The organism is Pseudomonas sp. B6001 (assembly GCF_013386015.1).
Taxonomy (GTDB): Bacteria; Pseudomonadota; Gammaproteobacteria; order Pseudomonadales; family Pseudomonadaceae; genus Aquipseudomonas.
In genome coordinates, this window is record NZ_JACAOX010000017.1 from 1 (window position 1) to 55,603 (window position 55,603).

Here is a 55,603-nt window from a genome sequence, read left to right on the forward strand (position 1 = left end):
GAACCATAAGCCGCCGTTACCGCAGCAACGGATATGTACTCGATCAACCAACCAACCCAAAACCCAAGCCCAAATAAAAGGCCTCGAACTAGCGAGGCCTTTTATTTGGGCTTCAATCTCTTCAACTCTGTGGCCTCATCCCTTGGGACATCCCGAACATGAACAACAACAACTCATGATCAGGCTTGGCCGCGACACCGACCTTGGCGATCCGCGGCATCGGGCATTGCTGCCCGACACCCTGCACCGCACTGAGAACTTGTGTCCGGGGCTGCTCCCAGGCAGCCAGGGCCAGGGCAGCTATGCCCAACGCCCCCAACAGAAACAAACCTCGTGCAATTTCTAGCTTCATTACGTTAAACCCTTGATAGCGCTGCCAAACGCCGTCTCGTAAAAGTAGCTCAGTTTTTGCCAGTCCGTAGCATTCCACGACGAATGGCGGCGCAACTGCAACATGTCATGCCGGGCCGCCCGCAAAGCGGTCAAGCGCTGCCGGCACTTCTCGAAATCCAGCAACGCCACCTCAACCTTCGCCGCGTCACCCTCACCCGTCACCCGCACAAAGATATGCTTGATATACAGGCAACCATGCTGCCAACGCCCCTTGTGCATCCGCGCCAACGTACCAGCCAGTTCCTTGAGCAAACGCTCATGCACCAACTCGCCATACTGCTCACGACCACCGGCGGCGTACCAGTTTTCGATCTCGTCGAAACCGTCCAGCGACGCCGTGACCAACAACGCCTTCCATTGGTGCTCAGGATCGCGACGGGCCTCACAGAACACCAACTCCGGCACGCGTACATCCAGCAAGCGCAGGCCCTTCAGGGCGTCACGCTCACGCAACACAGTGGGGCGCCCAAACGGATGGAGCCAACTACGGTAGATATGACCGGTCTGGCGCTTGCTGTAGAGCAAACGCCCATTGGTGCCCGTCACCCGTTGCACACCACTTTCACCGCCGCGACGACGATTGGGCTCTTCGACCCACTCGCCCTGCTGGCGCCAGAAATAATCAAATCGCTCCTCGGGAGCTACTTCACTACCTGGTAAACACTCGACAGCCATCCTGTTACCTCTTGCGCAATACATACACTCGCCACATGGCGTAGAGCGGTATGAAGTCCAGAGATTCCTGAACACGGAAACCGGCCTGCTCAAACTCTGCCTCAACAGTAGCAGCCGGTAACACAAACCGATTTTGGTAACCTTCCTGCTCACCCTTGTTGCGACGCCGCACTTCGGCACGCTTGCGTTTCCACGCCTTGAAGTTGCCGTCCACCCACAGCGAGATAATCACGCTGTCACGGGTAACACGCTGAAATTCGCGCAGTATTGCCAGCCTGTGCTCGGGGTCACCAATATGGTGCATCAAGCGCATGCAGAAAATACTGTCGACCGCATTATCTGGCAAATCGATATCAAAGGCAGACGTTTGCAAGGGGCGTACCCGTTTCACCACATCCGCCGGCTGGGCGACGGTGGCAATCTTCAACATCGACGCGGAGTTGTCGGCGCCGATGATCACGCGGTTGGGCTTTTCGGCCAGCAACGGCCAGAAACGCCCGGCACCACATGGCAAATCCAGCACCAGGCCAGGCTCACCGGCCATGGCCAGCGCACCACGGGCCAATTGCTCGTCGCGTTTGTGGGACAACCGGCGAGCCAGATTGTCCTGATGTTTGAGTAAATAATTCTGCGCGTGCTGATCGTCGTACTTTTCGGAAAATTCGAGCTTGATCGGGGTAGGCATCACCGGGTCTCCAGTTACTGATGCCTACAACCTTAAAAAGAATCCTGTGATCAACAGGTCAACACGTTGTGAAAAACTTGTCCTGTCGAATCGTATACATTACAAAACTTTGCAGACACAAGTCGTGGCATGATGCCATCTTCGGCGAAAATCAGGAAGTCTGCCGCAGCTTAGCGGCAGGGCAGGCATCAGGCTTTGACCTGACTCAATTCGACGTGAAAGCGGCAGCCGTTGGGCTCCATGGTGCTGAGGCTGACGCTCCAACCCTGGTTCTCGCAGATGCGCTGAACCAAGGACAAACCCAGGCCGAGACCTTCACCGCGCTTTTCACTGCCACGCACAAACGGTTCGAACATCGCTTCGCGCTTGTCCTCGGGAATGCCCACGCCAGTGTCTTCCACCACAAAACCGCTCGGTTCCAGGGTAAGGCGGATCAAGCCATGCTCGGTGTAGTGCAGGGCATTACGCAACAGGTTGCCCATGACCGCGTGCAGGAAGGTCGCGTTGTAGCGGGTATCCAGTGGATTGCCCGGTTGATAGATCAGCTCAAGGCCTTTGCGCTCGATCGGCTCACGCCAGATCCCCAGCAAGTCCTCGGCCACCTGGGCCAGGTTGGCCTGGGGCGACATGCCGGCCTCCTCGCGCTGGGCACGGGCCAGCATCAGGAAGGTCTGCACCAGTTCGCGCATTTCTTCACAGGCCCGCGCAATGCGCTCGACCTGCTTGCGGCCGCGCTGGTCAATCGCGGGGTTCTCCAGCAACAGCTCGCAGGAACTGGCGAGCACCATCAGCGGGGTGCGCAATTCGTGGCTCACGTCACTGGTAAACAGTTGCTCCCGGGACAATGCCTGGCGCAAACGGCCCAGGGTGGCGTCGAAGGCCACGGCCAATTCGCCGACTTCATCCGCGGCGTAATCCGGCGCCAGCGGTGGTGCCAGTCCGAGTAACTGGTCGCGGTGCCGCACCTGGCGGGCCAGACGCACCACCGGCGCCATTACCTTGCGCGCCAGCACCCAGCCGAGGAATACCGCCAACGCCAGGCTGAGTACAAACCCCACCAGCACCACGGCAAACAGCACGCGCTCGCGCTCTTCGAAATCGCTCTGGTCTTGCAGCAGGACATAACGGCGGCCGTCGACCACCTCGACCATGGCATGGTAGGACAACGCCTCCCGAAACACTTCGTGAAAACCAGGCTCCAGATGGCGCAAATCCTTGGGCAGCTCGAAATCGCCGGGGCCGCCGCTGAAGTAGAACAACTGGTCGGGCTCGGGGCGATGGCTCCAGTCCTCGACGCTGTCCATCAGCAACAGGCGTTGCAAGTCACCGCCCAGGCCTGCCGAAATGAGTTTTTCTTCCACCAGGTGCACCGTTGCGACGATGCCCATGGCGAAGGCCCCCGCCACCAACGCGCTCATCAAGGCGAAGGCGATGATGATCCGTTGGGCAAGGCTTTGCTTAAACTCCATCACGACCCTCGGCCAGGCGATAACCCACACCGTGCACCGTTTGCAGCAACGGCTTGGCGAAGGGTTTATCAATCACCTGACGCAGTTGATGGACATGGCTGCGCAGGCTGTCGCTGTCCGGGCAGTCATCGCCCCACAGGGCTTCTTCAAGAATCTCACGGCGCAATACATGCGGGCTTTTCTGCATCAGCACCGCCAACAGCTTCAGGCCGACCGGGTTGAGCTTGAGCAGGCGCCCTTCGCGGGTGACTTCCAGGGTGTCGAGGTCGTAGTTCAGGTCACCCACTTGCAAGGCACGGCGCCCGCCACCCTGGGCACGACGCAGCACCGCTTCGATACGCGCGGCCAGCTCCGACAGCGCAAACGGCTTGAGCAGGTAGTCATCGGCGCCGGACTTGAAGCCCTGCAGCCGGTCATCCAGTTGGTCGCGCGCAGTGAGCATGATCACCGGCGTGTCGCGGCGCGCGTCTTCACGCAGGCGTTTGCACAGGGTGTAGCCATCAATGCCAGGCAGCATGATGTCGAGCACGATCAGGTCGTAATGTTCGGTGGCAGCCAAGTGCAGGCCCGACAAACCGTCCTGCGCACAGTCTACGGTGTAGCCCTTCAGCCCCAGGTAATCGGCCAGGTTGGCCAGAATATCGCGGTTGTCTTCAACCAATAAAATTCGCATGGGCAGTGTCTCCGTACGCGGTAACGGCCGTGTTGGCTCGCGCAGCTTAAGGCCAAGTATGGCTCACGGCTAGGCCTGAAGGCCGCGCCGATTACTGTTTTCAACCGATTGGGGAACTTAACGAGTTTTTCACTATAGGTTCACAAGCTGACTACAGTGTCAGCGCGAAGATCGCGCCCATCGAAAATAAGGAACGTTGACATGGGTTTTCCAAAAACGGCGCCAATGCGCTATTTGCTGTTGGTGACCGGTGCCTGGCTGGTGGTTTTTCTACTGACCCGCAGCGTGCTGCTGGTAACCCATCTGGATGAGGTGAGCGGCAACCTGCTGCCGGTATTCGGCGTAGGGCTGCTATATGACCTCGGCTTCCTCGCCTATGCCGCCCTGCCCCTAGGCCTGTATTTGCTGCTGTGCCCACCGGGGTTGTGGCGCCTTCGTGGCCATCGCTGGTTCCTGCAGGCGGTACTCACCGTCAGCCTGTTCGCCATGCTTTTCACCAGCGTGGCCGAATGGCTGTTCTGGGACGAGTTCGGCGTGCGCTTCAACTTTATTGCCGTGGACTATCTGGTGTACTCCAAAGAGGTGTTGAACAACCTGCTGGAGTCGTATCCGATCGGCAAGCTGCTGAGCCTGCTGGCCGTGATGGCGATTGTCTTGAGCCTGGCCTTGCGTAAACCGTTCAACGCGGCGATGAACTCGCCGTTGCCTGCGATGCGCAAACGCCTGCTCAACGCCCTTGGTTTGTTGGTGGTGGCCGGCCTGAGCCTGCAACTGATCAACCAGGACAGCCCGCGCAGCCAGGGCGGTAACGCCTACAACAATGAACTGGCGAGCAACGGCCCGTATCAGTTTTTCGCCGCCTTCCGTAATAACGAGCTGGACTACAACCAGTTCTACAAGAGCCTGCCCACCGAGGTCGTCGCCAAGCAGCTGCGCGCCGAGCTCAGCGAGCCCAACGCGCGGTTTATCGGCACGGATCCGCTGGATATCCGTCGCGCCATTACCAACCCGGGCACGCTGCGCAAACCCAATATCGTACTGGTGACCATCGAGAGCTTCAGTGCAAAGTACATGGGCAGCAACGGCGACCCGAATAACCTGACGCCCAACCTCGACGCGCTGCGCAAACAGAGCCTGTACTTCAATAACTTCTACGCCACCGGCACCCGCACCGACCGTGGCCTGGAAGCTATCACCCTGGCCATCCCGCCAACGCCCGGGCGCTCCATCGTCAAGCGCATCGGCCGGGAAAGCGGTTTCGGCAGCCTGGGCCAACAGCTCAATGCCATCGGCTATGACAGTGTGTTTGTCTACGGCGGCCGTGGCTACTTTGACAACATGAACGCGTTCTTCAGCGGCAACGGCTACCGCGTGGTGGACCAGAGCAGCGTGCCTGAAGCGGAAATCAGCTTCAAAAACGCTTGGGGCATGGCCGACGAAGACCTCTATAAACAGACGCTGAAACTGGCAGATGCCGACTACGCCAAGCAGCAACCGTTCCTGCTGCAACTGATGACCACCTCCAACCACCGCCCGTATACCTACCCGGCAGGCCGCATTGATATCAAATCCGGTGACGGCCGCGACGGTGCGGTGAAGTACACCGACCATGCCATCGGCCAGTTCCTGGAGGCGGCGCGCCAGAAGCCATGGTTCGACAACACGATCTTTATCTTCGTCGCCGACCACACGGCGGGCAGCGCGGGCAAGGAAGACCTGCCGATGGTCAACTACCAGATTCCGTTATTCATCTACGCCCCCAAGCTGGTGGACGCCGGCGAGAACGCGAAGCTGGCCAGCCAGATCGACCTGGCGCCCACCCTGCTGGGCTTGCTGAACCTGAGCTACGAGTCGACGTTTTTTGGTCGCAACCTGCTGCAAGACAACCCGCTGCCGCCACGGGTAGTGGTGGGCAATTACCAGTACCTGGGGTTGTTCGACGGCAATGACCTGGCGATTCTCAGCCCACGCCAAGGCCTGCGTCGCCATGACCAGGCACTGGGGGACAGCCATGAAACCCGCGCAGGTAGCGATGACCCGTTGATCCAGCGGGCCATCACCTACTACCAGGGCGCCAGTTATGACTACAAACAACAGTTGCTTAGCTGGAGGGCGCCCAAGGACGAGGCTCCTAAGGTGAGTACACGCTAACCAAAAAGCCCCGGCCAGGTCTGACTGGGGCTTTTTTAGAGTCTGAGTGCGCCATGCAAGCAATCGCTGTTCGTCCGGTATCCCACCCCCTCAACTTCTGGCTGTGCCTCGGCGTGCCTGCCGTGCTGGCGGTGGCCATGCTGCTGCTGGAGCTGACGTCGCTGGACATGGACATCGCCAAGCTGTTTTACAACGCTTCCGAAGGCGGCTTTGTGGGCCGGCACAGTTTTTTTCTGGAGGACATTCTTCACGACCGCGCCAAGCAGATGGTGATCGTATTTTCGGTGCTGGCGATCGCCGGGCTTGCCGGGGCCTTTATTGTTGAGCGGCTTAAGCCCTACCGCCGGGAATTGGGCTGCCTGGTGCTCTCGCTGGCCCTGGCTACCTCGTATGTTTCGCCGTTGAAGACAGTGACCGGGGTGCAATGCCCGTGGAGCGTCAAGGAGTTCGGCGGCCAGGAGACTTACAGCGAGCTGCTGAGCCCGCGGCCGCCGACCGACAAGCCGGGCCGGTGCTGGCCGGGCGGGCATGCGGCCACGGGGTTTGCCTTGTTCGCGTTGTTTTTTGCCCTGAGGGATCGTCGGCCGCGGATGGCGCGCTCGGCGTTCATGTTTGCACTGGGGCTGGGCACGGTGCTTTCGGTGAGCCGGACGATGCAAGGGGCGCACTTTCTTTCCCATAACGTGTGGACGGCGATTTTCAGCTGGCTGATTTGTTTGGGCGCCTATTACTTCTTGCTGTACCGGCCGGTGAAAGCACCGCAGCCCGCCTACCAGAAGCAGCCCGCAACGCCTTGATGAACAGCCCTTGCCTCGCCGGGGGCAAGGGCGCAACACTCTGCGCACTTTTTTGGCAACGATCCTGCTGAGCCATGTCCGATACCCTGCTGCTGATCGAAGACGACCTGCCACTGGCGGCACTCACCGCCGAGTTTCTGCGTGCCGAAGGGTTTACCGTGGCCGTGGAACACCGTGGCGACCGCGCCGCCCAACGTATCCGCGATGAACAGCCCGCGCTGTTGATCCTCGATGTGATGCTGCCGGGCATCGACGGGTTCACCCTGTGCCGACAGATTCGCGACCACTACCCGGGGTTGATCCTGATGATGACGGCCCTGGACGAGAACGCCGAACAATTGGTGGGGTTTGCCGCCGGGGCCGACGACTACGTGGTCAAGCCAATCGACCCGCAACTGTTACTGGCAAGGATCCGCTCGCTGCTGCGCCGCCATCCCCAGGCCCCCCGCAGTTACTACCAGTGGGGCGCTTTTCGGCTGGACCTGAACAACCACTTCGCCTGGCTTGGCGAGGCGCCCTTGCAGTTTTCGGTGGCCGAATTCGAGTTGCTCGCCATCTTTGCCCGCCATTGCGGCGTATTGCTCACGCGGGAAAAGCTACTCCAGCGCCTGCGCGGCCTGGAGTACGACGGGCTGAACCGATCGATTGATATGCGGGTGTCGCGCTTGCGCAAAAAGCTGATGAGCCTTGAGTGCCCCGTGACCATCCAGACCATCACGGCGCAGGGATACCTGTTCGTCGAAATCCCGACGGGGAGCCAGCATGCTGTCTAAAGTCCGCCCGTGGATGGCCATCGCGGCCGGCACCAGCTGGGCCGCCCTCACTTTTTACCTGTTGTGGTTGTGCACGAACGCTGCGGTGTTTATCGGCGACTACAGTTTCCTGCGCCTGATGGCCGGGCCGGGTTATCTCGTTGCCGAGCAACTCAAGGCCTTGCCCGCCGAACAACGGGAGGCGCGCATCGAGTCACTGCAAGCACGCTTTCAGTACCCGGTGAGCCTGGTGAAAAAGGATGATATCGAGCTGCCGCCTGAAGCTATTGTGATGCTCGACCACCATCAGCCGGCGCAGAACAGTGATGAGGACGTCACCTACTTCCCGCTGGACGATGACACGGTGATTCAATTCGGTCCCTTGTGGGGAACTGCCGAAGTGAAGGACCTGCTGCAATATCCGGTGTACTGGGTGACCGCCTGTGTCGCCGGCCTGCCGGTACTGCTGTTTCTCTGGATTGCCCTGCGTGCCCGGCGCAAATACACCCATGACCTCGATGCCCTTAATGCCTGCATTGCTACCCTCGCCCGCTCGCCCAACACGCTGCTGCCCGCGATGAGCCAGGAGTGGGCGCCGCTGCTGCTGACCTTGCAACGGCATGCGCTGGATATCAGCTCGATGGGCGAACGCCACCGGGAGGTTTCCCAGGCGGTGTCCCACGAACTGCGCACCCCCCTGGCGCGGATGCGTTTTGCCCTGGCACTGCTGAGTAAAAGCGCCGACCCCGACACCCGCACCCGCCTGCAAGAGCGCCTGCACACCGATATCGAAGAACTGGAGTCGCTGGTTCGCGCCAGCCTCGCCTTTGCCCGGCTGGCCGATGCACCCAGCGACCTGCAGCATGAGCCAATCAACATCCATGCCTGGCTGCAGCAGGAGTTTGCCCTGCTGGACGGGCACCATCGCTTGCTGACCCTGGACACCGACCCGGCCGACCTGGAACTGATCGGCGACCGCGCCCTGCTGCATCTGATCGTGCGCAACCTGTTAAGCAACGCCATTAACTACGCCCGCGAACGGGTGAACGTCAGCGCTGCGTGCCAGGGCCAGCACCTGGTGCTGCATGTGGATGATGACGGCCCGGGCGTACTGCCGGAAAACCGCGAAAAGATCTTCGAACCCTTCGTGCGCCTGGCCATGGGCGGCGACGAGCCCAGCGGATTTGGCCTCGGCCTGGCACTGGCCAAGCGCGCCACCCACTGGCACGGTGGTGAGCTGTCGATCACCCGCAGCCCGTTGGGCGGCGCACGCCTGACCCTGACCCTCGCACTGCGCCCGGCCTAGGCTGTTACAGCCTGTGACAGTGGAACATCCGCGCTGCCGCTAACCTCGCGACCTTGCCCTTTGGATCAGGTTGGAGAGTCAGCTCATGCGTCACCCTAGACGGCATCTGCCCACGCTGCTGTTATCACTGTGCATGGCCGCCGGTTCATGGTCAGGCGGCGTTGCGGCCCAGAATGTCCACGCGCCCTACTACCCCGGCACCATCCTGCCCAATCGCCAGCCCCAGGCGATCATGGATCAACAACTGGTCACGTTCTACAAGGACTGGAAGGCGGTTTACCTGTCGGGGGAATGCGGCAGCGGCCGGTATTTCATCAAGGTCAACGCCGACCACAAACCCGTGGGTGGTGGCGCCGCGCCCAACACCATCACCGTGTCCGAGGCCCATGGCTACGGCATGCTGCTCACTGTGATGATGGCCGACTACGATGACCAGGCCCAACGAGTTTTCGACGGCATGGTGCGCTACTTCCAGGATCACCCCGCAGCGTCCGATCCCGGCCTGATGGCCTGGAACCAGACCGAGGGATGCGGCGACTCCACCGATCCTTTCCGTGGCGACGTCAGTGCCACCGATGGCGACCTGGACATCGCCTACGCCCTGCTGCTGGCCGATCAGAAATGGGGCAGCGAGGGCACCATTGACTATCGCAGCGAGGCCAACACGGTGATGGCGGCGATCATGAAACACGAGGTGCACCCCAGGACTCAGCACCTGATGCTCGGCGACTGGGCCGGTACCGACGGTGACGCAGAGCTTGAGTACACCACCCGCAGCTCGGATTTCATGCAGTCGCACCTCTACAGCTTTTTCGCCATGACCGGGGACAAGCGCTGGCAGGCGGTGCGCGACAAGACCTATTCGATCATCAGTGACTTTACCCAACGGTACAGCGCCAACAGCGGGCTGGTGCCGGACTTCATCAGCCACCTGGACACCTCGATCACCCCGGCGCGGCCCGATCTGGTGGAAGACTCATACGACGGCAGCTATTCGTGGAACGCGGCCCGCTACCCGTGGCGCATCGGCCTGGATTACCTGATGTACGGTGACCCGCGTGCGCTGTACACCTTGACCACCTTCAACCGCTGGGCACGCGCCACCACCCACGATGAGCCGGGCAACTTCAACAGTGGCTACCGAATCGACGGCAGTGCGATCGAGGAAGCGCACAATGAGCCGGCCTTTGTGGCGGCACTCGGGGTCAGCGCAATGATCAACCCCGACAATCAGCTGTGGCTCAATAACCTTTGGGACAACCTGCAACGCCGGTCCATCCGTGACCATGACTATTACGGCAATACCCTCAAACTGCTGGGCATGGTGGTCATGTCCGGCCATTGGGAGCGGCCCCAACCGGCGCCCCTCAAAAAAACCGCACACGTGCCTGTCCATCCGTCATCCGGCTCTGCGGCACCGGGACCCGTGGCATCTTTGCCGCCCGCCTCGCACCTGATGCTGGCTCGCGGCTTCATGTTCAAGAAACTGCTGGGGCGTCGCGGCGTCAGCTGAGGCGTGCGCGTAAAGAGAGACGCGGAGCGTCCCTGGCGGCATTCCCACGCAGAGCGTGGGAACGATCAGCATAAAAAAACCCCGCCTGCATCGCTGCAGGCGGGGTTTTTCAGTATCGGGGTAAGACTGGCTTACATCATGCCGCCCATGCCGCCCATACCGCCCATGTCTGGCATACCGCCGCCAGCTGGAGCATCTTCTTTGATCTCGGCGATCATTGCTTCAGTGGTGATCATCAAGCTGGCAATCGACGAAGCCGCTTGCAGAGCCGAACGAGTCACTTTAGCCGGGTCCAGGATGCCCATTTCGATCATGTCGCCGTATTCGCCGGTAGCAGCGTTGTAACCGAAGTTACCCGAACCCTGCTTGACCTTGTCGACCACTACGCTTGGCTCGTCGCCGGAGTTGGCAACGATCTGGCGCAGAGGTGCTTCAACAGCACGACGCAGCAGAGCGATACCGACGTCTTGGTCAGCGTTGTCGCCTTTCAGCTCGGAGATAGCCTGCAGAGCGCGAACCAGCGCCACGCCACCGCCAGGTACCACGCCTTCTTCAACGGCTGCACGGGTAGCGTGCAGGGCGTCTTCAACGCGGGCTTTCTTCTCTTTCATTTCAACTTCGGAACCCGCGCCAACCTTGATCACTGCAACGCCGCCGGACAGCTTGGCCAGACGCTCTTGCAGTTTTTCACGGTCGTAGTCGGAAGTGGTATCAGCCACTTGAGCGCGGATCTGGGTAACACGTGCCTGGATGTCAGCTTCAACACCAGCACCGTCGATCACGGTGGTGTTTTCCTTGGTCACGGTGACGCGCTTGGCATTACCCAGGTGTTCCAGGGTAGCGCTTTCCAGGCTCAGGCCGATCTCTTCGGAGATAACGGTACCGCCAGTCAAAACAGCGATGTCCTGCAGCATGGCCTTGCGACGATCGCCGAAACCAGGTGCCTTGACAGCAACCACTTTCACGATACCGCGCATGTTGTTCACAACCAGAGTCGCCAGGGCTTCGCCTTCAACGTCTTCGGAAACGATCAGCAGTGGGCGACCGGCCTTGGCAACAGCTTCCAGAACTGGCAGCAGTTCACGGATGTTGGAGATCTTTTTGTCAACCAGCAGGATCAGCGGGCCGTCGAGCTCGGCGGTCATGGTGTCTGGCTTGTTGACGAAGTACGGGGACAGGTAGCCACGGTCAAACTGCATGCCTTCAACAACCGACAGTTCGTTTTCCAGGCCCGAGCCTTCTTCAACGGTGATCACGCCTTCTTTACCGACTTTTTCCATGGCTTCGGCAATGATGTCGCCGATGGAGCTGTCGGAGTTGGCCGAGATGGTGCCGACCTGAGCGATTGCCTTGGTGTCAGCGCATGGCTTGGACAGGGACTTCAGCTCTTTGACAATGGCGATGGTCGCCTTGTCGATGCCGCGTTTCAGGTCCATCGGGTTCATGCCGGCAGCGACGGCTTTCAGGCCTTCGTTGACGATCGACTGAGCCAGAACGGTAGCGGTGGTGGTGCCGTCGCCTGCGTCATCGTTGGCACGGGAGGCAACGTCTTTGACCAGCTGCGCGCCCATGTTTTCGAAGCGATCTTTCAGCTCGATTTCTTTGGCGACGGAAACGCCGTCCTTGGTGATGGTCGGAGCGCCGAAGCTCTTCTCGATGATCACGTTACGGCCTTTAGGGCCCAGGGTCGCTTTTACTGCGTCAGCCAGGACGTTCACACCGGCGAGCATTTTCTTACGGGCGGAATCGCCGAATTTAACTTCTTTAGCAGCCATGATCGATATTCCTTAAATACTTTGTAGTAACGGGAAGATGAACGGGGAAATCAGCCTTCCAGAACAGCGAGAATCTCGTTCTCAGCCATTACCAGCAGGTCTTCGCCGTCGACTTTCACAGTGTTGCTGCCGGAGTAAGGGCCGAACACAACCTTGTCACCCACTTTCACAGCCAGCGCACGTACTTCTCCGTTTTCCAGGGTCTTGCCTGGGCCAGCAGCGACAATCACACCGTGGTTGGCTTTTTCAGCAGCCGAACCTGGCAGCACGATACCGCCAGCGGTTTTCTTTTCTTCTTCACTGCGACGGATGACGACGCGGTCATGCAGAGGACGAAGCTTGCTCATTGTCGATCTCTCCTAATTGTGTTTTTCATCGGCCGGTGTCAATTCCGGCTAGTTAAATTCCGGCGGTGCCGGTCGCGGTTCGCGGCGCGAAACGCGGAAGTCTGTCTGGTGTCGCCACCAGAAACCTTGCGGTGACCGTTACATAAGGGCGCATAAGCTTATTACAAGGGTACCGAGATGAAAATTTTTGTGTCGGGGGGCGTCTTCAAAAGCCGCACGGCACCCGCGGGTGCCGTGCCAGTGAGGGGATTACTTGGGGTCGCGGTGTTCGAACTCACCTTCGATCACGTCACCTTCGCGCCCCAGGGGCTGGCGCGGGGCCGGGCCACCACGGGGTTGCAGGTCATCGGCAAAGGCGCGCTGGCGAATGGCAGCCTCTTCGGCACGCTGGCGCATCTTGCCCGCCAGCACTTTGCGAGTGAATGGCAGCAACATCACCAGGCCAACCACATCGCTGATAAAGCCCGGCAGGATCAGCAGGCCACCGGCCAATGCCATCATCAGGCCTTCGAGCATGGTCTGGGCCGGCAGCTCGCCGCGATTCAGGCTTTCGCGGGCACGCAGCGCCGTGGCCAGGCCGGCGACGCGCAGCACCAGTACGCCGAGCATCGAGCCGAGAATGATCAGCAGCAGCGCCGGGAAAAACCCGATTGCCCCGCTGACTTGTACGAATACGAACAGCTCAAGCACCGGAAACAACAAAAAGAGCAACAAAAAAGGGCGCATCAAATGGTTCCTCAACGCAAGAATGCCTTGCTACTTCACCTTAGATGACGTCGCCGTTTCGTGAATTCAAGCTTCAGCGGCTGCTTTTTTCGGCCAGACCTCGGCGTGAGCCAGGAAAACCAAGGCTTCGCGTACTTGTGTCGGCGTGTTGCAAGGCTCGGCAAAGGGCAGCCAGTAGAGGGCCTGGCCAATGCGCAAGTGCATGCCTTCGCTGTCGATACCGGCCAGTTGCGCAGGCTCGGAGGTCGGCAGGCCGGCCAGTTCGACATAGTGGGCAATCGCCTTGGTGTGGTCGCTGTTCATGTGCTCGACCATGCTCAGTTCGGCCTTGCCGGCAAACGGATTGGCCAGGGTCAGTTGGTCGACCCAGTGGATCGCGCCGAACCCGCCGATATAGCGATGGCGCACCGGCTTGAGCACCCAGAAGTCAAAATCATGGGCCTTGTGGTAGTTCGCCGAGTCCGGGAAATAGCGGTAATAACGCTCGGCGGCGGCTTCAATCGCAGCGCCGTCTTCGAGCTTTTCGGCCTCGGCGAGGTAGGTCAGGCGCCCTACCGCTTGCACGTCGTCAGCCTCACGCTCACCGACCAGCAACGAGCACTTGGGGTCTTTCTGCAGGTTATGGGTGTGCTGGGCGATACGGCTGATCAGGATCAGCGGCCGGCCCTCGGCGTCCAGGCAATACGGCACCACCGAGCCAAAAGGGAAACCGGGCATGGCCTTGGACAAGGTGGCGAGTGCCCCACGGTATTCCTTGAGCAGTAGTTCTCGGGCATTCTTGGCAACGTGCGCGCTCAACTTATGACTCCTTCGATAAATTTCGTCAAAAAAAAACCTGGATAGCCGCTTAATTCTGCCCACAGGACTTGCGAATGCATCTCAACGACAAAGTAATCATTATCACCGGCGGTTGCCAGGGTTTGGGCCGCTCCATGGCCGAGTATTTTGCCGCCAAAGGTGCCAACCTGGCGCTGGTGGACCTCAATCAGGAAAAACTCGACCAGGCGGTGGCCGCCTGCCAGGCCCATGGGGTGAAGGCACGCGCCTATCTGTGCAACGTGGCGAATGAAGAGCAGGTGACCCACACCGTGGCACAGATCGCCGAAGACTTTGGTGCGATCAACGGCTTGATCAACAACGCCGGAATCTTGCGCGACGGCTTGCTGCTCAAGGTCAAGGACGGCGAGATGACCAAGATGAGCCTGGCCCAGTGGCAGGCGGTGATCGATGTCAACCTTACCGGGGTGTTCCTGTGCACCCGTGAGGTGGCGGCAAAAATGGTGGAGCTGAAGAACCAGGGCACCATTATCAATATCTCGTCGATCTCGCGGGCCGGCAATGTCGGGCAGACCAACTACTCCGCCGCCAAGGCCGGTGTAGCGGCCGCCACTGTGACCTGGGCCAAGGAGCTGGCGCGCTACGGCATCCGCGTGGCGGGCATCGCACCGGGGTTTATCGAGACCGAGATGACCCTGGGCATGAAGCCCGAGGCCTTGGAGAAGATGACCGCCGGCATTCCCCTCAAGCGCATGGGGCGGCCCGAGGAGATTGCCCATTCAGCGGCGTATATCTTCGAGAACGACTACTACACCGGGCGGATTCTGGAAATGGACGGCGGGTTACGCCTTTAATTACCAAGCGGCTCGTTACCAGGCGACGCCGAACCCTGCGGTGTAGCGGGTCTTGCTCAACGCACTTTCCGAGTCGCCACTAATAATGTCGCGCTCGGCCTTGAGGTTGAGGGAGGCCCACTCGGTGACTTTGTAGCGCAAGCCCATTTCCGCATCCAGGGAGTACTCGGACGGCCCGGCCAGCGGTTTGCCCACTTCGCCATTGGTGAAGAATTCAACGGTCTTGCCCACCAGGTAGCGGTTGTAGTTCCACTTCATGGCCAGCGAATAGAAGTTGTCCTTGCCGCCGTCCTGGTATTCATAGTCGGTGCGGTTGACCAGCGAACCGAGGGAGAACGCGCCCAGTTCGTCATCCCAGAATTGGTAGCCCGGGCCGGTACCCACAGTGCGCTGGCGGGACAGGTCCTCGACCTTGTCGCGCTTGTAGGTCAAGCGGCCCTGCCAGAACCAGTGTTCGGTAATAAACCGGTCCAGGTCGTACTCCAGCGCCCAGTTGTCGGTGGTGGTCACGTCGTCCTGGAATTCGCGGTTGTACTCGCCCTCGGCGGTATGGCGCCACTGGCCATGGCGGGCAGTGGTCTTGAAGTCGATGTCGTAGTCGTTGGTGTCTTTTTCCGCGCGCTTGTAGTCCAGCGCCATATCGACATTGCCCTTCCACACCAGGTCCTCGATCACCGGCTTGGGCTTGATGATCTGCTGGATGCTCGCCAGCTCGACGGTCTTGGGCGCCTCGCCGTTGGCCAGGATGACCTTGCCATCGTCGGCCGGCTGCAGGGACTTGGCCTTCTCACCGCTGTAGGCATCCTGCTTGACCAGCAATTCCTGATCGCTCTCCAGGGTCTTGACCTGCTTCCAGTCCACCGGGATCGCGCCGGCATAGTCGGTCTGGATCAGCAGCTTGCCACCGTCGAAAACCTTGATCTTGCCGGTCAGGCGGTCACCGTTCTTCAACCAGACGGTGTCGGCGAGCAACGGGGTGGAGGCGCTGAAGACAGCGAGGCACAGCAGGGTTCTGGACAACATAAGCGGATATGGGGCTCGAGTTTGACGAAAAAACGGGCATTATCGGGGTGGATAACTTCTTAGCAAGGACTGACTCGGGTATTCGTATCGAGTTCCGCTCTCAGCCCCCCATTTTGCAGAAATTTCTTACAAATAGACGGATATTTTCATCGGATATGCCACCGTGAACGAACTGACCGACGCTCCGCAAAGCCCCGCTGAAATGCGCCGCACTGTGCTGTACCTGACCCTCGCCCAATTGCCCGAAGGCTGCGTGATCAGCTACGGGGAGCTGGCACACCTCGCCGGTTTGGGTCGCGCCGCACGTTGGGTGGGTCGCACCCTGAGCCAACTGCCCGAGGACACCAAACTGCCCTGGCATCGCGTGCTGGGTGCCGGTGGTCGGATAAGTCTGCCGGTGGGCAGTGCCTCGGGTGACGAGCAACGTGCGCGTTTGCGCGGCGAAGGCGTCAGCATCCTGAACAATCGTGTTGATATTCAGCGTCATGGCTGGCGCCCGGTAGAGCACAGCGGTTAGAGTGCGCGCTTTATTTGCGTAATTCTGAGGCAGACTCCAGCCCATGCCCCGTAAAACCTGGCGCGCCGCGCTCGCCGCCTATGCCAGCCCCTCGACGTTAGTGCTGTTGCTGCTCGGCTTTGCTGCCGGCTTGCCTTACATGTTGGTGTTCTCGACGCTCTCGGTATGGTTGCGCGAGGCCGGCGTGGCCCGCGAAACCATCGGTTATGCGAGCCTGATCGGCCTGGCCTATGCCTTCAAGTGGGTCTGGTCGCCCCTGCTCGACCAATGGCGCCTGCCACTGCTCGGCAAGCTCGGACGTCGTCGCTCCTGGCTGGTACTGTCCCAGACGCTGGTGATCCTCGGATTGATCGGCATGGGTTTCTGTGATCCGCAAAAGCATCTGTCCTGGCTGATCGCCATCGCCGTGATCGTGGCCTTCGCTTCCGCCACGCAAGACATCGCCGTAGACGCCTACCGCCTGGAAATCGCCAGCGACAGCCAGCAGGCCGCGCTTGCCGCCAGCTATATGTCCGGTTATCGCGTGGCCGCGCTGCTTGCCACCGCAGGTGCGCTGTTTTTTGCCGAAGGCTTCGGTTCCACCGGGTTCAACTACAAGCATTCGGCATGGGCCGGTACGTACGTGCTGTTTGGTGCACTGATGGTGCCTGCGCTGCTGACCACGCTGTTCATGCGCGAACCCAATGTGCCGCTGCGTACCCAATTGCAGGCCGGGCGCTACAGCTTTGCTCACCAGTTGGTCTCGGTGTTCGTGTTGATCGTGCTGCTGGTCTCGGTACCGGCGATGTTCACCCAGCTGTACAACACTGACTTCGCCAGCGTGCTGTTCCATGGGGTCAGCCTGCTGGACCTGCTGCTGGAAGATCGCGCGTTCCTGCGGGCCATCCTCTACATCATCCTGACCACGCTGTGCCTGTCGACCATGGGCCGCCGGGGCCTGGCGCCGGTGCTCACGCCGGTCAACGACTTTATCCTGCGCTACCGCTGGCAGGCCTTCCTGCTGTTGGGGCTGATTGCCACCTACCGCATGTCGGACACGGTAATGGGCGTAATGGCCAACGTGTTCTATATCGACCAGGGCTTTACCAAGGACCAGATCGCCGGTGTCAGCAAAGTCTTCGGCCTGATCATGACCTTGCTGGGCGCCGGCATGGGTGGCCTGTTGATCGTGCGCTTCGGGATTCTGCCGATCCTGTTCATCGGCGGCATTGCATCGGCCGGCACCAACCTGCTGTTCGTGATGCTCGCCGACATGGGCCCGGACCTGCAGATGCTGATTTTCACCATCTCCCTGGACAACTTCAGTTCCGGCATGGCGACCTCGGCGTTTGTCGCGTACCTGTCGAGCCTGACCAACCTGAAGTTCTCCGCCACCCAATACGCCCTGCTCAGCTCGATCATGCTGCTGCTGCCGCGCTTGATCGGCGGGTATTCGGGGGTGATGGTCGAGAAGTTCGGTTACCACAACTTCTTCATGATCACCTGCCTGCTGGGTGTGCCGACGCTGGTCCTGATCGCCTTGCACTGGTTTCAGGAAAGCCGGCGGATTCGCTTGAATCCTCCCGAGGAAAACAAATCACTGTAGGAGCTGGCTTGCCTGCGATTGCATCACCGCGGTGTAACTGACACACCGTGTTGCCTGCATCGCAGGCATGCCAGCTCCCACAGAAGCCCTGCTCCAGCAACCAGATGCCTGTACGTCGGCAGCAAGCGCCCGTACAATCCCAAGTCATTTCAAGTCCAAGCAACCGACAACGGCCTACCATGCGCACCAGTCAATATTTGCTCGCCACACAGAAAGAAACGCCTTCCGACGCGGTCGTGATCAGCCATCAGCTGATGCTGCGCGCCGGCATGATCCGCAAACTGGCCTCGGGCCTGTACACCTGGCTGCCCATGGGCTTGAAGGTGATGCGCAAGGTCGAAGCCATCGTTCGTGAAGAAATGAACGCTGCCGGCTCTCTGGAAGTGTTGATGCCGAGCACCCAACCGGCTGAGCTGTGGCAGGAATCCGGGCGCTGGGAAGAGTACGGCCCTGAATTGCTGCGCTTCAAGGATCGTCATGGTCGGGACTTCTGCGCCGGCCCGACCCACGAAGAAGTGATCACCGACCTGATGCGCAACGAGTTGAGCAGCTACAAGCAGCTGCCCCTCAACCTGTATCAGATCCAGACCAAGTTCCGTGACGAAATCCGCCCACGCTTCGGTTTGATGCGCGGCCGCGAATTCATCATGAAGGACGCCTATTCGTTCCACGCTGACCAGGCGTCCCTGCAGGTCACCTACGACCGCATGCACACCGCCTACTGCAATGTGTTCACGCGCCTGGGCCTGAAATTCCGCCCGGTTGAAGCGGACAACGGCTCCATCGGCGGTGCCGGCTCCCACGAGTTCCACGTGCTGGCCGAGTCCGGTGAAGACGACATCGTGTTCAGCAACGGTTCCGACTACGCGGCAAACATCGAGAAAGCCGAAGCCGTGCCACGGGAAACTTCCCGCCCTGCGCCAAGCGAAGAGCTGCGCCTGGTGGACACACCCGAGACCAAGACCATCGCGGCCCTGGTGGAGAAATTCAATCTGCCGATTGAAAAGACCATCAAGACCCTGATCGTGCGCGCCGAGGAAGAAGGCAAGCTGATCGCCCTGGTAATCCGTGGCGACCACGAGCTCAACGAAATCAAGGCCGCCCAGCAGCCAGGCGTTGCCAGCCCGCTGGTCATGGCCACCGACTCAGAACTGCGTGATGCCATTGGCGCCGGCGCTGGCTCCCTCGGCCCGCTGAACCTGCCACTGCCGATCATCATCGACCGTTCGGTCGAGCTGATGAGCGACTTCGGCATCGGTGCGAACATCGATGACAAGCACTACTTCGGCGTGAACTGGGAACGCGACCTGCCGGTTCCGACCGTGGCCGACCTGCGCAACGTGGTTGCAGGCGACCCGAGCCCGGACGGCAAGGGCACCCTGGAAATCAAGCGCGGCATCGAAGTCGGGCACATCTTCCAGCTGGGCAACAAGTACAGCAAGGCGATGAAGTGCGAAGTGCTGGGCGAGAACGGCAAGCCGATCACCCTGGAAATGGGCTGCTACGGCATTGGCGTATCCCGCGTGGTTGCGGCTGCCATCGAGCAGAACAACGACGAGAAAGGCATCATCTGGAGCGACGCCCTGGCGCCATTCCAGGTTGCCCTGGTACCGCTGCGCTACGAAACCGAGCAAGTACGCGAAGCCACCGACAAACTGTATGCCGAACTCACGGCTGCCGGTTTTGAAGTGCTGCTGGATGATCGGGACAAGAAAACCAGCCCAGGCATCAAGTTCGCCGACATGGAATTGATTGGCATCCCGCACCGGATCGTGGTCAGTGACCGCGGCCTGGCCGATGGCAATCTGGAATACAAGAGCCGGACCGAAGCCGAGGCCCAACCGTTGCCGGTGGCTGACGTGCTGTCTTTCCTTCAGGCGCGTATTCGTCGCTGAAAACCAGATCAAGAGTCGTCATGTTCAAGCGAAACACCATAGCCCTGGGGGGCGCCACGTTATGTGGCGCCCTGCTGGTCAGCGGCTGCGCCAACCAAATGTCGCAACGCAGCGAGCACGAGGAACGCATCGAGCGCAAATTGCTCGATCACAGCCTGCAGATCGACGTGGGCGAGCCGAAGGTGCTGGAGCTGCCGCAACGCCGGGTGCGCATTCACGAGCAAAAGACCTTTGAGGTCACCGAGTTCGAAGTTACCCGTCGCTACGACCGCTACACGCCCTACCAGCCCTGGCGCAAACTCTATGAGATGCCCCTGGGCGCGGTCGCGCTGGTGGCGGGCGTCGGCGCCAACGTGGCGAACGTGTTTGCCCTGGGCAACCTGCCTGCCAGCATGACCCGGGATTGGCTCAGCTATGGCGTGGACGGGCTCAACCCGTTCATGAACGTGCAATCCAACGGCCGTGCGCAACAGAACCTGGCGGGTATCGATGAAGTCCAGCGCGACAAGCGCGTGGAGTATTCGAGCCTGCCCTGGAGCGAGCGCCCGGTACAGGTGACTGCCGGCAAGCAAACCCATGAGCTGACCACCGACCGCGATGGGGTGCTGCGCCTGAACCTGTTGGACAGCCCGTTTGCCGAGCAGGACCTGAACCGCATCAGCACCCTGAAGATCAGTGTTGAAGATGCCCAGGATGACGTGCACTCGGACTCATCCCTGGCCATCAGCGGCACCCTGCGGGGCAAATTGCTCGAAGCTCACGGTTTGATCTATGACGACCTGGAAGACGACGAGGTCAACGAGTGGGTGCACCGGGTCAAGCGCCTGTCGGAGCTGGGCCTGGAAGAAGAAGCCAGCGAGCTGGAACAGAGCCTGATCGAACTGACCCGCAATGATCCGGAGTTGCAGCAGGAATTCCTGCAGGCCTTGACCAAGGATGCCGGACGCCTGGTGGCGGATCCCGGAGCACGCTGAAGCCTTTAAATGTGGGAGCGGGCTTGCTCGCGAATGCGGCGTGTCAGCCAGCACATGCGTCAACTGACACACCGCATTCGCGAGCAAGCCCGCTCCCACATTTGGTTTTCGGTTCCTACCAGGGGAATTGGAGCTGCTCGTTGCCGTTGCTCAAATCCAGCAAACGCACGCCTATTCCCAGCAATCGCACCGGCTTGTCGCCGCGATTGAACGCCTGGGTCAGCAACTGCCGGTAACTCTCCAGGTCCCGCCCTGCCCCCGCCTGCTCCAGGGTCGTCTGGGTAAAGTCGTGAAACTTCACTTTGACGAACGGCTTGCCCGCCCGATAACTGCTGTCGATGCGCGCCATGCGCCCGGCCAGGGTGTCCATCAGCTCCGGCAGTTTTTCCAGGCAACTGGGCAAGTCCGGCAGGTCGACATCGTAGGTATTTTCCACGCTGATGGATTGCCGGCGACTGTCGTTCTGCACCACACGGTCATCAATCCCACGCGCCAGGCTCCAAAGCCGCTCGCCAAAACTGCCGAACTCTCGCACCAGCGCCAACTTGTTCCACTCCCGCAGTTGCAGGCAGTCCTCGATCCCCAGCCGCGCCAGCTTATCGGCCGTCACCTTGCCCACGCCGTGGAGCTTTTTCACCGGCAGCGCCGAGACAAAGTCTTCCACCTGGTCGGGGGTGATCACAAACAGTCCGTTGGGCTTTTTCCAGTCGCTGGCGATCTTGGCGAGAAATTTGTTCGGCGCCACGCCCGCGGAAACGGTGATGTGCAACTGGTTGGAGACCCGCCGGCGAATGTCCTGGGCAATGCGCGTGGCACTGCCGCCAAAATGCGGGCTGTCGGAGACGTCCAGGTAGGCTTCGTCCAGGGACAACGGTTCGATCAGGTCGGTGTAGTCGCGAAAGATCGTCTGGATTTCCTTTGATGCTTCTTTATAAGCATCCATGCGCGGCTTGACGATGGTCAGGTCCGGGCACAGCTTCAGGGCATGGCGGGACGACATGGCCGAACGCACACCATAGGCCCGTGCTTCATAGTTGCAGGTGGCGATCACCCCGCGACGGTCTGCCGAGCCACCGACAGCCAGGGGCTTTTGCGCCAGGGTCGGGTCGTCGCGCATCTCGATGGCGGCGTAGAAGCAATCACAGTCGACGTGGATGATTTTGCGCTGCGTCATATATAAGGCAGTGGTTCTGGGCAGAAAACGGACAGGCCGGCAGTATCTCACTCACACCTGTATATAGCACCAGTAGTTTGAATCTTCCGCTTAAGCGGTAGGAAAATTCGCAGGTGAATTCATTTTCTCAATCGAAACACACCCCCCAATAGAGCTGAAAGCCTCGGCCAGACTGGCCCCGAGGCCTATCAAGGGGCCACCTTGGAGAGCTAACCGATTGAACCACAAGCGCTTTTCTTTGAATCAGCGGTTGACACACTCGCGTTCCTCTGTAGAATGCCGACACACAGACGCGGGATGGAGCAGTCTGGTAGCTCGTCGGGCTCATAACCCGAAGGTCGTCGGTTCAAATCCGGCTCCCGCAACCAAACATCAAAAAAGGCTACTCGAAAGAGTGGCCTTTTTTGTGCCTGTCTGTTTTAGCCCTCGTTTTGATTGTCTGACAAAAAACCTTTCCCAATCGCGCACTTACCGCACCCGCGTGACAATCCGACGCTAAATTGCACTTATTCGACCCATCGTTCGATTAACGGTTGACACCCCGCCGTTGCTCTGTAGAATGCCGCCACACAGACGCGGGATGGAGCAGTCTGGTAGCTCGTCGGGCTCATAACCCGAAGGTCGTCGGTTCAAATCCGGCTCCCGCAACCAAACATCAAAAAAGGCTGCTCGAAAGAGTGGCCTTTTTTGTATCTGACGAAAAAGTCCTTTTGAAACAATGGCATGGCATCTTTCATGAAACCGTACACGGTTTGTAGAGTCCATCTCATTGCAAGCTATGCTAAGTCTTCAAGCACTGTCCTTCTACGACCAATGGGCGCTGTCGCCGCACTTCGCGATACGCGTTAATATTTGTAATTATTTTGTCCATAGGGATTGGTAACTTGGCTGGATACCTCCATCCTGTCGCGCACAATCCACGAGGTGATTGATGCGCGCCAACTCGTCTGAACCACAAGACTCTGTCACAGCGACACAACCGATCACTCCCACCCGTTTGCGCTGGCTGGATCTGTTGAGCAAATACCGCCAACCCATCGGGCTGGCCGTCACCTTGTTGCTGTTCGCAATCGCCCTTATCGCCTGTCGCCACCTGTTGCTTGAACTGGATCTGTACGCGCTCCACGATTCAATCCTTGAAGTACCCAAGCCTGCACTGCTGGGTGCGTTCGGTGCTGCTGTCGCCGGCTTTATCATTTTGTTGGGCTATGAATTTTCCGGTGCCCGTTATGCCGGCGTGAAGCTGCCTGCCAAGACTCTGGCCTACGGCGGCTTTACCGCATTCGCCATCGGTAACGCGATTGGTCTGTCGATGCTCTCGGGCGGCTCGGTACGCTACCGTTTATATGCACGGTATGGCATCGGCGCTTCGGAAGTGGCACGCATGACCGTGTTTGCCAGCCTGGCCCTGGGTTGCGCCCTGCCGCCGCTCGCTGCGCTGGCCACCCTGAGCAACCTGCCTGCCGCGTCCAATGCCCTGCATCTACCCGCCAGCCTGCTCGGCGGTATCGCCGGCGCTGTGTTGCTGTTAACAGCCGCACTGTGCATCGGCATCTACCGCCGCCGCCTGCCGGAACAACCGTATCCGGACAACCTGCTGGTCAGGGCCGGGCGTCGCACCTTGCGCCTGCCGGGCCGTCGCCTGACCTTCCTGCAACTGATCATCACTGCCCTCGACGTGGCTGCTGCCGCTACCGTGCTGTATATGCTGCTGCCGGAAGCGCCGCCCTTTGGCCCGTTCCTGCTGGTGTACCTGCTGGCCCTGGCCGCCGGTGTGCTCAGCCATGTACCCGGTGGCGTCGGGGTGTTCGAAGCAATCCTGCTGGCTGCCTTCGCCGACAAGCTCGGTGCCGCGCCACTGGCGGCCGCACTGCTGCTGTACCGGATGATCTATGTGGTGCTGCCGCTGTTGATCGCTTGTGTGTTCCTGCTGGTCAATGAAGCCCAGCGCCTGTTCCATACGCAACAAAGCCTGCGCGCGGCCTCGGGCCTCGCTGCGCCGATCCTGGCCGTACTGGTTTTTTTGTCAGGCGTGGTCCTGCTGTTTTCCGGCGCAACCCCGGAAATCGACTCACGCCTGGAAAACATCGGCTTCCTGATTCCTCATCGCCTGATTGACGCTTCGCACTTTGGTGCCAGCCTGATCGGCGTGCTCTGCCTTCTGTTGGCCCAGGGCCTGCGTCGACGGTTGTCCGCGGCGTGGATGCTGACCATGGTGCTGCTGCTGACCGGCGCCCTGCTCTCCCTGCTCAAGGGTTTCGACTGGGAAGAAGCCAGCCTGATGACCATGACGGCGGTGCTGCTGGCGATCTTCCGGCGCTCGTTCTACCGCGCCAGCCGCCTGACCGAACTGCCGTTCTCGCCGCTGTACCTGGTGGCCAGCGTGTGCGTACTCGGTGCGTCAATCTGGCTGCTGTTGTTCGCCTACCAGGACGTGCCCTACAGCCATCAGTTGTGGTGGCAGTTCACCCTCGACGCCAACGCCCCGCGGGGCCTGCGTTCGCTGCTGGGCGCGGCCGTGGTGCTGGTGGTGGTGTCGCTGACCTGGCTGCTGCGTACCGCGCGCCCGATCATCCACTTGCCGACACCGGATGAGCTGGAGCGCGCCACCAAGATCCTGATGAACTCTGCACAACCCGACGGCGGCCTGGCGCTGACCGGCGACAAGGCCCTGCTGTTTCATCCCAACGACGAAGCGTTCCTGATGTACGCTCGTCGCGGTCGCAGCCTGGTGGCCTTGTACGATCCGATTGGCCCGACCCTGCAACGGGCCGAGATGATCTGGCAGTTCCGCGACCTGTGCGACATTCACCACGCCCGCCCGGTGTTCTACCAGGTGCGCGCGGAGAACCTGCCGTACTACATGGACATCGGCCTCACCGCGATCAAACTGGGTGAAGAAGCCCGGGTCGACCTCAAACGCTTTGACCTGGAAGCCAAGGGCAAAGAGATGAAGGACCTGCGCTACACCTGGAACCGCGGGACCCGTGATGGCTTGTCCCTGGAGATCCACGAACCCGGCCAGGCCCCGATGGAGGAGTTGAAAGTCATCTCCGACGCATGGCTGACCGGTAAGAACGTGCGGGAAAAAGGCTTTTCCCTTGGACGATTCAGCGACGACTACCTCAAGCACTTTCGTATTGCGATCATTCGCTTCGAAGGGCGCCCGGTAGCGTTTGCGAACCTGCTTGAGACCTACAGCCACGACCTGGCCAGTCTCGACCTGATGCGTGCGCACCCGGACGCGCCGAAACTGACCATGGAATTCATGATGGTCGGCCTGATTCAACATTATAAGAACCATGGCTACGCCCGCTTCAGCCTCGGCATGGTGCCGTTGTCGGGCCTGCAACCACGACGTGGCGCCCCGCTGACCCAACGCCTGGGCTCGATGGTGTTCCGCCGTGGCGAGCAACTGTATAACTTCCAAGGCTTGCGCCGCTTCAAAGACAAGTTCCAGCCTGACTGGGAACCCCGTTATATGGCCGTGCCCGCAGGACTTGATCCGCTGGTGGCACTGGCCGACACCGCCGCCCTGATTGCGGGCGGCTTGACTGGATTGGTGAAACGCTGATGATTCGACGCTCCTGGCGGTATGTATTGGCATTTTTGGTGGTACTGGCACTGATCCTCGGTGGCGGCTACTGGTACTGGAACCGCCCTGCACCGCAACCGACTCTGGAACAACTGCCCCAGGCCGATGGCACGGTCCTGACCCGCGTCACCCCGGGTACCGCGCCCAAGGCCCGCGTGGCCGTGGCCGTGCTGGCCGACGAAACCCTGACCGACAGCCAACTGATCGCCCTGAGCCAGGGCGGCGCAGCGCAGATCGTCCAGGTAATCCTGCCCAAGGACGACTGCAAGCTGCAGGAACAAGCCCTGCAAACCGCCCTGGGCCAGCTTGCCGGCCCGGCGACCCTGGTCAGCGGCATCGGCCCTGGCGCAGCCCTGGCCTGGCGCTGGCTGGCCGCACAGAACGACGACAAGGCCAATGCCATCTCCGTCGGCTTCGCGCTGGCGCAGCCAGGCTGCAACGACCCGTTGCCGAAGACTTCGGCCCACGGTAGCTGGCTGGTGGCCTGGAACGATAACCCTGACGACGATGCTGCCAGCTTCGTACGCGATACACCGCGTGCTACCACCAGCATCAGCGACTACGACGTTCACTACCCGCAAGTGCTGAACAACGAGCTGCGCAAGCAACTGGTGGGCTCGGACAACGGCGGCCTGGCAATTCCGGTGGTCGAAGTGCCAGCTGGCCAGGCCAAGGACACCGTCACCCTGTTCCTCTCCGGTGACGGCGGCTGGCGTGACCTGGACCGCGACGTGGCCGGTGAAATGGCCAAGATCGGCTACCCGGTGGTGGGCATCGACACCCTGCGCTACTACTGGCAGCACAAGACCCCGGAACAAAGCGCCAAGGACCTCGCCGAGCTGATGCAGCACTACCGGCAGAAATGGGGCACCAAGCGCTTCGTGCTGACCGGCTACTCGTTCGGCGCCGACGTGCTGCCGGCGATCTACAACCGCCTGCCGGAAAACGAGCAGCAGCGTGTAGACGCGATCATCCTGCTGGCCTTCGCCCGCACCGGCAGCTTCGAGATCGAAGTGGAAGGCTGGCTGGGCAACGCCGGCAAGGAAGCTGCGACCGGCCCGGAAATGGCCAAGCTGCCGGCCGACAAGGTGGTGTGCATCTACGGTGCCGAAGAAGTCGACGAGAGTGGCTGCACCGACAAGACCGCTGTCGGCGAAGCCGTGAAGCTGCCTGGCGGCCATCACTTCGACGAGAACTACCCGGCGCTGGCCAAGCGTCTGGTAGACATCATCGAGAAGCGCCAGGGCAAGACCCCGGCCGAATAAGCGCCCACAAAAAAGCCCCCGCTGCCGCAAGGCACCGGGGGCTTTTTGTTGGGCTTACATTTCTACTTGAGTGCCGAGCTCGATCACCCGGTTAACCGGCAACTTGAAGAAGCGCAGGTTGCCGTTGGCGTTCTTCAGCATGAACGCGAACAACCCTTCGCGCCAACGCGCCATGCCCTTGATGCGGGACGCGATCACGGTTTCGCGGCTGAGGAAGTAGGTGGTGCGCATCGGACTGAAATCCAGGTCATCCAGATGGCACAGCTTCAGCGCTTCGGGCACGTCCGGTTCATCGACGAAACCAAAGTGCAGGATCACCCGGAAGAAGCCCTCGCCATAGGAATCGACCTCGAAACGACGCTGGGCCGGTACACGCGGGATGTCTTCGTAGACCACCGTCAACAGCACCACCTGCTCATGCAGCACCTGGTTATGCAGCAAGTTATGCAGCAAGGCGTGGGGCACGGCATCCGGGCGTGCGGTCAGGAACACCGCCGTGCCTTGCACGCGATGCGGCGGCTGCACACGGATACTGCTGATAAAGATCGGCAGCGGCAGCCCACCTTCGTCCAGCCGGTCCACCAGCAGTTCCTTGCCGCGCTTCCAGGTGGTCATGAGGATAAACAACACAATCCCCGCCAATACCGGAAACGCACCACCCTGCACGATCTTGGGCACGTTGGCGGCAAAGAACAGCCCATCCACCAACAGGAAACCGATCAACACCGGGATAGCCAGTACCGGCGGCCATTTCCACAGCAACAGCATCACCGCCGACACCAGAATGCTGGTGATCAACATGGTGCCCGTCACCGCCACACCGTAGGCCGAAGCCAGGGCGTTGGAGGACTCGAAGCCCAGCACCAGCAGGATCACGCCCACCATCAGTGACCAGTTCACCGCGCCGATGTAGATCTGGCCTTGCTCGGCGCTGGAAGTGTGCTGGATATGCATGCGCGGGATGTAACCGAGCTGGATCGCCTGACGGGTCAGGGAGAACGCCCCGGAGATCACCGCCTGGGAAGCAATCACGGTGGCTAAAGTGGACAACGCCACCAGCGGGACCAGAGCCCACTCCGGTGCCAGCAGGTAGAACGGGTTGCGGGCTGCCTCTGGATTTTCCAGCAGCAGCGCGCCCTGGCCAAAGTAGTTGAGCACCAACGCCGGCAGCACCAGGGCGAACCAGGCACGGGCAATCGGCTTGCGTCCGAAGTGGCCCATGTCGGCGTACAGCGCCTCGGCGCCGGTCAATGCCAGTACCACCGCACCGAGAATCGCCACGCCCATGCCAGGGTGAACGATGAAGAAGCGCACGCCCCACACAGGGTTGAGGGCATTGAGCACCTCAGGGTGCTGGATGATTCCATGGATGCCCAGGCCGGCCAACACCAGGAACCACAGCACCATCACCGGGCCGAACAGCTTGCCGATGCGGTCCGTGCCATGTTTCTGGATCAGGAACAGCCCCACCAGCACCACCAGCGAAAGCGGCACCACCCAGCGCTCAAGGCCATCAAACGCCAGTTCCAGGCCTTCGACCGCCGACAATACCGAGATCGCCGGGGTGATCATGCTGTCGCCGTAAAACAGCGCCGCACCGATCAGGCCGAGAATCACCAGCACCGAACGCAACTTGGGGTAAGGTGCCGCCGCCCGCCGGGCCAAAGCCGTCAGGGCCATGATGCCGCCCTCACCCTGGTTATCCGCGCGCAGGATAAACAGCACGTACTTGATCGAAACGACCCAGACCAGCGACCAGAAAATCAGCGCCAGGATCCCGAAGACCCCGTCGTGATTGACCTGAACCCCATAACCGCCAGCAAACACCTCTTTAAGGGTGTAGAGCGGGCTGGTGCCGATATCGCCGTAAACCACCCCCACTGCCGCCACCAGCATGCCGATCGGCTTTGCGTTGGACTGCTCGGCACCTGCTGCCTGACTACTTGCCTGACCCATCAACCACTCCTGCCCTTTGACCTGCGGTCTTTTATAAACAGCGCGCCTGCTGCGGGCGCCTATGCTGTCCACAGCATGCGCTGTTTTACTTCTCGTTACAGACGATTTATTGACCGAGGAAATTCACTCAGGTGCAACGGCGCGAAGCATAGCGCAGCACTCGTCGTATTTCCCTGCATAAAGCTGGTCAAGAGCGATTCCCGTCGCTAGAATTGCGCACTTTTTGATCAGAGGCACACCAAGTGCCCATCCGCCACCTTTCGTGCACGACGGGCGGCGTCATTCAATACCGAGGTTAGACATGTCCACCACCATCGCAAAAGCCAACCCCAAGGTCGGCTTTGTATCCCTGGGTTGCCCAAAGGCTCTGGTCGACTCCGAACGCATCCTTACGCAACTGCGCATGGAAGGCTATGACGTCGTGTCCACCTACCAGGACGCGGACGTGGTGGTGGTCAACACTTGCGGCTTCATTGACTCGGCCAAGGCCGAGTCCCTGGAAGTGATCGGCGAAGCCATCAAGGAAAACGGCAAGGTGATCGTCACCGGCTGCATGGGCGTGGAAGAAGGCGCCATCCGCAACGTGCACCCAAGCGTGCTGGCCGTGACCGGCCCGCAGCAGTACGAGCAAGTGGTCAACGCCGTGCACGACGTAGTGCCGCCGCGCCAGGACCACAACCCGCTGATCGACCTGGTGCCGCCGCAGGGCATCAAGCTGACGCCGCGCCACTACGCCTACCTGAAGATTTCCGAAGGCTGCAACCACAGCTGCAGCTTCTGCATCATCCCGTCGATGCGCGGCAAACTGGTGAGCCGCCCGGTGGGCGACGTGCTGGACGAGGCTCAGCGCCTGGTCAAATCCGGCGTGAAAGAGCTGCTGGTGATCTCCCAGGACACCAGCGCCTACGGCGTCGACGTCAAATACCGCACCGGCTTCTGGAACGGCGCGCCGGTGAAAACCCGCATGACCGAACTCTGCGAAGCCCTGAGCAGCCTCGGCGTATGGGTGCGCCTGCACTACGTTTACCCGTACCCGCACGTTGACGAGTTGATCCCGCTGATGGCCGCCGGCAAGATCCTGCCGTACCTGGACATCCCGTTCCAGCACGCCAGCCCGAAAATCCTCAAGGCCATGAAACGCCCGGCCTTCGAAGACAAGACCCTGGCGCGCATCAAGAACTGGCGCGAGATCTGCCCGGACCTGATCATCCGCTCCACCTTCATCGTCGGCTTCCCCGGCGAAACCGAAGAAGACTTCCAGTACCTGCTGGACTGGCTGACCGAGGCCCAGCTGGACCGCGTCGGCTGCTTCCAGTACTCGCCGGTGGAAGGTGCTCCGGCCAACCTGCTGGACGCTGCCATCGTGCCGGACGACGTCAAGCAGGACCGTTGGGAGCGCTTCATGGCGCACCAGCAGGCCATCAGCTCGGCGCGCCTGCAACTGCGCATCGGCCGTGAGATCGAAGTACTGATCGACGAAGTCGACGAGCAAGGCGCTGTAGGCCGCTGCTTCTTCGATGCGCCGGAAATCGACGGTAACGTGTTCATCGACGATGCCAGCGGCCTGAAGCCGGGCGACAAGGTCTGGTGCACCGTGACCGACGCCGACGAGTACGACCTGTGGGCTGAAAAACGCGCATAAGGTGTAAAGAATTGAAAAAGCCCTGCCTCTGGACAAGATGCGGGGCTTTTTTAGGTCTATCGTTTTGCCCATCGGCGCCAATCATCGGCAAGGGGCAGCGGGCATGCGTCAGCATTCGGTTATCCATACACCCAAATCCAGCGACTATCAGGAACTGACCCGCATCTGGGAGGCTTCGGTGCGGGCCACCCATGACTTCCTGCCGGACAGTTACATCGAGTTGCTGAAAAACCTGGTGCTGACCCGCTACCTCGACGCGGTGATGCTGATCTGCACCAAGGACTCACGCCAGCGCATCACCGGGTTTGCCGGGGTGGCCGCGGGCAAGGTCGAGATGCTGTTTATCGACCCCGAGCACCGTGGCCAGGGCCTGGGCCGGCAATTGCTGCGCTATGCCATCGAGTCGATGAATGCCGATCAACTGGACGTCAACGAACAGAACCCGCAGGCCCTGGGCTTTTACTTCAAGCAGGGCTTTGAGGTGATCGGACGCACGGACCATGACGGCATGGGCCAGCCTTATCCGTTGCTGCACATGCGTTTGCGCCAGGCCCAGCCACAGGCGCGTCGCGGCTAAATGAAATGGAGCCGGGATTAACCGGCGCCACACAGGTACAATAGCCGCCCCCTTTTGTTTCGGCCCTTGTCATGACTGAACCCCTACGCCTCTCCAAACGCCTCATCGAACTGGTCGGTTGCTCCCGTCGGGAGGCTGAGCTGTTCATCGAAGGCGGCTGGGTCACGGTGGACGGCGAAGTGATCGACGAGCCGCAGTTCAAGGTCACCACCCAGAAGGTCGAGCTTGACCCTGAGGCCAAGGCCACAGCGCCGGAGCCGGTGACCATCCTGTTCCACGCCCCCGCCGGCGTGGATGCCGAGACAGCCATGGCGTCGATCAACGCCGAGACCCTGTCGGAAGAACACCGCTTCAGCAAGCGCCCGCTCAAGGGCCACTTCCTGCGCCTGACCGCCAGCAGTGACCTGCAAGCCAAGGCCAGCGGCCTGCTGGTGTTCACCCAGGACTGGAAGATTTTGCGCAAGCTGACCGCTGACGCGAACAAGATCGAACAGGAATACGTGGTGGAGGTGTCCGGCGACATGGTCGCCCACGGCCTGAACCGCCTCAACCATGGCCTGACCTACAAAGGTAAGGAATTGCCGGCGGTGAAAGCCAGCTGGCAGAACGAGAACCGCCTGCGCTTTGCGCTGAAAAACCCGCAACCGGGTGTGATTGCCTTGTTCTGCGAAGCCGTCGGCCTGAAAGTCGTCGCCATTCGACGCATCCGCATTGGCGGAGTCTCCATCGGCAAAGTGCCGGTAGGCCAATGGCGCTATCTGTCCGGCAAAGAAAAGTTCTAAGACTTTTTTCGCCGCCGAATCTCTCGATACCGCCTGCCTGGGCGGTGTCCACAGTTGAATGACCAGGATTGCCCACCATGATTCACAACGACGTACTGCGCAGCGTGCGCTACATGCTCGACATCAGCGACAACAAGATGGTCGAGATCATCAAGCTCGGCGGCATGGAAGTCACCAAGGACGACCTGCTGACCTACCTCAAGAAAGACGAGGAAGAAGGCTTCGTGTTCTGCCCGGACGAAGTCATGGCGCATTTCCTCGATGGCCTGGTGATCTTCAAGCGCGGCAAGGACGAGAGCCGTCCACCGCAGCCGATCGAACTGCCGGTGACCAACAACATCGTCCTGAAGAAACTGCGCGTGGCCTTCGAACTGAAGGAAGACGACATGCACGCAATCCTCAAGGCCTCCGAGTTCCCGGTGTCCAAGCCTGAGCTGAGCGCACTGTTCCGCAAGTTCGGCCACACCAACTACCGCACCTGTGGTGACCAGCTGTTGCGCAACTTCCTCAAGGGCTTGACCCTGCGCGTTCGCGCCTAAACCCGTGAACTACAGCGTCTCGCCCATCGGCTTTGTCCGCTCCTGCTTCAAGGAGAAGTTCGCCATCCCGCGCCAGCCACAACTGGCGCCTGCCGCCCGGGGCGTGCTGGAGTTGGTGCCGCCATTCGACCAGGGTGAGGCGGTGCAGGGTTTGGAACAGGTCAGCCATGTGTGGCTGCTGTTCCTGTTCCACCAGGCGCTGGAAGACAAGCCCCGCCTGAAAGTGCGCCCGCCTCGCCTGGGTGGCAACACGTCCATGGGCGTGTTCGCCACCCGCGCGACGCACCGGCCCAACGGCATCGGCCAGTCAGTGGTCAAGCTGGACAAGGTGGAAGATGGGCGCCTGTGGATATCCGGGATCGACCTGCTGGATGGCACACCGATTCTCGACATCAAGCCGTACGTGCCGTACGCAGACATAGTTGACACTGCGACCAACAACATCGCCAGCGCTGCGCCACAGCTGATTCCCGTGCAGTGGCTGAAGACTGCGCTGCAACAGGCAGAAGGCCACGCTCAGCGCCTTGGCGAGCCATTGGTGGCGTTGATCGAGCAGTGCCTGGCGCAGGATCCACGGCCGGCGTACCAGACGCCGGGGCCGGAGCGGGAATACGGGGCGCAGTTCTGGGATGTTGATGTGCGCTGGCACTATCCCGAAGCCGGGATGATTTGTGTGCTGGAAGTCGTGTCGGCCGGGTAAACCGGAAACAAATGTGGGAGCGGGCTTGCTCGCGAAAGCGGTGGATCAGTCAATACATCTGGTGACTGTTACACCGCTTTCGCGAGCAAGCCCGCTCCCACATTTTTTTGCGTCGCGCTTATTTCTCGACGAACGCACGCTCGATCAGGTAGTCGCCCGGCTCACGCATACGCGGGGAAACCTTCAAACCGAAGCTGTTGAGCACTTCGCTGGTTTCATCCAGCATGCTTGGGCTGCCGCACAGCATGGCGCGGTCGTCTTCAGGATTGATCGGCGGCAGGCCGATGTCACTGAACAGCTTGCCGCTGCGCATCAGGTCGGTCAGGCGGCCTTCGTTTTCGAACGGCTCACGGGTCACGGTCGGGTAGTAGATCAACTTGTCACGCAGGGCCTCGCCGAAGAACTCGTTCTGCGGCAGGTGCTCGGTGATGAATTCGCGGTAGGCGACTTCGTTGACGTAACGCACGCCGTGGCACAGGATCACTTTTTCGAAACGCTCGTAGGTTTCCGGGTCCTGGATCACGCTCATGAACGGCGCCAGGCCAGTGCCGGTGCTGAGCAGGTACAGGTGTTTGCCCGGCTTCAAATCGTCAAGCACCAGGGTGCCCGTCGGTTTTTTGCTGATGATGATCTCGTCGCCTTCCTTCAAGTGCTGCAATTGGGAAGTCAGCGGGCCATCAGGCACCTTGATGCTGAAGAACTCCAGATGCTCTTCCCAGTTCGGGCTGGCAATCGAGTAAGCGCGCATGAGCGGGCGGCCGTTGGGCTGTTGCAGGCCGATCATCACGAACTGACCGTTCTCGAAGCGCAGGCCCGGATCGCGGGTGCACTTGAAGCTGAACAGAGTGTCGTTCCAGTGATGAACACTGAGGACACGCTCGTGGTTCATGTTGCTCATGTACGGGGGACTCCTGGAAATGGGTCTGCGCCAAATGATGGATGCGCAATTGCACAGCATTCTAATGGCGGCGACAATATCTGTTAACTGGATTATTAAGATAAGGGTTATCGGTTATATCGATATGCGATTTACTCTACGTCAACTGCAAGTCTTCGTCGCCGTCGCCCAGCAGGAAAGCGTCTCGCGCGCTGCTGGCCTTCTGGCCTTATCTCAATCCGCCGCCAGCACGTCGATTACCGAGCTGGAGCGGCAATCCAGCTGCCAGTTGTTCGACCGCGCGGGCAAACGCCTGAGCCTCAACGCCCTCGGTCACCAGCTATTGCCCCAGGCGGTGGCACTGCTGGACCAGGCCAAGGAGATCGAGGACCTGCTCAACGGCAAGTCGGGCTTCGGCTCCCTGGCGGTCGGGGCCACGCTGACCATCGGCAACTACCTGGCCACGCTGCTGATCGGCAGCTTCATGCAGCAGCATCCCGAGAGCCAGGTGAAGCTGCATGTGCAGAACACTGCGCATATCGTGCATCAGGTGGCGCACTACGAAATTGATCTGGGTCTAATCGAAGGCGACTGCAGCCACCCGGACATCGAGGTGCAAACCTGGGTGGAAGATGAACTGGTGGTGTTCTGCGCACCCCAGCACCATTTGGCGAAGCGCGGCCAGGCGACCATGGAAGAGCTGACCCATGAAGCCTGGATCCTGCGGGAACAAGGCTCTGGAACACGCCTGACCTTTGACCAGGCCATGCGGCATCACCGCAGCGCGCTGAATATCCGCCTGGAGCTGGAACACACCGAGGCAATCAAACGCGCGGTGGAATCAGGCTTGGGGATTGGCTGCATTTCCCGGCTGGCGCTGCGCGACGCCTTCCGGCGTGGCAGCCTGGTACCGGTGGAAACCCCGGACCTGGACCTGGCCCGGCAGTTCTACTTCATCTGGCACAAGCAGAAGTACCAGACCTCGGCGATGCGCGAATTCCTCGAGCTGTGCCGGTCGTTCACCGCCGGGGTGCAGCGCAGCGACGAGATCGTACTGCCGACCATTGCCTAGATCAGGATCACGGCCCACACCAGGGTAATCATGGTCAGCGCTACGAACTGCGCGGCGCTGCCCATGTCCTTGGCATTTTTCGACAAGGGGTGCAGGTCCAGGGAAATCCGGTCGATCGCCGCTTCGACGGCGGAGTTGAGCAACTCGACGATCAATGCCAGCAGGCACACGGCGATCAGCAGCGCCCGCTCTACCCGGCTGACGTTAAGGAAGAAACTCAGCGGGATCAGGATGACATTGAGCAACACCAGCTGACGAAACGCCGCCTCGCCGGTGAAAGCCGCACGCAGGCCATCCAGGGAATATCCGCCTGCGTTGAAAATACGTTTGATACCGGTTTGACCCTTGAAAGGCGACATAGAGTAGGCAACTGAGCAAAAAGGTGTGGGGAAACTAGAGCAAGCAAAGTCAAAAAAACGTGAATGAACAGCGTCTTAATGCTGCGAAATTGACTCAAGTTGTTGCAAGAGCAGCGCCGCCTGGGTTCGCGTACGTACGCCGAGCTTGCGGAAGATCGCCGTGACGTGAGCCTTGATGGTCGCTTCCGACACGCTCAACTCATAGGCAATCTGCTTGTTCAGCAGGCCTTCGCAAACCATGGTCAGCACGCGGAACTGCTGGGGCGTGAGGCTGGCCAGGCCATCACGCGCGGCCTTGGCTTCGTCGGAGACGTTGATCTCTTCAAAGGCTTGCGGCGGCCAGGAGACATCGCCATCCAGCACCGTGCGCACGGCTTTCTGGATGTCTTCCATGGAGCTGGACTTGGGAATGAAACCACTGGCACCGAACTCCTTGGAGCGCACCACCACCGACGCCTCTTCCTGGGCCGATACCATCACCACTGGTATCTGCGGGTATTGCCCACGCAGCAGCACCAGCCCGGAAAAACCGTAGGCACCCGGCATGTTCAGGTCCAGCAGGACCAGGTCCCAGTCGGACTTTTCGGTAAGGCGGGTTTCCAGCTCGGCAATGCTGGCGACTTCGACGAGGCGTACATCCGGCCCCAGGCCCAGCGTGACCGCCTGGTGCAGCGCACTGCGAAACAGCGGGTGGTCATCGGCAATCAGGATTTCGTATGTGGCCATTTATTAAATGATCCTGTTTTTTAGGGCGGCACTGATGGGTTCAGTGCTCGCCAACGCGCAAGGTGGCTGCCAGGCCAGCAGTCACCAAAGGGCGCGCTCAACGTCAAAAAGCGACGTATCCAATCTGTGACAGCGCCCCAATCGGCGCCAAGCATGCCCAGCGTAGCCTGGGTGGTCAAGCGCTACGCCCGTGGCTATTTTAGCGGGCTGCGCGTTTGCGCGGCCATCATGCAAAGGTCGGCTGGCCATGACACCTATAGATAAGGTGCAAGGCGAGTATGGACGACATCGGCCGGGTCCAGCGCCAGTTGAAACTTGGCGGCCAGGTAGTGGGTGCTGAATACGTCCAGGTAGGCATCCAGGACTTCACTGGCTGCGGCATCTTCAGCCAGCTCCAGGCATAGCGCGGCGACTTCGGCGGTGCAGAAGTGGTCATCACGCTTGGAGCGACGCAGCTTGTAGCGCGACAGTTGCTCGGGCGCCAGGCTCAGCACCGGCAAGTGCTCCAGGTACGGGCTCTTGCGGAACATCTTGCGCGCCTCGCTCCAGGTGCCGTCCAGCAAAATGAACAGCGGGCGCTTGCCCTCCTCCAGCTTGACCTGATGGACCACCCGCTCCGGGGCCACGAATTCGCCGGGAAAGACGATGTATGGCTGCCATTGCAGATCGGCCAGCAAGGTCAGCAACTCCGGCTCAACCTCAGTGCGCGACCAGGGGAACGCGGTCGTGTCGTTGATCACATCGGCAATCAGCCAGCCGGTGTTGCTGGGTTTCATCGGCTCTACGTCGTGCATCAGCAGGCACATGCCGGATCTGGCCTGGACCTTGGGCCGCCAGGCGCACAGGCAGTACTCGGGAATCACCCGGCAGCCGGGGCAGCGTTCGGCCCGCGAGCCTCGCGCTACAAACGGTTTTACGGCACGGGCCAGGCGCTGCGTGCGCAAACGGGAGACGGCATGGCTCATCGGGTGCGCCGCAGGGAAGTGGAAATCGACACGGATAGAACTCGGAAGGCAAAAGTTACCGCAGTTTACCAGAGCCGCCCCCGGCCACCTGCACTTCCCGGCAATAGGCTGGCCCTAGGGGCAAGCGGTCACCTATAATCCCGCGCCACTGAACGCACAGCGCAGTGGCTGGTCTATGCACCAGTAACCGAATCAGGAGAGTTTCATGCTGCGTCTTATGCCACGCCTTGTAGTTCCGTCCGTCGCCCTCGCGCTGGTGTTGCCTCTGGGTGCCCAAGCGGCCTCGTTGCTGGAGGCTCAACTGAACAGGAAGCTGCAAAGCGTCGCAGAGGAAACCAACAAAGAACTGCCACGGGAAATTGACGAAAAGACCCTGGAAGTTGCCTACACCGTTGAAGGCTTGCAGCTGATTGACCATTTGAGCGTACTGCCCGACCGCGCCGAGCAAATGCGCGCCAACCCCAAGGCTGTGTACTTCCAGCTCGGCCAAAGTGTGTGCCTGAACAAGGGTTACCGCGAGCTGATGGCCAAGGGCGCGATCATGCGCTATGAAATCACCGAGAACAAAACCAACCGCCCGGTAGCTTCGGTGAAGTTCCAGGAAGCAGATTGCCCGGCACCGGCTGCCGCGAAGAAGAAAAAGTAAGTGACACCTCCTGTCGCGCGCCGCTGACCAGCGGCGCGCAATATCCCCCTCTGCACTCTCCGCCATTGTCCGCTCGCGGCAGCGTCTAAACTCCCTCAGAAGTGATCAATAAGCGGTTGCCAGCCAAGACTTTATAGGCTCATGATCAATTCATCCTGAACGCCTGGAACATCGGGTTTTCACACCGTCCTGTAACATTTTCAGGGCAAAAGAGGGTTGCCCTCCTGAGCGTGCAATGCAAAGGTTTTTAATCATAAGGAATATACAGAACCGGTTTCGCCCACCTCGTTAATCAGAGGCAACGACACATGCAGTGTCGTGGTCCCGACGAATTTCTCGCCGGCACCCAGGGTTCTGTGAAGAAGGAGAAGTTGAATGCCTTACGAACCGAATGAACTCCTGATCCGTCAATTTGAAGAAAACGGCACCGACCTCACGCAGCAGGTCGACGCGCAACTCCACTTGATTGCGCCCAACAGCCCAAATATCCCCCTTTATCGCGACATGATCTTCACCGTGTTGCGCATGGCCCAGGACGACCGCAGCCGCTGGAATGCCAAGATCACCTTGCAGGCGATACGGGAACTGGACCACGCCTTCCGCGTGCTCGAACAGTTCAAGGGGCGGCGCAAAGTCACGGTGTTCGGCTCGGCGCGCACGCCGGTGGAAAGCCCGCTGTATGCACTGGCCCGGGAAGTGGGCGCGGTCCTGGCCCGTTCGGACCTGATGGTGATCACCGGCGGCGGCGGCATCATGGCGGCGGCCCACGAGGGTGCCGGCCTGGAGCACAGCCTGGGGTTCAACATCACCCTGCCCTTTGAACAGCACGCCAACCCGACCATCGATGGCACCGAGAACCTGCTGTCCTTCCACTTCTTCTTTACCCGCAAGCTGTTCTTCGTCAAGGAAGCCGACGCCTTGATCCTGTGCCCGGGCGGTTTCGGTACCCTGGATGAAGCGCTGGAGGTGCTGACCCTGATCCAGACCGGCAAAAGCCCGCTGGTACCGGTGGTGCTGCTGGATGCACCGGGCGGTAGCTTCTGGCAAGGCGCACTGGACTTTATCCGCAGCCAGCTTGAGGCCAATCGCTACATCCTGCCCACCGACCTCAAGCTGGTCCGCCTGGTGTACAGCGCCGAAGAGGCGGTGGACGAAATCAACCAGTTCTACGCCAACTTTCACTCCACCCGCTGGCTGAAGCGCCAGTTTGTGATTCGCATGAATCATCCGTTGAGTGACCGCGCACTGGCCCACCTGCAGGAGGCGTTCGCCAGCCTTCGCCTCAGTGGCGACTTTCAACAAATCGCGTACACCGGCGAAGAGCATGACGAGCCAAGCTTCAGCCATCTGACGCGGCTGGTGTTCAACTTCAACGGGCGTGATCAGGGACGGTTGCGGGAATTGGTGGATTACATCAACTTGCCGGAAAACTGGGCCCAGGCTCAGGGGAAAACGCAGCAGCGGGTGACGGAGACGGCGTGACCTGACACTGAAACGAAAAAAGGCCCGCTATTTTCATAGCGGGCCTTTTGGGTTGTGCCAGTAGAACGATGCGCAGGTTGGGGCCGCTGCGCAGCCCAGCGGGAGCAAGCTCCCTCGCCACACCAAGCCCCGCAATGATCAGAGCAACCATTTACCAGGCGCAGCCTTCAGTCATCCATATCCCGACCGCTCAACAGGCGACTGATCATCTCCATCGAAAACCCGCGATAACTCAGGAAGCGACCTTGCTTAGCCCGCTCACGCGCATCAATGGGCAGATGACCGGCAAACTTGCGCCGCCAGGTTTCTTCCAGTTGTGCCTGCCAACTGATGCCGCACTCACGCAACGCGAGTTCGATATCAGCCCGCTGCAGGCCACGCTGGCTCAGCTCTTCACGAATTCGTGCAGGGCCATAGCCGGATCGGGCTCGGTAGGAGACGAAACTTTCGAGGTAACGGGACTCCGACAGCAGCCCTTCTTCCGTCAAACGGTCAAGGGCTGCGTCGATCATCTCGGGATCTGCGCCACGCTGACGCAGCTTACGCGTCAGCTCGACTCGACCATGCTCGCGCCGTGCGAGCAGGTCCATTGCAGTGCGCCTTACGGCGACGGGTGTATCCAGGACAACGCTCATCGTTTGCTTCAGATGTCAGTGTCGACTTCTTCTACTTCTTCAACCGGCTCGCGGTTGGCGGCAGCCTTGACGTCAAGTGCCGGGGTCAGCAACTTGTCGCGGATCTGCTTCTCGAGCGTAGCGGCAACATCCGGGTTATCCGCAAGGAACTTGGCCGAGTTGGCCTTGCCCTGGCCGATCTTGCTGCCGTTGTAGGCATACCAGGCACCGGATTTCTCGACGAAACCGTGCAGTACGCCCAGGTCGATCATCTCGCCGTTCAGGTAGATACCCTTACCGTAGAGAATCTGGAACTCGGCCTGACGGAACGGCGGGGCCACCTTGTTCTTCACGACTTTAACGCGGGTTTCGCTACCGACAACCTCGTCACCTTCCTTCACCGCGCCAGTACGACGGATGTCCAGACGGACCGAAGCGTAGAACTTCAGCGCGTTACCACCGGTGGTGGTTTCCGGGCTGCCGAACATCACGCCGATCTTCATCCGGATCTGGTTGATGAAGATCACCAGGCAGTTGGCGTTCTTGATGTTACCGGTGATTTTACGCAGGGCCTGGGACATCAAGCGGGCTTGAAGGCCCACGTGCATGTCGCCCATTTCGCCTTCGATTTCAGCCTTGGGTACCAGGGCTGCCACGGAGTCGACCACGATCACGTCGATGGCGTTGGAGCGCACCAGCATGTCGGTGATTTCCAGCGCTTGCTCACCGGTGTCCGGTTGCGAAACCAGCAGGTCGTCAACGTTGACGCCCAGCTTGCCGGCGTATTCAGGATCCAGGGCGTGCTCGGCATCGACGAACGCACAGGTGGCGCCCATTTTTTGTGCCTGGGCAATCACCGACAGGGTCAGGGTGGTTTTACCGGAAGATTCAGGACCGTAGATCTCAACGATACGGCCTTTTGGCAGGCCGCCAATGCCGAGCGCGATGTCCAGACCCAGAGAGCCAGTGGAGATAGCCGGGATCGCCTGACGGTCGTGATCGCCCATACGCATTACGGCACCCTTGCCGAATTGACGTTCGATCTGACCCAGGGCCGCAGCCAAGGCTTTCTTCTTGTTGTCGTCCATTAAAGTCCTCACGTAATCAATAAGGCCTGGCGGCCAACACCTGTATAAGTAGACAGTATTGTTCCACAAAGATCCGTGATCGCCTACCCCTGATTTTCTATTTCTGCTGCAGCTCGTCGCAACAAGCCCTCTAGCGCGGCCTTTACCGTTTGTCGGCGGACCTCGTCGCGGTTGCCGGGGAAGTGTTCGAGCTCGGCGGTAACCTCATCGCCCACGCCCCAGGCCAGCCATACGGTGCCCACCGGCTTGTCCGGCGAACCGCCATCGGGCCCGGCCACGCCGCTGACGGCCACGGCAAAACGCGCCAGGCTCTTCTCCTGGGCACCCCGCACCATCGCCTCCACCACTTCGCGGCTGACGGCACCGACCTTGGGGAACAGAGCTTCCGACACATTCAGTTGCCGCGTCTTCTGGCGATTGGAATACGTGACATAGCCCGCCTCGAACCAGGCCGAACTCCCGGGAATCCGCGTGATTGCCTCGGCGATACCGCCGCCGGTGCACGACTCGGCCGTTGTGACGTGGGCATTGAGAACCTGCAAGCGTCGGCCAAGTTCAGCGGCGAGTTGAGTAATTTCCTTCACGGTCATCTCCTGGAGTGGACGGGCGTTTGCCTACCCTACAGGAGCCCATGGGCCATGCAAGTTACAAGAGACTAACGCGCGACGGCCCGGACATACGCCTGGCAGGCGCGCAAGGCGATCATTGCGTTGTCGCCGTCGTCGGTGATGCCGATAATTCGTTGAGCATGCGCCGGGTCAAGTCGGGCTCGCGGGGCGCCATGAACCAGGCTGCCGGAGGGGGCGGTGGCTGGCATTGCACAGCCGCTGACTGAATCGCTGGCGTCGAGAAGGACTGACAACCGCACATCAGCAGTGGCCAGGCGATCCCGCAGGTGAGCCTGAGCGCGTTGTGCATCGGAAAGCTCCCGGGTGTGTTGTTGGTCGCTGACGCTGAGTTGTTGCTCCAGTGCCAGCCGTTTGTCCTGTTCCACCTGTTGTTGCTGGCTGAGTGCTGCGGCATGCAGAGCCTGCAGGTGCTCGAGTTGTGCGCCATATCGCCAAGCCTGTACCTGCCAGGCAACACCCGCCGAAACTGCGAACAACAGGCAAAACCCAAGCAGGCGACACGACGTCAGGAAGCCCATGACACCGCCTTCGCCCGCGCCCACAGTTGCATACGGTTCTCCAGACCGTTGAGGCCACCATTGATGCGCCGGGTGATCGTGGTGAACTGGTCCTGGTCAGCCAGCTCGTTCAAGCCATTGCTCTGCCAGAACCACGCGGCAGATTCGCACGCCCATTGCGGCTGCTCCAGCAACTCCGGTTGGTGCAACAAACGCTCATCGCCGAACAATGCCTGACTGCACGCCAGGTAGTTGCGCCGGCCGGTGATCTGGATCAGGCCGCGGCCGCGATACTTCTGGCCGTCGCCATCGGCTTCAGGGGAGTTGCCCAGGCGGGCGGCCAAGGTACCGGTGTCGTATTTGCTCAGGTATTGATCGCTGCCCAGTTCACGTACATAGCGCAGTTCGCCGGATTCGTGGCCGATTTGGGCGAGGAAGGCGGCGATGCGTTTGGATGTTGTGATTTGGTGACGTGCGGTAGCCTCATTTAAAGGAGCCAAAAAAATGCCCGCTCTGAGGCGGGCTCCAGGCATTACCTGGATAAGTTGGGGAAGGGTTATTACCATCGATTTCTACTCTCGCAGCCGACACGTTTACTGAGCAACAGCATCCAACCAAGGTAATGCAACGGGCCGTTTAGTTATCGAAGGAAAGCTCTCAGCCTGGGGCCAGTCACGCAATGCTTGAGTGTATTTGAGCAACTCTTTGAACTGCTCATCTGACAGCGTGGTTTTCAATCCCATTTCCAACTGGTCACGATGACGATCACGTACCCAACTGATGCGCTGAATTTCTGAATCACGCCACATGCGCTCATTAGCCTTGACTTCAGCATCGGAAATGACCGGGGCGATATGTTCCTGGCACTGCTCACCCGAATCGATCAGCAAACGCACCGCGCGATAAACATCCGGTGTTTCGGCCTCGGTAGCATGGTACGGATAGCCATCCAGCGTCACCAGGTAGCTACCATCGGCTTTTAGAAAAATGTCCTCGATTTTGTAACTCGTAGACGAGGTGGCATCCAGATCCTCAACAGTCGTCTTGTTATCCATTACTGGATCCTCCATGCAAAACCAACACAGTTTCCATTGCCCACTGCAGTGCCTCCGGCGGCCACTCCAGCGTTGCCGCCAAGTGCGGCCCCATTGCCGTTGTAATTGGCGCAGAAAAAGGCCCACGTTCCGCCTGCCGGAAGTACACCGCTACCGCCTAGCGCGATCCATTGCCCTGCTACCGGTTTTAAAAAACTGGAAGCTGACAGAGCATCGGTAATCCCGTAACCCGCCAGCGTCGTAGCCACGTTCGCTTTACGGGCAGGGTCAAAATTGCCGGAGGTCCAAACCGTCTGTGATCCCCACGAGAGTTCTCCTGCAGAGTTCATAGCCAAAGACCTGGCAATCAGCCCCGCCCAGTGAAACAGGATTCGCGGTGCGTAATCGAAACTGGTCTGGGTATTACTGACTTCCTGCGCCTCTCGAATTTCCAACGCACCACCAACACCATTGCCAAGTTCTCCCAAGACTTGCGCGGACAAACTAGGTCGTTGACGACTGGTCCCCCCAACCACCAATGCGTCAGTGATTCCATATCCTGCCAGCGATGTTGCCTTATCTGCTTTGGCTGCCGGATTGAAGTTTCCGTCATGCCACAACATGCGCCAAGTTCCCTTGCCATCATCTGCAACTCGACGTACTCCGAACCATTCGCCTGTAATCCCCGCAAGGAGATCAAACCCATACTTACCATCGGGATACTTTATATGCAGCCCAGCGCCGTATCTGACCGCATCGGGCCGATCCGTCGTAGCGTCGGCGAGTGTCACGAACTGCGTGGAAGTTAACTCTGAGGAGTTTCCTTTCACCACGGCAGGAATAGTAAGAAGTCCGCCCGCCCCCGCAGGCATGGCATCCTTAATCCCATACCCCGCCAACGTCGTCGGCTTATTCTTCAACTTCAACCAATCACTCAAAACGCTAAGCGCCTGCGCTAACTGATCGGTCTTCGTCTCATCCGGCGCAATCCCCGCCGCCGCCAGCACATTCAAAATCTCCTGCGTAACCCCATTCCCCCAAGCCGCCGGAATCAAACTCCCCGGCGTCCCGGTCACCGGGTTTTCATCCACAAACTTGCCATTCACCAGCCCAACGCTGGGCACACTCTTTGGATAATCCACGCTTCTACCCTCTAGTCATAATTGATGTGCACCTGCGTATGAGCAGGTGCGCTGCGATGAATCAGGCACTCCAGGGCATTGCCCGGGTTGACGCCAAACCGCTCTCCCCAATAACTCGCCCCAAACCGCCGCCCCAGGTGCTGGCGGCCGCCGGTGTTGAGCGTCCACATGAAGTGCGCCTGCCAGGTGCCAAAATGCGCCGCGCCAAACCGTGAGCGGCCCATGCGCGGGGCGCGATGTTCAGTGACACTGGCGTCGGGATAACCCTGGCTGCGGGCGATTTCGATGTAGTACGCGGCGCGCTGGCTGCCCACCGCCAACAGACGTCGACGCACCGCCAGGCGACGGTCGTCGTACAGCGGGCTCAAGCCCAGGCAAGGGTCCGGCAGTTGCATCACCCTTTCCCACTCCGGCACCAGTTCGCTGACGGTCACGGGGTCCATTTCGTTTTGCAGGTCGCAGGCGCGGGCGTCGATGCGCGTAAGTTCTTCGGCGATGCCTTTGAGCACCGTCTGCAACTGCGGCATGGTCTCCAGGTCCCAGGCCGGACCGCTGGGCAACAGGGCGATCAGTTGCTCCTCGTACTGGCCAGCCGTCCTTATCCCAGCCATGTGATACCTCCAAACACCAGTAACTGGTTTGTCGCCGCCGTAACGTCCGCCAGCGGGCTTGTCAGTGTGTGATCGGTCTCACCGGTGGCGGTGCTGATGGCTTCGGCGATGTGGGTCAGCAACAAGCTGTCGCCCAGCCCCGCCTCGCGATTGTGCAAGTCTCGCAGTTGGGCTTCGACGGCCGCACGCACGGCGCTGGTGTCGGGGGTCAAGCGCAGTTGATAAGCCACTGGTTTCATCACCGGCGCCAACACATACACATCAGCGGTCACTGGCCGCAGCGGTTCGATATGGGCTTGAACCTGCGCAAGCTGCGCGGCATTGGGGATCGGCTGCGGGTCGTCGTCACGCATCACGAACACCCCCACCGTCCCCGGCCCCAGGTAATTGCCGCGACACCATGCGCGGGTAATGCCGGGCACTTCGAGGGACCAGGTCTCGTAATCCTGTGCCGAACCGCCCTGGGGAATAACGCGATAGGAACGAATCACCCGCGCCCGCAGCGACTCCAGGGTTTCTCGTGCCACACCGCCGGTCAACCCCGGCGCCAGCACGGTAAACGTCGAACCAATACCTTGCAGCGGCTGGACCGCGATCAGGCTAAGCCCGGCATCAGCGTTGCCCAGCGTGCCGGCATCAATCGCCTGCACCGTGGCGGTGTTGAGGCCTGCATGGGTGGTACCGGCAGCGGTGACTTTGAAGCTGCGACCATCACTGGCTTGCAGCACCGTGTCCACATCCAGCACCGCGCCCGCCGCTGCGGTAAAACTCACGCTGCCACTGGCGGCCACCGCCGCCTTGCGAGCCTGGTTCAAACGCAGCGCGGCGATGCGCTCCAGGGTGGATTCATCCGCGGTATCCGGCAGGATCTGCTCAGCGATCCAATCGAGATAACCGTACAGGCCGAACGCCGCACCACTCAGTGTGCGCGCCAGGACCTGGGCATCGGACTGGCGCAGCGAATCGCTGGCCAGGTCGCTTTGGGTGCGCTTGATCAGCACCGGCAGCGAAGGGGTTTCAAACGGCATAGATCACCTGCCAACTGTTATCAGGGTTGATGTCCAGGCGCTCGCCATCAGCCAGGGTCAGCTGCGTGCGCAAGTTGAGACGCTGGGCGTCGAGGCGTTCACTGAGGACTTCGATGGCGCTGCAATGCCCGTCGTCGATCAGCCATTGCAAGGCTTCGCGGGCATAGAATTCGGCGTCCAGTTGCGTCTGGCGGGTCAGCTTGACCCGGCGCAGCAACCACAACCTTGAGCCGATACGGTCGTCGGCCACGCTGGGAAAACTGTCGCCCCACCAGCCGAAGCGCTCGTCATCGTCAACAGGGTCATCCGGCGCGGCACGGCGCCAGGTGAACAGGCTGATCAGCACCGAGCGGGTCAGGGCCTTTTTCAGGTTGTCGGAGACAAACATCACTGGCCTCCCGCCGGCGCACCGGTCTGACCGCTGCCGGGCTGGACGCCCACATGCACGTGCCGGATCTGGCTGATGCCGCCGGCAATCTGGTCGCCCTGGGAGATGATCTTGCCGCTCTGCGTCAGGGTCGGCGTATCAATGTTCACCGCCTGGCTGGCGCGGATATTCAAGGTGCCGGTTTCAATGTCGATTACCCGCCCGCGCTTGAAATGAACTTTGTCGCCTTCGTCGGTATAGATCGCCACTTCACCCGGCGCCAGGGACTGCAAGCGATAGCGACGGTCTGCCACCACCAGCACGATGGCATGGGAGCGGTCACCGCCCAGGAAGGTGGCGATGCCTTCAGCGCCCGCCAGAGGGTTGCTGGTAAAACCGTAGGGTTCGAAGTGCTCCATGTCGTCGTTCACTTCGCCTGCCGTCAGGCGCATTTGCAGCGATTGCAGCTTGGTGGCCGAGTGGGCGAGCACGACAGTGCCGCGCGCCAGCAGGCGAGTCAGTAAGCTCATGGAAATTCCTTGGTGGTTAAGCGGATGGCAACGGATTGGCATAAAAGGTGGACGGCGGCGCCACCTGTAGCGTGGTGATCGAACCTTGGTCGGAGAGCGACCAGGTGACCTTGGAGATCAGCATGTCCTGGTCAAAGCCCAGCACCGGATCGATCACCCGTACCAACAGGTTGTGGCGCCACAAATCGCCGTTGGACTGCCGCCAGCCTTGCACGGTGTAGGTGGTGGTCAGGGCTTTTCCGGTACGGGTGGCGCGTTCCCAGTCGGCACGTTGCTGGGCCAGCTCGGGGGTCAACTGCGTCGGTTCGCTGATCACCGTGACGCGTTTTCGCGTGGCTTTTTCATCCCGGGAAATCCCTGAAACCTCACTGACCGCCGCTGCACTTTTCTGATCATCGCCCTTGTGCTGGCCGATGACGCGGTACTCGGAAAATACCGAGCTGAAGTCCATCGGTGCGTTAGCCGAAAGGATGTTCTGGCCCAGCTCCAGGCTGTCATTCGCACGCCCTGCACTACCGGGCGATGCCAATACCAGGCGCCCATCCGCATCGTCGGTGGAGAACACCCGATACAACGTCAGCAAGCGGTCGATGGATTGAAATACCGTCTCCCCGGGCACGATGCTGTGGGTATGCAGGCGCGCAGTTTCGGCAATCTCGCTGTGCACCTCCACGCCATAGGTGGCCGTCAGCGCCCGGACGATGCTCAGCACACTTTGCCCGCGCCACTGGCCGGGATGGTTTATCGCTGCGCAGTCCACAAGGTCCTGGGTCACTGAACCGCCCTGAATACTCAGGCTGATCTGTCGGCCGTCGTAACTGATGGGCGCCTTGAACACAAAGCCGGTGAGCACCAGGTCGCAACCGATGCGTACCTGGCAACGGGCGCCGGGCTTGATCGGCGCCGCCAGGGTTTGCCCGGGCCATTGCCAGGTGATGTTGAGGGTGAAGGTGCGAAATTGCCGCTCCAGGTCGGCGCTGATTTCCACGCTTTTCCAGCCGCCATAATCCAGGCCGTCCACGGTCAGGGTGACGGCATTGTCCAACTCGTTCATGGGTTACTCCCTGACCACTTGCAGGTCCGCCGGTGGCAGGAAGCCCGGGTGGGCCACCCGATTGCGCTGCACCACCTCGCCCACTCGCGTCGCGTCACCGAACCGCTGATAGGCCAACAGCAAGGCGGGCATGCTGCGCATCGGCGTCAGATTGACCAGCCGGACACCGGACGAAGCCACTGCCGTCAGATGCGCGAACATCTGTTGGCGCAGGTCGTTCAGCGCAACATAGTGCCCGGCGTCGGCCTTCAATGCGGCTTGCCACATGGCTTCGTTCAGAAGGTCACGCAGCACCAGCACATCGTCGGCCACCGGCACTTCGCGGCGCTGCACCGGCTGTGCCGCCTGTTGCGCCAGGGATGGCGTGGTACTGAGGGTCACCGCTTTTGTCGCCACCGGTACGTCCGCCAGCCAATGGGCGATCTTCACCCACAACGCATCCTGTACCAGGTTGGCAGTGGCTTGCACCGCCGCCACGCTGTCCTTGCCGGTGGTCAGCTTCGGCACGTCGATATTCCGAGCCGCTTCCACCTGCTGCGAGAGGTTGGCCAGCATGCCGCGATAGCCGCTGCGGGCAAATGCCTTCAACTCCTTCACATCGCCGAGCAAGCCCTTGAACTCGGTGCTCAATTCCTTGGGCACTTCCTTGATGGCTTTGACCAAGGCATTCAGGTCGCCATACAACTGAATCAGTGGGGCAAATTGCTGCTCAATTACCTGGTAAACCTCTGCCAGGCCATTGCGCAACGCCTGGATGCCCACCCGCGCCTGCTTCACCAGTGCGACGGCCTGCTCAAAGCGCAGCACCGCCGAACCCAGCAAACTGTCGGCCGACACCAGCAACAGCTGGCGGGTATTGACCGCCGTAGTGGGAAACTTCAAAGGTTCGTCGGGATAGAACTTCAGGGCAAAGGTCACCAGCCCGCCGTCCTGGCGGGTTTGGGTCATCTCGCATTCGCCGACCTTGACCTGCAACCGTCCAAGCCACGGGTGCACCAGCTCGCCGGCCCCCTCCTCCAGGGCCTTGAGCAACTTGTCGCGTTGCTCCAGGCAATCCTCGCCCACTACAAATGCCGTCAGCTCATGCACCCTGGACTGTTGGCCCAGCCCTTCAAAAAAAGGCAGGTCGCGCTGAGGGTATTCGTGCAACTGGCCCTTCTTGCCGACCGGGACTTTCGCCTGGTCAACCCAAAACCCGACGCCACGAAACGACGCCGGCAACAAACGATCACGCCAGCTCATTGGAGCCTCCAAGGGACAGGGAACGGTAGCCGACACGAGGGGTGACGCTCAGGCCGGGCTGGTTGGTTCTGGGCTGGTCGACCCGCAGGCCGGCCGGTGCATTGTCGAAGCTCACCCGCAAATCGCCGTTGAGCTGCGTGCGGTTGTTGGCAGCGGTTTGTTGCAGCAGCGAACTGGAGCTGGACGCCAGCGGTGATACCAAGCCAGGCCCCTTGCGGAACCAGGACGGATCGCGCGCGCTTTCGGCATTACGTTCCTGTTGCTCGGTGGTCAACTCCAGCACACTGCCGGTCGCCTGGTTGATCACTTCACCCAGCCCACCGTTGAACAGCTTGCGAATCGGTGCGGTGATCACCGCAAGCTTCTCCGACAGCGCGGTGAACCAACTCAGCACCGGTGCCCACATGGCTTCAAGTTGCTCCATCGGATGCCAGTCGTCGAACAGGCCACTCAACACTACAAAGGCGTCCTGGGCCTGCAACTTGATATCGCCCCAGATCGAGGCGAATGCACCGCTGACGCTACCCCAGACGGCAGAAACCTTGTCCAGGGGCGACCAATCGAAGTAACTGCTGACGATGGTAAAAGCCGCCAGCGCGGTGAGTTTGAAGTCACTCCAGATCGCCGCAAACATCTCACTGATCACGCCCCAGTTGGCAATGATTTGCCCTTGGGGTGACCAACTGAACAGGCTTTTCATGAACTCGACCACCGGCACACTCAGTGCCTTGAGCAAGTCCCAGAGGGCCGCAAAAAAGCCGCTCAACGGCGTCCAGTTGTTGACGATCAAACCCATTGGCGACCAGGAAAACAGTGTGGTGAAAAAGCCGACCAAGGGCTGCGCCATCACCTTCAGCGACGTCCACAATCCGGCAAAAAAGCCTGTGATCGGCCCCCACAAGCGCATCACCTGTTCCAGCGGACGAAACGCAAAGACCGTCTGGAAAAACTCGCCCAAGGTTCCAATCGCCGCCATCACCCGCTCGCCGAGCCCGACAAAAAATGCCGAAATAGGCTTCCAGTTGGCAACGATCAAGCCTGCCGCCACGGCAATGCCTACAGCCACCAAAACTATCGGATTGGCGCTGAGCACCAGCTGCATCAAGCCCAGTGCCTGAGACACGCCGGTGACGGCCGCCTGCATCGCGGTAAACGCTACTGCGCCGGCAGCCAGGCCCTGCACCAGTTGCGGATTTTCGGTGAGCACCTGGGCCACCGTCGTCAGCAACGGCTCCAACCCGACCACCACCGCCGTGACGGCCGGCAACAGCGCAGTACCAAACGCCACCGACACCTTGTCCAGCGACGCGTTGAAATCCTTCAGCCCTTGCGCCGCCGTTTCGGTAACGCCCTGCCCCACGGCGGCATTGACCTCGCCGACCTCAGCCTTGAACGCCAGCGCCGATTTGATACCGCTGATAAACGGTGCCGCCAGCCCACCGCCCTTTACCAAACCGGCGATATCCAGCTTGCCGAGACCGGTCTGTTCCAGGTTCTGCCTGAAGCGCCCGACCATGGCCTGCAGCGCAGCAAGCTTGGGCGACAGCTGGTCGATGCCGGTCAGGCGCACGGCGGTACTTTCTACTTTCTGAGCTTCTGCCATCACTGCACCTGCTGCATCGCATTGATCCGTTGCGCATGCTCCAGGGATTCCCGGAGCGTATCCAAAGGCCTGGCCAGCATCTGTTCGGGATCAACCTTCCAGAACCAGGCCAGGTCATAGGCCACCGCAATCAGCTCGGCGACGGAGCCTGCGCCGCACTCATGAAAAAACCAGCGACGGCCCAGCTCAGCGCGTTGAAGTCCATCAGGTCGAGCTGGTTGACCGACGACGGCGGGATACCCGCGCACACGGCGATGTACTTGGCGGCGACGTCAAGGTCCAGACTCACGTCTTCGCCCTTGTCGATCTTGTACGGCAGCGCCTTGATTGCCCGCACCTCCTGCACCGTCGGGCGGCGCAGGGTGAGTTCGGTCAATGACTCGCCGTGGGCCTCGATGGCCGCTTGCAGCTTCACCGTATCGGTCATTGCCAGGTCCCCTTGATGCCTTCGAATTTCAGCTCGATCACGGCATCATCGCCCTTGGCCACCGGCTCTTCCACCAGGTAGGCACCGGCCAGCACGTAGACCTTGCCGTTGTTGAATTCGCAGGTGACGGTCATGTCGGTGCCGGCGATCAGTTGCTTCAATGGAAAGTCCGGCGTGTGCAGCGCGGTAACTTTGAAAGACGGGGTGATGTCGGTTTCCTTATAGAAACCCGGCACCACGGTTTCCCGCTTGACGGCCATCAACGGTGCTTCGCAGCCGCCGTTGATGGTCAGTTGAGCGCCGTCCACTTTGACGTAGCAGGTGCCCGCAATCAGTTGACCCATGATGTTTCTCCCAAAAATAAGCCCGCACTCGGCGGGCTGGAATCAGTTGCGAAAAGCGCGGGGCCTACACCGCCGCGTCGTACTGCAAACGGAACTGGTTGAGCAGCGCGAACACCCGCAGCCCGTTGACGTAATCCGGCGGGAACAGCACGTTGACCCGGCTCGGGTCCTGGCTGTCGCGCTCGACGATCAGGTGCTCGGCGAACAGCTCGGCGTTCTCCACATGGCCTTCCAGTTCGAGCTTGGCGTACTGGGCAATCAGCTCACCGCGGATGGTGCTCGGGGTGACGATCGGCTGGCCGGCGCCAAAGCGCGTGCCGTCAGCAGCGAGTTTGTGGCGCCCGTACTTGCTGGTGATCACGCTCTGCAGGCGGCGCACGATAAAGGCCGACTGGTGCAGGGTTTCGCTGTCCAGATAGGAATTGTCCGCCTGGCCGAACGCGTTCTTCTGGTAAGTGGTGATCGCCCGCTGAATGCGCACGTAACCGCCTTCGTAGTAAGCGGTGGCGATGCCGTAGTTGAGCAGCGATTGGCGCTCGGTCAGAGTGAAGCGCTCGCTCGCGTCGGCCGGATCGAGGCCCGGCAAGCTGCCGCTTTGGGTCGGACGACTGGCATCGGCAGAGATGAACACCGCCGTGCGTGCAGCCAATGCTGCGGCCTGGACCCAGAACGGTTGCGGCACGCCCGGCTCCATGGCCTGGATGGTCACGTGCTGGTCATTTCGCCCTTGCCCGGCCGCCACCAGGGTGCCGATAGTGCCGCGCTTGGCGGTGTAAACGTGGCCGAACAGTTGCTTGGCCCACGACCAACGACCGCTGTTGTCATCCATCACCGCTTGCCAGGCGTTGAGGCTGGTGGTGTCGGCCCAGGGCATGCAGATGAACTCGAACGGCTCGTCGCCCAGCGCAGCCAATGCCGCGAGCTGGTCCGGCACACCGGCGCCCGCCGCCATTTTGCCGAGCACGGCGGTCAGGCCGTCGGGGGTTTGTTCGCCGTTGCTCTGGCCCAGGCGGTTGAGCTGCAGGCTGATGTCGTTGCCACTCTCACCGGTCCACTTGGCGGTCAGGGTGACGGTGCCATCGGCGGCTACCGCACTGACCGGCAGGTCGGCACTGGCGTTGATTTTCAGCGCCAGGGCGGTGGCAGCCACGGCAGCCGTCGCACCATTGATCACGGTCGCTTGAACCCGGGTGCCGCCGACGTACAGGCTGAGAATGCCACCTTGGGTCGCGGCGCCGGTCAGCTTGAGCTCGGCCTTGGCCGCGCTGCCTTCGGTGCTGTGCAGCGGCAGGCACCAGATCTCGCCCACCGGGTCACTCTTGCGGAACGTCTCGTACATCGACGCCAGCATCGAACCCTGGCCACCGATACGCTTGGCCATGGCCGCGCTCGATACCAGCACCAGGCTGCCGATTTCCGGGCCGGTGACGTTGTCGTTGACCTGGGCCACGATCAATCGGCGCAAGGCGGACGACGCACTATTGGCTGCCGAATTGTCCATCTCGGCGTAGAACAGCGGCACACGAATGTCCGCCGGAATATGACTGAATCCGATCGCCATTACTTGGCTCCCTGTGTTTTTGCCGCCTTGACGGCTTTGGTTGTGATGTCGCCATCGGCCAGACGTCGACGCCACCAGGCGTTGTCCGGGACTTCGCGGCCTTCGGCGGGCAACAGATCGCCCGCCTCCGGGTCAGGTACGGCACGGCCGGAAACCGGCAGTACGGTGATGCGTTTGCTCATGGTTTTACCTCGGCAGAAAACGTCATTTCCAGGCGCCCGTCGGGGCCTGGGCGTTGCAGGTTGGGGTCGGCTGGGTCAATGGCATCGACCCGCACCGTCACCCCGTTGAAGGACGGCAAAGCGTCCAGTTCAAGCTCGAGCCAGGTTTCCGCCGGCTGCGTGCTGAGGTTGCGTCCCAACTGGCTCTCGAGAAAAAACCGCAGCCGGTACAACCCGCGAACCTTGCTGAGCAACAGCCATTCGCCAGCGTCGTACTGGATGGGCTCGTAGAACCCCTCGGGCCTGTAGCCCACCAGCGCCCGCCAGACCTCGGCGCGCAAGGCATGCAGCTGGTCCATCGCCTGGGCTTGCTGGCCCTCCGGCAAATCCAGCACCAGCACCACGCCAAAATGTTCGCGCAGGGGTTGGCGACTGCTGTTTTGCGCAGCGTTAGGGCTGGCCTTGTCACTGATCGGCGTCACGACCGCCTGGGGTGAGTCGAGCACTGGCAGGTTTTGCAGCGCGTCGAGGTCGAGGCCGGCGCCGATGTGTTGGTTGAACGATGGGCAGTGATCCCGAAGATGACTGACCAGAGGGGTTATCTTCATGGCATCTCACCAGGCAATAAAAAACCCGCCGAAGCGGGTGGGTGGAAGGAACCGATCGAGCACGTCATTGCGGTGACGACAATCCGTTCGCCTTGATCGTGCATCGGTAGCTTTCCTTGCGTTTGCCGACGGCCGTCAGCGTGTCGATGGACCAGCGCCCCTGCATGAAGCCGGGCCAGGTTTCATCCAGCACCAGCAGCCCTTCGGCCTGGAACGCCGGGTTGCCGGGGCATATCACATTGATCTGCAGGCCTTCACGGCTAACCCGGCGCATCTCGCCTTCGGCCGCCGTCCTGGCTTCGTCTTCGCTCTGGTAGCGCTGGGCAAGGACCTTGAACGGCGCACCGCCCACCTCCACCTCACGTTTCTTGCAGGTAGCGACATCCCACCAGGACGCCTTGGCCCCTTCGAACTTGGCCCGGCTGGTCTCGGTAAAACTGGCGCTGATAAACGCGCGGTCGCCCGGACGGTTATCACGGGTGACCGACAGCCGCACTTCTTGCAGCGGCTTGCCCGACAGCGAGGTGATCTGGCCTTTACGGCCCAGCACATACAGCTCGTCGACAGGCTTGGCCACCGCATCAAAACGCTTGGCAAGCCGGGTCAGGAAGCTCATGTCGCTTTCGTTGGTCTGGTCGATGTGAGCGATCGTTTCAGCGTCCAGATCCGGCGCGACCCTGGGTGAGAATCCATAACGTATGGTCAGTTGGCGGAACAGTGCGCCCAGGGTGGTTGGCCCATGGCTGGCTGTGCGGCGCTGTTTGAATTCGTCCTGGTCGAACGGCGCCGCCGTGGCCACCAGCACCAGGCGCAGGGGGAACAGGTACGGGGTGCGCTGGGTAATCTTGAAGAGCCCCTTGTCCTCCAGGCCGGTCTCCAGGTAACCGACCCGCAGGCCGATCCTCCCACCCAGGCTGGGCAATCCCTCAAGCCCTTCGATGTCGAGGGTCAGCTTGAGCTGGTCGGAGACGAAGCCTGCGGCATCGGTGTGTTCCCACTCCAGTAATCGCTCGTTGAGCAGCGCGGCATTGGTCCCGTAAATTTCCACCGCCGGTGTGAATCCAAGTGCCATGGTTCCTCCTTAATCCCAAACCGAAACCGGTTTTTTTGCGGCGGGCCGCGCGTCCAGCTCCGGTACGATTACACCGATGCCGGCCGGCAATACCGCCCCGTGTTCCGCGAGGTCCGGGTTGAGATACCACAGTGCTTCCTCGGCAGCGTCGTCGCTGCGACCCAGTTCGCGGTAGAGCAGCAGGTTGACGGAGTCACCGGCAATACTTCGGACTCTACGCATTGACGAATTCCTCCAGTATCAACGTCCAATTGATCAGCATGGCGGTGCCGTCGTCGATCACGTTGGCTTGTTTCTCGTCCACCGATTTGATCGTCCACAGCCCCCAGTTACGGCCAATCCCGTCCACCAACGGCAGCGGTGTACGCAAGGCCTGCAAGTCGCGCAGTTCGTCGAGCCTGGCCATGCCAATGCCACGCGCCGCCTTGCCGGCAAAGGTCAATGTTTCGAGGGCCTGGCCGGTCTGGCTGGACTTGGGTTTGCCGGCAATGATGTCCAGCGCGACCCAGCCACCGCTACTGTTACGGTCGAGGGTCGCGTAGGCAAACCCGCGCGACAGCCCGAAAATAAAGCTGCCCAACACCATTTGTTGTCGCATTAAACCGCTCCATCGGTGAGTGCCGCGTCGCGTCGCGTCGCCAGCAGGTTGTCCATCGACAGCGGCGTGAACTGCGCCTCGATCTGTTGCACGACGAGCGCCGCCAGCGCCTGGTAACTGGTCTGCTCGGGTGCGGTAATGTTGATCTG

At 60.7% G+C, this 55,603-nt stretch carries 60 protein-coding genes and 2 tRNA genes (1 of these 62 cut by a window edge); 22 read left to right on the top strand and 40 right to left on the bottom strand.

Annotation, left to right across the window (positions count from 1 at the left end):
- Positions 1-121: 121 nt before the first annotated feature.
- The 5 genes from HX821_RS17345 to colR form a co-directional block, all read right to left on the bottom strand.
- Positions 122-352 (bottom strand): hypothetical protein, encoded by a 231-nt coding sequence (locus HX821_RS17345; RefSeq protein ID WP_008433604.1) that lies wholly within the window; start codon positions 350-352, stop codon positions 122-124.
- Positions 352-1,068: a lipopolysaccharide kinase InaA family protein gene (locus HX821_RS17350; protein WP_023659223.1), complete on the bottom strand. Its 717-nt coding sequence runs from the start codon at positions 1,066-1,068 to the stop codon at positions 352-354. Before HX821_RS17350 ends, HX821_RS17345 begins: the two co-directional genes overlap by 1 nt.
- 4 nt (positions 1,069-1,072) lie before the next feature.
- On the bottom strand, positions 1,073-1,753 hold the full coding sequence (locus HX821_RS17355; RefSeq protein ID WP_008433602.1) for a class I SAM-dependent methyltransferase: 681 nt from the start codon (positions 1,751-1,753) through the stop codon (positions 1,073-1,075).
- Positions 1,754-1,941: 188 nt separating this feature from the next.
- Positions 1,942-3,222 (bottom strand): HAMP domain-containing sensor histidine kinase, encoded by a 1,281-nt coding sequence (locus tag HX821_RS17360; RefSeq protein ID WP_102369809.1) that lies wholly within the window; start codon positions 3,220-3,222, stop codon positions 1,942-1,944.
- Complete coding sequence (gene colR, locus HX821_RS17365; RefSeq protein ID WP_003208587.1) at positions 3,212-3,895, bottom strand: two-component system response regulator ColR; 684 nt, start codon at positions 3,893-3,895, stop codon at positions 3,212-3,214. Before colR ends, HX821_RS17360 begins: the two co-directional genes overlap by 11 nt.
- Before the next feature lie 201 nt (positions 3,896-4,096).
- Here colR and HX821_RS17370 point away from each other — a divergent pair, with 201 nt between their 5' ends.
- The 5 genes from HX821_RS17370 (at position 4,097) to HX821_RS17390 (ending at position 10,414) form a co-directional block, all read left to right on the top strand.
- Positions 4,097-6,046, top strand: coding sequence for an LTA synthase family protein (locus tag HX821_RS17370; protein WP_177036140.1), 1,950 nt, complete (start codon positions 4,097-4,099; stop codon positions 6,044-6,046).
- Positions 6,047-6,099: 53 nt separating this feature from the next.
- Entirely contained in the window at positions 6,100-6,843 is a 744-nt protein-coding gene (locus tag HX821_RS17375) for a phosphatase PAP2 family protein (RefSeq protein ID WP_177036141.1), read from the top strand.
- 74 nt (positions 6,844-6,917) lie between these two features.
- A complete protein-coding gene (locus tag HX821_RS17380; protein WP_177036142.1) occupies positions 6,918-7,616 on the top strand; it encodes a response regulator transcription factor in 699 nt (232 codons plus the stop codon).
- Entirely contained in the window at positions 7,606-8,901 is a 1,296-nt protein-coding gene (locus tag HX821_RS17385; RefSeq protein WP_177036143.1) for a HAMP domain-containing sensor histidine kinase, read from the top strand. The genes HX821_RS17380 and HX821_RS17385 overlap by 11 nt, the downstream gene beginning before the upstream one ends.
- Positions 8,902-8,986: 85 nt before the next feature.
- Positions 8,987-10,414: a glycosyl hydrolase family 8 gene (locus HX821_RS17390; protein ID WP_177036144.1), complete on the top strand. Its 1,428-nt coding sequence runs from the start codon at positions 8,987-8,989 to the stop codon at positions 10,412-10,414.
- A gap of 131 nt (positions 10,415-10,545) precedes the next feature.
- On the opposite strand, the gene groL is transcribed toward HX821_RS17390, so the two are convergent.
- The 4 genes from groL to HX821_RS17410 form a co-directional block, all read right to left on the bottom strand.
- Complete coding sequence (gene groL / locus HX821_RS17395) at positions 10,546-12,189, bottom strand: chaperonin GroEL (RefSeq protein WP_003208597.1); 1,644 nt, start codon at positions 12,187-12,189, stop codon at positions 10,546-10,548.
- Between the two features lie 50 nt (positions 12,190-12,239).
- Positions 12,240-12,536, bottom strand: a complete 297-nt coding sequence (gene groES / locus HX821_RS17400; protein WP_017846112.1) for a co-chaperone GroES — start codon at positions 12,534-12,536, stop codon at positions 12,240-12,242.
- A 249-nt stretch (positions 12,537-12,785) separates the two neighbouring features.
- Positions 12,786-13,262 carry an FxsA family protein gene (locus HX821_RS17405; protein ID WP_003208601.1) on the bottom strand — a complete coding sequence of 159 codons (477 nt, stop codon included), beginning with the start codon at positions 13,260-13,262 and terminating at the stop codon, positions 12,786-12,788.
- Between the two features lie 66 nt (positions 13,263-13,328).
- A complete protein-coding gene (locus HX821_RS17410) occupies positions 13,329-14,060 on the bottom strand; it encodes a HugZ family protein (RefSeq protein ID WP_003208603.1) in 732 nt (243 codons plus the stop codon).
- A gap of 74 nt (positions 14,061-14,134) precedes the next feature.
- Here HX821_RS17410 and HX821_RS17415 point away from each other — a divergent pair, with 74 nt between their 5' ends.
- Complete coding sequence (locus tag HX821_RS17415; RefSeq protein WP_003208604.1) at positions 14,135-14,893, top strand: SDR family oxidoreductase; 759 nt, start codon at positions 14,135-14,137, stop codon at positions 14,891-14,893.
- Positions 14,894-14,908: 15 nt separating this feature from the next.
- On the opposite strand, the gene HX821_RS17420 is transcribed toward HX821_RS17415, so the two are convergent.
- Positions 14,909-15,916: a DUF481 domain-containing protein gene (locus HX821_RS17420; protein ID WP_003208606.1), complete on the bottom strand. Its 1,008-nt coding sequence runs from the start codon at positions 15,914-15,916 to the stop codon at positions 14,909-14,911.
- A gap of 202 nt (positions 15,917-16,118) precedes the next feature.
- On the opposite strand from HX821_RS17420, the gene HX821_RS17425 reads away from it, so the two are divergent.
- The 4 genes from HX821_RS17425 (at position 16,119) to HX821_RS17440 (ending at position 20,887) form a co-directional block, all read left to right on the top strand.
- Positions 16,119-16,433 carry an MGMT family protein gene (locus tag HX821_RS17425; protein ID WP_218168078.1) on the top strand — a complete coding sequence of 105 codons (315 nt, stop codon included), beginning with the start codon at positions 16,119-16,121 and terminating at the stop codon, positions 16,431-16,433.
- A 43-nt stretch (positions 16,434-16,476) separates the two neighbouring features.
- Positions 16,477-18,018 (top strand): AmpG family muropeptide MFS transporter, encoded by a 1,542-nt coding sequence (locus tag HX821_RS17430; RefSeq protein ID WP_003208613.1) that lies wholly within the window; start codon positions 16,477-16,479, stop codon positions 18,016-18,018.
- A 179-nt stretch (positions 18,019-18,197) separates the two neighbouring features.
- A complete protein-coding gene (locus HX821_RS17435) occupies positions 18,198-19,913 on the top strand; it encodes a proline--tRNA ligase (protein ID WP_003208614.1) in 1,716 nt (571 codons plus the stop codon).
- 20 nt (positions 19,914-19,933) lie between these two features.
- Positions 19,934-20,887 carry a hypothetical protein gene (locus HX821_RS17440; RefSeq protein ID WP_003208616.1) on the top strand — a complete coding sequence of 318 codons (954 nt, stop codon included), beginning with the start codon at positions 19,934-19,936 and terminating at the stop codon, positions 20,885-20,887.
- A 115-nt stretch (positions 20,888-21,002) separates the two neighbouring features.
- Here the strand turns inward: HX821_RS17440 and dinB are convergent, their stop codons facing one another.
- Positions 21,003-22,061 (bottom strand): DNA polymerase IV, encoded by a 1,059-nt coding sequence (dinB, locus tag HX821_RS17445; protein WP_003208617.1) that lies wholly within the window; start codon positions 22,059-22,061, stop codon positions 21,003-21,005.
- Positions 22,062-22,352: 291 nt separating this feature from the next.
- On the opposite strand from dinB, the gene HX821_RS17450 reads away from it, so the two are divergent.
- From HX821_RS17450 to HX821_RS17465, 4 genes are all read left to right on the top strand, one after another.
- Positions 22,353-22,429, top strand: a tRNA-Met gene (locus HX821_RS17450).
- A gap of 206 nt (positions 22,430-22,635) precedes the next feature.
- Positions 22,636-22,712 (top strand) — tRNA-Met (locus HX821_RS17455).
- A gap of 280 nt (positions 22,713-22,992) precedes the next feature.
- On the top strand, positions 22,993-25,635 hold the full coding sequence (mprF, locus tag HX821_RS17460) for a bifunctional lysylphosphatidylglycerol flippase/synthetase MprF (RefSeq protein WP_008433574.1): 2,643 nt from the start codon (positions 22,993-22,995) through the stop codon (positions 25,633-25,635).
- Positions 25,635-26,921 (top strand): virulence factor family protein, encoded by a 1,287-nt coding sequence (locus HX821_RS17465; RefSeq protein ID WP_003208620.1) that lies wholly within the window; start codon positions 25,635-25,637, stop codon positions 26,919-26,921. Before mprF ends, HX821_RS17465 begins: the two co-directional genes overlap by 1 nt.
- A gap of 54 nt (positions 26,922-26,975) precedes the next feature.
- Here the strand turns inward: HX821_RS17465 and HX821_RS17470 are convergent, their stop codons facing one another.
- Positions 26,976-28,877, bottom strand: coding sequence for a potassium transporter Kup (locus tag HX821_RS17470; protein WP_003208622.1), 1,902 nt, complete (start codon positions 28,875-28,877; stop codon positions 26,976-26,978).
- A gap of 301 nt (positions 28,878-29,178) precedes the next feature.
- On the opposite strand from HX821_RS17470, the gene rimO reads away from it, so the two are divergent.
- From rimO to tsaA, 5 genes are all read left to right on the top strand, one after another.
- Entirely contained in the window at positions 29,179-30,519 is a 1,341-nt protein-coding gene (gene rimO, locus HX821_RS17475; protein ID WP_003208624.1) for a 30S ribosomal protein S12 methylthiotransferase RimO, read from the top strand.
- A 103-nt stretch (positions 30,520-30,622) separates the two neighbouring features.
- Positions 30,623-31,096 carry a GNAT family N-acetyltransferase gene (locus HX821_RS17480; protein WP_003208626.1) on the top strand — a complete coding sequence of 158 codons (474 nt, stop codon included), beginning with the start codon at positions 30,623-30,625 and terminating at the stop codon, positions 31,094-31,096.
- 71 nt (positions 31,097-31,167) lie between these two features.
- Positions 31,168-31,878: an rRNA pseudouridine synthase gene (locus tag HX821_RS17485; RefSeq protein WP_003208627.1), complete on the top strand. Its 711-nt coding sequence runs from the start codon at positions 31,168-31,170 to the stop codon at positions 31,876-31,878.
- A 77-nt stretch (positions 31,879-31,955) separates the two neighbouring features.
- Complete coding sequence (locus tag HX821_RS17490; protein ID WP_003208629.1) at positions 31,956-32,417, top strand: DUF1456 family protein; 462 nt, start codon at positions 31,956-31,958, stop codon at positions 32,415-32,417.
- A 4-nt stretch (positions 32,418-32,421) separates the two neighbouring features.
- The gene (tsaA, locus tag HX821_RS17495) at positions 32,422-33,117 is read left to right on the top strand and encodes a tRNA (N6-threonylcarbamoyladenosine(37)-N6)-methyltransferase TrmO (RefSeq protein WP_177036146.1); all 696 of its coding nucleotides are present in this window, start codon (positions 32,422-32,424) and stop codon (positions 33,115-33,117) included.
- A 118-nt stretch (positions 33,118-33,235) separates the two neighbouring features.
- Here the strand turns inward: tsaA and fpr are convergent, their stop codons facing one another.
- Entirely contained in the window at positions 33,236-34,015 is a 780-nt protein-coding gene (gene fpr / locus HX821_RS17500; RefSeq protein WP_003189055.1) for a ferredoxin-NADP reductase, read from the bottom strand.
- A gap of 124 nt (positions 34,016-34,139) precedes the next feature.
- Between fpr and HX821_RS17505 the strand changes: the two genes are divergently transcribed.
- Positions 34,140-35,066 (top strand): LysR family transcriptional regulator, encoded by a 927-nt coding sequence (locus HX821_RS17505; protein ID WP_003208633.1) that lies wholly within the window; start codon positions 34,140-34,142, stop codon positions 35,064-35,066.
- Here HX821_RS17505 and HX821_RS17510 read toward each other — a convergent pair.
- The 3 genes from HX821_RS17510 to HX821_RS17520 form a co-directional block, all read right to left on the bottom strand.
- Complete coding sequence (locus HX821_RS17510; RefSeq protein ID WP_003208635.1) at positions 35,063-35,425, bottom strand: diacylglycerol kinase; 363 nt, start codon at positions 35,423-35,425, stop codon at positions 35,063-35,065. The two genes, HX821_RS17505 and HX821_RS17510, sit on opposite strands and share 4 nt — an antisense overlap.
- Positions 35,426-35,500: 75 nt before the next feature.
- Positions 35,501-36,151, bottom strand: a complete 651-nt coding sequence (erdR, locus tag HX821_RS17515) for a response regulator transcription factor ErdR (protein ID WP_003208636.1) — start codon at positions 36,149-36,151, stop codon at positions 35,501-35,503.
- Between the two features lie 254 nt (positions 36,152-36,405).
- Positions 36,406-37,116 (bottom strand): tRNA-uridine aminocarboxypropyltransferase, encoded by a 711-nt coding sequence (locus HX821_RS17520; protein ID WP_177036147.1) that lies wholly within the window; start codon positions 37,114-37,116, stop codon positions 36,406-36,408.
- A 205-nt stretch (positions 37,117-37,321) separates the two neighbouring features.
- Between HX821_RS17520 and HX821_RS17525 the strand changes: the two genes are divergently transcribed.
- Both HX821_RS17525 and HX821_RS17530 read left to right on the top strand, forming a co-directional pair.
- Positions 37,322-37,762, top strand: coding sequence for a PA3611 family quorum-sensing-regulated virulence factor (locus HX821_RS17525; RefSeq protein WP_003208640.1), 441 nt, complete (start codon positions 37,322-37,324; stop codon positions 37,760-37,762).
- Positions 37,763-38,137: 375 nt separating this feature from the next.
- Positions 38,138-39,244: a TIGR00730 family Rossman fold protein gene (locus HX821_RS17530; RefSeq protein ID WP_177036148.1), complete on the top strand. Its 1,107-nt coding sequence runs from the start codon at positions 38,138-38,140 to the stop codon at positions 39,242-39,244.
- A 167-nt stretch (positions 39,245-39,411) separates the two neighbouring features.
- Here the strand turns inward: HX821_RS17530 and recX are convergent, their stop codons facing one another.
- The 24 genes from recX to HX821_RS17645 all read right to left on the bottom strand — a co-directional run.
- Complete coding sequence (gene recX, locus HX821_RS17535; RefSeq protein WP_003208644.1) at positions 39,412-39,879, bottom strand: recombination regulator RecX; 468 nt, start codon at positions 39,877-39,879, stop codon at positions 39,412-39,414.
- An 8-nt stretch (positions 39,880-39,887) separates the two neighbouring features.
- A complete protein-coding gene (recA, locus tag HX821_RS17540; RefSeq protein WP_177036149.1) occupies positions 39,888-40,946 on the bottom strand; it encodes a recombinase RecA in 1,059 nt (352 codons plus the stop codon).
- 83 nt (positions 40,947-41,029) lie between these two features.
- On the bottom strand, positions 41,030-41,530 hold the full coding sequence (locus HX821_RS17545; protein WP_177022729.1) for a CinA family protein: 501 nt from the start codon (positions 41,528-41,530) through the stop codon (positions 41,030-41,032).
- Positions 41,531-41,601: 71 nt separating this feature from the next.
- A complete protein-coding gene (locus HX821_RS17550; RefSeq protein ID WP_177036150.1) occupies positions 41,602-42,093 on the bottom strand; it encodes a lysis system i-spanin subunit Rz in 492 nt (163 codons plus the stop codon).
- Complete coding sequence (locus HX821_RS17555) at positions 42,081-42,638, bottom strand: glycoside hydrolase family 19 protein (RefSeq protein WP_177036151.1); 558 nt, start codon at positions 42,636-42,638, stop codon at positions 42,081-42,083. Before HX821_RS17555 ends, HX821_RS17550 begins: the two co-directional genes overlap by 13 nt.
- A gap of 27 nt (positions 42,639-42,665) precedes the next feature.
- Complete coding sequence (locus HX821_RS17560) at positions 42,666-43,127, bottom strand: phage tail assembly chaperone (RefSeq protein WP_256344339.1); 462 nt, start codon at positions 43,125-43,127, stop codon at positions 42,666-42,668.
- Entirely contained in the window at positions 43,127-44,248 is a 1,122-nt protein-coding gene (locus tag HX821_RS31840) for a hypothetical protein (RefSeq protein WP_371132333.1), read from the bottom strand. Before HX821_RS31840 ends, HX821_RS17560 begins: the two co-directional genes overlap by 1 nt.
- Positions 44,249-44,259: 11 nt before the next feature.
- Complete coding sequence (locus tag HX821_RS17570) at positions 44,260-44,859, bottom strand: YmfQ family protein (protein ID WP_087695306.1); 600 nt, start codon at positions 44,857-44,859, stop codon at positions 44,260-44,262.
- Positions 44,847-45,887, bottom strand: a complete 1,041-nt coding sequence (locus tag HX821_RS17575) for a baseplate J/gp47 family protein (RefSeq protein ID WP_177036153.1) — start codon at positions 45,885-45,887, stop codon at positions 44,847-44,849. The genes HX821_RS17570 and HX821_RS17575 overlap by 13 nt, the downstream gene beginning before the upstream one ends.
- A complete protein-coding gene (locus tag HX821_RS17580) occupies positions 45,877-46,275 on the bottom strand; it encodes a phage GP46 family protein (protein ID WP_087695304.1) in 399 nt (132 codons plus the stop codon). The genes HX821_RS17575 and HX821_RS17580 overlap by 11 nt, the downstream gene beginning before the upstream one ends.
- Positions 46,275-46,784: a phage baseplate assembly protein V gene (locus HX821_RS17585; RefSeq protein ID WP_017480159.1), complete on the bottom strand. Its 510-nt coding sequence runs from the start codon at positions 46,782-46,784 to the stop codon at positions 46,275-46,277. Before HX821_RS17585 ends, HX821_RS17580 begins: the two co-directional genes overlap by 1 nt.
- Positions 46,785-46,800: 16 nt before the next feature.
- Positions 46,801-47,838 (bottom strand): phage baseplate assembly protein, encoded by a 1,038-nt coding sequence (locus tag HX821_RS17590; RefSeq protein WP_177036154.1) that lies wholly within the window; start codon positions 47,836-47,838, stop codon positions 46,801-46,803.
- Between the two features lie 3 nt (positions 47,839-47,841).
- Entirely contained in the window at positions 47,842-49,080 is a 1,239-nt protein-coding gene (locus tag HX821_RS17595; protein WP_177036155.1) for a DNA circularization protein, read from the bottom strand.
- Complete coding sequence (locus tag HX821_RS17600) at positions 49,067-50,683, bottom strand: hypothetical protein (protein WP_177036156.1); 1,617 nt, start codon at positions 50,681-50,683, stop codon at positions 49,067-49,069. The genes HX821_RS17595 and HX821_RS17600 overlap by 14 nt, the downstream gene beginning before the upstream one ends.
- The gene (locus tag HX821_RS31845) at positions 50,683-50,808 is read right to left on the bottom strand and encodes a hypothetical protein (RefSeq protein ID WP_010170085.1); all 126 of its coding nucleotides are present in this window, start codon (positions 50,806-50,808) and stop codon (positions 50,683-50,685) included. Before HX821_RS31845 ends, HX821_RS17600 begins: the two co-directional genes overlap by 1 nt.
- Before the next feature lie 5 nt (positions 50,809-50,813).
- Positions 50,814-51,110 carry a phage tail assembly protein gene (locus tag HX821_RS17605; protein WP_102369827.1) on the bottom strand — a complete coding sequence of 99 codons (297 nt, stop codon included), beginning with the start codon at positions 51,108-51,110 and terminating at the stop codon, positions 50,814-50,816.
- Positions 51,107-51,454: a phage tail tube protein gene (locus HX821_RS17610; RefSeq protein WP_010170089.1), complete on the bottom strand. Its 348-nt coding sequence runs from the start codon at positions 51,452-51,454 to the stop codon at positions 51,107-51,109. The genes HX821_RS17605 and HX821_RS17610 overlap by 4 nt, the downstream gene beginning before the upstream one ends.
- 64 nt (positions 51,455-51,518) lie before the next feature.
- Positions 51,519-53,015: a phage tail sheath subtilisin-like domain-containing protein gene (locus tag HX821_RS17615; protein ID WP_177036157.1), complete on the bottom strand. Its 1,497-nt coding sequence runs from the start codon at positions 53,013-53,015 to the stop codon at positions 51,519-51,521.
- A complete protein-coding gene (locus tag HX821_RS17620; protein WP_087695298.1) occupies positions 53,015-53,197 on the bottom strand; it encodes a DUF2635 domain-containing protein in 183 nt (60 codons plus the stop codon). The genes HX821_RS17615 and HX821_RS17620 overlap by 1 nt, the downstream gene beginning before the upstream one ends.
- Positions 53,194-53,784: a hypothetical protein gene (locus tag HX821_RS17625; protein WP_177022718.1), complete on the bottom strand. Its 591-nt coding sequence runs from the start codon at positions 53,782-53,784 to the stop codon at positions 53,194-53,196. The genes HX821_RS17620 and HX821_RS17625 overlap by 4 nt, the downstream gene beginning before the upstream one ends.
- A 64-nt stretch (positions 53,785-53,848) precedes the next feature.
- Positions 53,849-54,856, bottom strand: coding sequence for a phage late control D family protein (locus tag HX821_RS17630; RefSeq protein WP_177036158.1), 1,008 nt, complete (start codon positions 54,854-54,856; stop codon positions 53,849-53,851).
- Between the two features lie 9 nt (positions 54,857-54,865).
- Positions 54,866-55,078: a tail protein X gene (locus HX821_RS17635; protein ID WP_177022717.1), complete on the bottom strand. Its 213-nt coding sequence runs from the start codon at positions 55,076-55,078 to the stop codon at positions 54,866-54,868.
- Positions 55,071-55,454, bottom strand: a complete 384-nt coding sequence (locus HX821_RS17640; RefSeq protein ID WP_003208656.1) for a phage tail protein — start codon at positions 55,452-55,454, stop codon at positions 55,071-55,073. Before HX821_RS17640 ends, HX821_RS17635 begins: the two co-directional genes overlap by 8 nt.
- Positions 55,454-55,603, bottom strand: the 3' portion of a protein-coding gene (locus tag HX821_RS17645; protein ID WP_256344340.1) for a phage tail tape measure protein. 2,028 nt of this gene lie beyond the right edge of the window; the window shows 150 of its 2,178 coding nt (coding positions 2,029-2,178); the start codon falls outside the window, past its right edge — the gene reads right to left on this strand; its stop codon occupies positions 55,454-55,456. Before HX821_RS17645 ends, HX821_RS17640 begins: the two co-directional genes overlap by 1 nt.

Coding starts and splice junctions, on each gene's coding strand:
- HX821_RS17405 (WP_003208601.1), bottom strand. CDS start 13,262: ATGCGCCCTTTTTTGTTGCTCTTTTTGTTGTTTCCGGTGCTTGAGCTG.
- recA (WP_177036149.1), bottom strand. CDS start 40,946: ATGGACGACAACAAGAAGAAAGCCTTGGCTGCGGCCCTGGGTCAGATC.
- HX821_RS17370 (WP_177036140.1), top strand. CDS start 4,097: ATGGGTTTTCCAAAAACGGCGCCAATGCGCTATTTGCTGTTGGTGACC.
- HX821_RS17595 (WP_177036155.1), bottom strand. CDS start 49,080: ATGAGCTGGCGTGATCGTTTGTTGCCGGCGTCGTTTCGTGGCGTCGGG.
- HX821_RS17625 (WP_177022718.1), bottom strand. CDS start 53,784: ATGAAGATAACCCCTCTGGTCAGTCATCTTCGGGATCACTGCCCATCG.
- HX821_RS17580 (WP_087695304.1), bottom strand. CDS start 46,275: ATGTTTGTCTCCGACAACCTGAAAAAGGCCCTGACCCGCTCGGTGCTG.
- HX821_RS17615 (WP_177036157.1), bottom strand. CDS start 53,015: ATGGCGATCGGATTCAGTCATATTCCGGCGGACATTCGTGTGCCGCTG.
- erdR (WP_003208636.1), bottom strand. CDS start 36,151: ATGGCCACATACGAAATCCTGATTGCCGATGACCACCCGCTGTTTCGC.
- HX821_RS17420 (WP_003208606.1), bottom strand. CDS start 15,916: ATGTTGTCCAGAACCCTGCTGTGCCTCGCTGTCTTCAGCGCCTCCACC.
- HX821_RS17520 (WP_177036147.1), bottom strand. CDS start 37,116: ATGAGCCATGCCGTCTCCCGTTTGCGCACGCAGCGCCTGGCCCGTGCC.
- HX821_RS17620 (WP_087695298.1), bottom strand. CDS start 53,197: ATGAGCAAACGCATCACCGTACTGCCGGTTTCCGGCCGTGCCGTACCT.
- HX821_RS17425 (WP_218168078.1), top strand. CDS start 16,119: ATGCGCCGCACTGTGCTGTACCTGACCCTCGCCCAATTGCCCGAAGGC.
- HX821_RS17585 (WP_017480159.1), bottom strand. CDS start 46,784: ATGAGCTTACTGACTCGCCTGCTGGCGCGCGGCACTGTCGTGCTCGCC.
- HX821_RS17430 (WP_003208613.1), top strand. CDS start 16,477: ATGCCCCGTAAAACCTGGCGCGCCGCGCTCGCCGCCTATGCCAGCCCC.
- HX821_RS17605 (WP_102369827.1), bottom strand. CDS start 51,110: ATGACCGATACGGTGAAGCTGCAAGCGGCCATCGAGGCCCACGGCGAG.
- HX821_RS17480 (WP_003208626.1), top strand. CDS start 30,623: ATGCGTCAGCATTCGGTTATCCATACACCCAAATCCAGCGACTATCAG.
- colR (WP_003208587.1), bottom strand. CDS start 3,895: ATGCGAATTTTATTGGTTGAAGACAACCGCGATATTCTGGCCAACCTG.
- HX821_RS17360 (WP_102369809.1), bottom strand. CDS start 3,222: ATGGAGTTTAAGCAAAGCCTTGCCCAACGGATCATCATCGCCTTCGCC.
- HX821_RS17350 (WP_023659223.1), bottom strand. CDS start 1,068: ATGGCTGTCGAGTGTTTACCAGGTAGTGAAGTAGCTCCCGAGGAGCGA.
- fpr (WP_003189055.1), bottom strand. CDS start 34,015: ATGAGCAACATGAACCACGAGCGTGTCCTCAGTGTTCATCACTGGAAC.
- HX821_RS17375 (WP_177036141.1), top strand. CDS start 6,100: ATGCAAGCAATCGCTGTTCGTCCGGTATCCCACCCCCTCAACTTCTGG.
- HX821_RS17600 (WP_177036156.1), bottom strand. CDS start 50,683: ATGGCAGAAGCTCAGAAAGTAGAAAGTACCGCCGTGCGCCTGACCGGC.
- HX821_RS17610 (WP_010170089.1), bottom strand. CDS start 51,454: ATGGGTCAACTGATTGCGGGCACCTGCTACGTCAAAGTGGACGGCGCT.
- HX821_RS17570 (WP_087695306.1), bottom strand. CDS start 44,859: ATGGCTGGGATAAGGACGGCTGGCCAGTACGAGGAGCAACTGATCGCC.
- HX821_RS17415 (WP_003208604.1), top strand. CDS start 14,135: ATGCATCTCAACGACAAAGTAATCATTATCACCGGCGGTTGCCAGGGT.
- dinB (WP_003208617.1), bottom strand. CDS start 22,061: ATGACGCAGCGCAAAATCATCCACGTCGACTGTGATTGCTTCTACGCC.
- HX821_RS17555 (WP_177036151.1), bottom strand. CDS start 42,638: ATGGTAATAACCCTTCCCCAACTTATCCAGGTAATGCCTGGAGCCCGC.
- groL (WP_003208597.1), bottom strand. CDS start 12,189: ATGGCTGCTAAAGAAGTTAAATTCGGCGATTCCGCCCGTAAGAAAATG.
- HX821_RS17435 (WP_003208614.1), top strand. CDS start 18,198: ATGCGCACCAGTCAATATTTGCTCGCCACACAGAAAGAAACGCCTTCC.
- HX821_RS17380 (WP_177036142.1), top strand. CDS start 6,918: ATGTCCGATACCCTGCTGCTGATCGAAGACGACCTGCCACTGGCGGCA.
- HX821_RS17550 (WP_177036150.1), bottom strand. CDS start 42,093: ATGGGCTTCCTGACGTCGTGTCGCCTGCTTGGGTTTTGCCTGTTGTTC.
- HX821_RS17635 (WP_177022717.1), bottom strand. CDS start 55,078: ATGCGTAGAGTCCGAAGTATTGCCGGTGACTCCGTCAACCTGCTGCTC.
- HX821_RS17630 (WP_177036158.1), bottom strand. CDS start 54,856: ATGGCACTTGGATTCACACCGGCGGTGGAAATTTACGGGACCAATGCC.
- groES (WP_017846112.1), bottom strand. CDS start 12,536: ATGAGCAAGCTTCGTCCTCTGCATGACCGCGTCGTCATCCGTCGCAGT.
- HX821_RS17560 (WP_256344339.1), bottom strand. CDS start 43,127: ATGGATAACAAGACGACTGTTGAGGATCTGGATGCCACCTCGTCTACG.
- HX821_RS17485 (WP_003208627.1), top strand. CDS start 31,168: ATGACTGAACCCCTACGCCTCTCCAAACGCCTCATCGAACTGGTCGGT.
- HX821_RS17385 (WP_177036143.1), top strand. CDS start 7,606: ATGCTGTCTAAAGTCCGCCCGTGGATGGCCATCGCGGCCGGCACCAGC.
- HX821_RS17505 (WP_003208633.1), top strand. CDS start 34,140: ATGCGATTTACTCTACGTCAACTGCAAGTCTTCGTCGCCGTCGCCCAG.
- HX821_RS17590 (WP_177036154.1), bottom strand. CDS start 47,838: ATGAACGAGTTGGACAATGCCGTCACCCTGACCGTGGACGGCCTGGAT.
- mprF (WP_008433574.1), top strand. CDS start 22,993: ATGCGCGCCAACTCGTCTGAACCACAAGACTCTGTCACAGCGACACAA.
- rimO (WP_003208624.1), top strand. CDS start 29,179: ATGTCCACCACCATCGCAAAAGCCAACCCCAAGGTCGGCTTTGTATCC.
- HX821_RS17490 (WP_003208629.1), top strand. CDS start 31,956: ATGATTCACAACGACGTACTGCGCAGCGTGCGCTACATGCTCGACATC.
- HX821_RS17390 (WP_177036144.1), top strand. CDS start 8,987: ATGCGTCACCCTAGACGGCATCTGCCCACGCTGCTGTTATCACTGTGC.
- HX821_RS17355 (WP_008433602.1), bottom strand. CDS start 1,753: ATGCCTACCCCGATCAAGCTCGAATTTTCCGAAAAGTACGACGATCAG.
- HX821_RS17345 (WP_008433604.1), bottom strand. CDS start 352: ATGAAGCTAGAAATTGCACGAGGTTTGTTTCTGTTGGGGGCGTTGGGC.
- HX821_RS17525 (WP_003208640.1), top strand. CDS start 37,322: ATGCTGCGTCTTATGCCACGCCTTGTAGTTCCGTCCGTCGCCCTCGCG.
- HX821_RS17510 (WP_003208635.1), bottom strand. CDS start 35,425: ATGTCGCCTTTCAAGGGTCAAACCGGTATCAAACGTATTTTCAACGCA.
- HX821_RS17465 (WP_003208620.1), top strand. CDS start 25,635: ATGATTCGACGCTCCTGGCGGTATGTATTGGCATTTTTGGTGGTACTG.
- HX821_RS17470 (WP_003208622.1), bottom strand. CDS start 28,877: ATGGGTCAGGCAAGTAGTCAGGCAGCAGGTGCCGAGCAGTCCAACGCA.
- HX821_RS17575 (WP_177036153.1), bottom strand. CDS start 45,887: ATGCCGTTTGAAACCCCTTCGCTGCCGGTGCTGATCAAGCGCACCCAA.
- HX821_RS17530 (WP_177036148.1), top strand. CDS start 38,138: ATGCCTTACGAACCGAATGAACTCCTGATCCGTCAATTTGAAGAAAAC.
- recX (WP_003208644.1), bottom strand. CDS start 39,879: ATGAGCGTTGTCCTGGATACACCCGTCGCCGTAAGGCGCACTGCAATG.
- HX821_RS17440 (WP_003208616.1), top strand. CDS start 19,934: ATGTTCAAGCGAAACACCATAGCCCTGGGGGGCGCCACGTTATGTGGC.
- HX821_RS17640 (WP_003208656.1), bottom strand. CDS start 55,454: ATGCGACAACAAATGGTGTTGGGCAGCTTTATTTTCGGGCTGTCGCGC.